The 57671-nt window shown below is 64.9% G+C and carries 45 protein-coding genes and 3 pseudogenes (2 of these 48 only partly in view); 23 read left to right on the top strand and 25 right to left on the bottom strand.

The window, feature by feature from the left end; all coding sequences use genetic code 11:
• The 5 genes from ACIBI6_RS04875 to pruA all read right to left on the bottom strand — a co-directional run.
• Nucleotides 1-783, bottom strand: the 5' portion of a protein-coding gene (locus tag ACIBI6_RS04875; protein WP_364354891.1) for a sugar porter family MFS transporter. 606 nt of this gene lie to the left of the window's left edge; 783 of the gene's 1389 nt are visible here — the first part of the coding sequence; its start codon is at nt 781-783; the stop codon falls past the left edge of the window.
• Between the two features lie 116 nt (nt 784-899).
• Nucleotides 900-1700, bottom strand: coding sequence for an NAD(P)-dependent oxidoreductase (locus ACIBI6_RS04880; RefSeq protein WP_364354895.1), 801 nt, complete (start codon nt 1698-1700; stop codon nt 900-902).
• Between the two features lie 199 nt (nt 1701-1899).
• Nucleotides 1900-3333 carry an amino acid permease gene (locus ACIBI6_RS04885; protein ID WP_364354898.1) on the bottom strand — a complete coding sequence of 478 codons (1434 nt, stop codon included), beginning with the start codon at nt 3331-3333 and terminating at the stop codon, nt 1900-1902.
• A gap of 164 nt (nt 3334-3497) precedes the next feature.
• On the bottom strand, nt 3498-4457 hold the full coding sequence (locus ACIBI6_RS04890) for a proline dehydrogenase family protein (protein ID WP_364354901.1): 960 nt from the start codon (nt 4455-4457) through the stop codon (nt 3498-3500).
• Nucleotides 4457-6103, bottom strand: coding sequence for an L-glutamate gamma-semialdehyde dehydrogenase (pruA, locus tag ACIBI6_RS04895; protein ID WP_396955339.1), 1647 nt, complete (start codon nt 6101-6103; stop codon nt 4457-4459). Before pruA ends, ACIBI6_RS04890 begins: the two co-directional genes overlap by 1 nt.
• A gap of 180 nt (nt 6104-6283) precedes the next feature.
• Between pruA and ACIBI6_RS04900 the strand changes: the two are divergent.
• Both ACIBI6_RS04900 and ACIBI6_RS04905 read left to right on the top strand, forming a co-directional pair.
• Nucleotides 6284-7480 (top strand): annotated as a pseudogene (locus ACIBI6_RS04900) (PucR family transcriptional regulator); the annotation flags it as partial.
• 83 nt (nt 7481-7563) lie between these two features.
• On the top strand, nt 7564-8178 hold the full coding sequence (locus tag ACIBI6_RS04905) for a dihydrofolate reductase family protein (RefSeq protein ID WP_396955340.1): 615 nt from the start codon (nt 7564-7566) through the stop codon (nt 8176-8178).
• A gap of 78 nt (nt 8179-8256) precedes the next feature.
• Here ACIBI6_RS04905 and ACIBI6_RS04910 read toward each other — a convergent pair whose 3' ends face one another.
• The 3 genes from ACIBI6_RS04910 to ACIBI6_RS04920 all read right to left on the bottom strand — a co-directional run bounded on the left by ACIBI6_RS04910 (nt 8257) and on the right by ACIBI6_RS04920 (nt 13469).
• Nucleotides 8257-9216, bottom strand: a complete 960-nt coding sequence (locus ACIBI6_RS04910) for a glycoside hydrolase family 19 protein (protein WP_396955341.1) — start codon at nt 9214-9216, stop codon at nt 8257-8259.
• Between the two features lie 265 nt (nt 9217-9481).
• Entirely contained in the window at nt 9482-11875 is a 2394-nt protein-coding gene (locus tag ACIBI6_RS04915) for an ATP-binding protein (protein ID WP_396955342.1), read from the bottom strand.
• Between the two features lie 43 nt (nt 11876-11918).
• Nucleotides 11919-13469, bottom strand: a complete 1551-nt coding sequence (locus ACIBI6_RS04920) for an amino acid permease (protein WP_364354916.1) — start codon at nt 13467-13469, stop codon at nt 11919-11921.
• A gap of 151 nt (nt 13470-13620) precedes the next feature.
• Here ACIBI6_RS04920 and ACIBI6_RS04925 point away from each other — a divergent pair, with 151 nt between their 5' ends.
• From ACIBI6_RS04925 to ACIBI6_RS04950, 6 genes and pseudogenes are all read left to right on the top strand, one after another.
• Nucleotides 13621-15150 carry a phytoene desaturase family protein gene (locus tag ACIBI6_RS04925; RefSeq protein WP_396955602.1) on the top strand — a complete coding sequence of 510 codons (1530 nt, stop codon included), beginning with the start codon at nt 13621-13623 and terminating at the stop codon, nt 15148-15150.
• A 349-nt stretch (nt 15151-15499) separates the two neighbouring features.
• Nucleotides 15500-16204, top strand: a complete 705-nt coding sequence (locus ACIBI6_RS04930) for a hypothetical protein (RefSeq protein ID WP_364354922.1) — start codon at nt 15500-15502, stop codon at nt 16202-16204.
• 283 nt (nt 16205-16487) lie between these two features.
• Nucleotides 16488-16613 (top strand): annotated as a pseudogene (locus ACIBI6_RS04935) (LysR family transcriptional regulator); the annotation flags it as partial.
• Nucleotides 16614-16752: 139 nt separating this feature from the next.
• Nucleotides 16753-17361: a LysR family substrate-binding domain-containing protein gene (locus ACIBI6_RS04940; RefSeq protein WP_396955343.1), complete on the top strand. Its 609-nt coding sequence runs from the start codon at nt 16753-16755 to the stop codon at nt 17359-17361.
• Nucleotides 17362-17511: 150 nt separating this feature from the next.
• Nucleotides 17512-17697 (top strand): 4-oxalocrotonate tautomerase DmpI, encoded by a 186-nt coding sequence (gene dmpI, locus ACIBI6_RS04945; protein WP_364354928.1) that lies wholly within the window; start codon nt 17512-17514, stop codon nt 17695-17697.
• 43 nt (nt 17698-17740) lie between these two features.
• Nucleotides 17741-17899: a hypothetical protein gene (locus ACIBI6_RS04950; RefSeq protein WP_364354931.1), complete on the top strand. Its 159-nt coding sequence runs from the start codon at nt 17741-17743 to the stop codon at nt 17897-17899.
• Here ACIBI6_RS04950 and ACIBI6_RS04955 read toward each other — a convergent pair.
• Together ACIBI6_RS04955 and ACIBI6_RS04960 are read right to left on the bottom strand one after the other, a co-directional pair.
• On the bottom strand, nt 17896-19218 hold the full coding sequence (locus tag ACIBI6_RS04955; protein WP_396955344.1) for a family 1 glycosylhydrolase: 1323 nt from the start codon (nt 19216-19218) through the stop codon (nt 17896-17898). The two genes, ACIBI6_RS04950 and ACIBI6_RS04955, sit on opposite strands and share 4 nt — an antisense overlap.
• Before the next feature lie 176 nt (nt 19219-19394).
• Complete coding sequence (locus tag ACIBI6_RS04960; RefSeq protein ID WP_364354937.1) at nt 19395-20177, bottom strand: IclR family transcriptional regulator; 783 nt, start codon at nt 20175-20177, stop codon at nt 19395-19397.
• A 101-nt stretch (nt 20178-20278) separates the two neighbouring features.
• Here ACIBI6_RS04960 and hutH point away from each other — a divergent pair, with 101 nt between their 5' ends.
• The 5 genes from hutH (at nt 20279) to hutI (ending at nt 27410) form a co-directional block, all read left to right on the top strand.
• On the top strand, nt 20279-21835 hold the full coding sequence (gene hutH / locus ACIBI6_RS04965; protein WP_364354940.1) for a histidine ammonia-lyase: 1557 nt from the start codon (nt 20279-20281) through the stop codon (nt 21833-21835).
• Between the two features lie 140 nt (nt 21836-21975).
• Entirely contained in the window at nt 21976-23628 is a 1653-nt protein-coding gene (gene hutU / locus ACIBI6_RS04970; protein ID WP_396955345.1) for a urocanate hydratase, read from the top strand.
• Complete coding sequence (locus tag ACIBI6_RS04975; protein ID WP_396955346.1) at nt 23625-24824, top strand: allantoate amidohydrolase; 1200 nt, start codon at nt 23625-23627, stop codon at nt 24822-24824. Before hutU ends, ACIBI6_RS04975 begins: the two co-directional genes overlap by 4 nt.
• A gap of 61 nt (nt 24825-24885) precedes the next feature.
• A complete protein-coding gene (locus tag ACIBI6_RS04980; protein ID WP_396955347.1) occupies nt 24886-26190 on the top strand; it encodes a formimidoylglutamate deiminase in 1305 nt (434 codons plus the stop codon).
• 50 nt (nt 26191-26240) lie between these two features.
• Nucleotides 26241-27410: an imidazolonepropionase gene (gene hutI / locus ACIBI6_RS04985; protein ID WP_396955348.1), complete on the top strand. Its 1170-nt coding sequence runs from the start codon at nt 26241-26243 to the stop codon at nt 27408-27410.
• 11 nt (nt 27411-27421) lie between these two features.
• On the opposite strand, the gene ACIBI6_RS04990 is transcribed toward hutI, so the two are convergent.
• Nucleotides 27422-28072 (bottom strand): TetR/AcrR family transcriptional regulator, encoded by a 651-nt coding sequence (locus tag ACIBI6_RS04990; protein ID WP_396955349.1) that lies wholly within the window; start codon nt 28070-28072, stop codon nt 27422-27424.
• A gap of 145 nt (nt 28073-28217) precedes the next feature.
• On the opposite strand from ACIBI6_RS04990, the gene ACIBI6_RS04995 reads away from it, so the two are divergent.
• Nucleotides 28218-28907: a hemerythrin domain-containing protein gene (locus tag ACIBI6_RS04995; RefSeq protein WP_396955350.1), complete on the top strand. Its 690-nt coding sequence runs from the start codon at nt 28218-28220 to the stop codon at nt 28905-28907.
• A gap of 6 nt (nt 28908-28913) precedes the next feature.
• On the opposite strand, the gene ACIBI6_RS05000 is transcribed toward ACIBI6_RS04995, so the two are convergent.
• From ACIBI6_RS05000 to ACIBI6_RS05015, 4 genes are all read right to left on the bottom strand, one after another.
• On the bottom strand, nt 28914-29996 hold the full coding sequence (locus ACIBI6_RS05000) for a PQQ-dependent sugar dehydrogenase (protein WP_396955351.1): 1083 nt from the start codon (nt 29994-29996) through the stop codon (nt 28914-28916).
• 178 nt (nt 29997-30174) lie between these two features.
• Nucleotides 30175-30543: a DUF1304 domain-containing protein gene (locus ACIBI6_RS05005; RefSeq protein WP_364354961.1), complete on the bottom strand. Its 369-nt coding sequence runs from the start codon at nt 30541-30543 to the stop codon at nt 30175-30177.
• A gap of 99 nt (nt 30544-30642) precedes the next feature.
• Nucleotides 30643-32364, bottom strand: coding sequence for a protein kinase (locus tag ACIBI6_RS05010; RefSeq protein WP_364354964.1), 1722 nt, complete (start codon nt 32362-32364; stop codon nt 30643-30645).
• Between the two features lie 67 nt (nt 32365-32431).
• Nucleotides 32432-33322, bottom strand: coding sequence for a bile acid:sodium symporter family protein (locus ACIBI6_RS05015; protein ID WP_364354967.1), 891 nt, complete (start codon nt 33320-33322; stop codon nt 32432-32434).
• A gap of 169 nt (nt 33323-33491) precedes the next feature.
• Between ACIBI6_RS05015 and ACIBI6_RS05020 the strand changes: the two genes are divergently transcribed.
• Nucleotides 33492-34031, top strand: coding sequence for an LppP/LprE family lipoprotein (locus tag ACIBI6_RS05020; RefSeq protein ID WP_364354970.1), 540 nt, complete (start codon nt 33492-33494; stop codon nt 34029-34031).
• Nucleotides 34032-34033: 2 nt separating this feature from the next.
• Here ACIBI6_RS05020 and ACIBI6_RS05025 read toward each other — a convergent pair whose 3' ends face one another.
• Nucleotides 34034-35551: an FAD-dependent monooxygenase gene (locus ACIBI6_RS05025; RefSeq protein ID WP_396955352.1), complete on the bottom strand. Its 1518-nt coding sequence runs from the start codon at nt 35549-35551 to the stop codon at nt 34034-34036.
• A 73-nt stretch (nt 35552-35624) separates the two neighbouring features.
• On the opposite strand from ACIBI6_RS05025, the gene ACIBI6_RS05030 reads away from it, so the two are divergent.
• Nucleotides 35625-36356 (top strand): TetR/AcrR family transcriptional regulator, encoded by a 732-nt coding sequence (locus ACIBI6_RS05030; RefSeq protein WP_396955353.1) that lies wholly within the window; start codon nt 35625-35627, stop codon nt 36354-36356.
• Between the two features lies 1 nt (nt 36357).
• Here the strand turns inward: ACIBI6_RS05030 and ACIBI6_RS05035 are convergent, their stop codons facing one another.
• Nucleotides 36358-36951 carry a dihydrofolate reductase family protein gene (locus ACIBI6_RS05035; RefSeq protein ID WP_396955354.1) on the bottom strand — a complete coding sequence of 198 codons (594 nt, stop codon included), beginning with the start codon at nt 36949-36951 and terminating at the stop codon, nt 36358-36360.
• A 278-nt stretch (nt 36952-37229) separates the two neighbouring features.
• Between ACIBI6_RS05035 and ACIBI6_RS05040 the strand changes: the two genes are divergently transcribed.
• Entirely contained in the window at nt 37230-39254 is a 2025-nt protein-coding gene (locus ACIBI6_RS05040) for a CocE/NonD family hydrolase (RefSeq protein ID WP_364354982.1), read from the top strand.
• Between the two features lie 317 nt (nt 39255-39571).
• The gene (locus ACIBI6_RS05045) at nt 39572-43018 is read left to right on the top strand and encodes a DNA-directed RNA polymerase subunit beta (RefSeq protein WP_396955355.1); all 3447 of its coding nucleotides are present in this window, start codon (nt 39572-39574) and stop codon (nt 43016-43018) included.
• Here the strand turns inward: ACIBI6_RS05045 and ACIBI6_RS05050 are convergent.
• The gene (locus ACIBI6_RS05050; protein WP_364343834.1) at nt 43007-43927 is read right to left on the bottom strand and encodes an LLM class F420-dependent oxidoreductase; all 921 of its coding nucleotides are present in this window, start codon (nt 43925-43927) and stop codon (nt 43007-43009) included. The genes ACIBI6_RS05045 and ACIBI6_RS05050 overlap by 12 nt on opposite strands.
• A 67-nt stretch (nt 43928-43994) precedes the next feature.
• On the opposite strand from ACIBI6_RS05050, the gene ACIBI6_RS05055 reads away from it, so the two are divergent.
• Nucleotides 43995-47939: a hypothetical protein gene (locus tag ACIBI6_RS05055; protein WP_396955356.1), complete on the top strand. Its 3945-nt coding sequence runs from the start codon at nt 43995-43997 to the stop codon at nt 47937-47939.
• On the opposite strand, the gene ACIBI6_RS05060 is transcribed toward ACIBI6_RS05055, so the two are convergent.
• Nucleotides 47921-49081 carry a serine hydrolase domain-containing protein gene (locus ACIBI6_RS05060; RefSeq protein WP_396955357.1) on the bottom strand — a complete coding sequence of 387 codons (1161 nt, stop codon included), beginning with the start codon at nt 49079-49081 and terminating at the stop codon, nt 47921-47923. The two genes, ACIBI6_RS05055 and ACIBI6_RS05060, sit on opposite strands and share 19 nt — an antisense overlap.
• Before the next feature lie 275 nt (nt 49082-49356).
• Here ACIBI6_RS05060 and ACIBI6_RS05065 point away from each other — a divergent pair, with 275 nt between their 5' ends.
• Together ACIBI6_RS05065 and ACIBI6_RS05070 are read left to right on the top strand one after the other, a co-directional pair.
• On the top strand, nt 49357-49884 hold the full coding sequence (locus tag ACIBI6_RS05065; protein WP_396955358.1) for an RDD family protein: 528 nt from the start codon (nt 49357-49359) through the stop codon (nt 49882-49884).
• 108 nt (nt 49885-49992) lie between these two features.
• Entirely contained in the window at nt 49993-50469 is a 477-nt protein-coding gene (locus tag ACIBI6_RS05070; RefSeq protein ID WP_364343861.1) for a gluconokinase, read from the top strand.
• Between the two features lies 1 nt (nt 50470).
• Here the strand turns inward: ACIBI6_RS05070 and ACIBI6_RS05075 are convergent, their stop codons facing one another.
• Nucleotides 50471-50692 carry a hypothetical protein gene (locus tag ACIBI6_RS05075; RefSeq protein ID WP_364343822.1) on the bottom strand — a complete coding sequence of 74 codons (222 nt, stop codon included), beginning with the start codon at nt 50690-50692 and terminating at the stop codon, nt 50471-50473.
• A 289-nt stretch (nt 50693-50981) separates the two neighbouring features.
• On the opposite strand from ACIBI6_RS05075, the pseudogene ACIBI6_RS05080 reads away from it, so the two are divergent.
• Nucleotides 50982-51383 (top strand): annotated as a pseudogene (locus tag ACIBI6_RS05080) (phosphatase PAP2 family protein); the annotation flags it as partial.
• A 14-nt stretch (nt 51384-51397) separates the two neighbouring features.
• On the opposite strand, the gene ACIBI6_RS05085 reads toward ACIBI6_RS05080, so the two are convergent.
• Both ACIBI6_RS05085 and ACIBI6_RS05090 read right to left on the bottom strand, forming a co-directional pair.
• On the bottom strand, nt 51398-52198 hold the full coding sequence (locus ACIBI6_RS05085; RefSeq protein WP_396955359.1) for a M50 family metallopeptidase: 801 nt from the start codon (nt 52196-52198) through the stop codon (nt 51398-51400).
• A 51-nt stretch (nt 52199-52249) separates the two neighbouring features.
• Nucleotides 52250-53296, bottom strand: a complete 1047-nt coding sequence (locus tag ACIBI6_RS05090) for a Gfo/Idh/MocA family oxidoreductase (protein ID WP_396955360.1) — start codon at nt 53294-53296, stop codon at nt 52250-52252.
• A 136-nt stretch (nt 53297-53432) separates the two neighbouring features.
• Here ACIBI6_RS05090 and ACIBI6_RS05095 point away from each other — a divergent pair, with 136 nt between their 5' ends.
• Nucleotides 53433-54572 (top strand): tellurite resistance/C4-dicarboxylate transporter family protein, encoded by a 1140-nt coding sequence (locus ACIBI6_RS05095; RefSeq protein WP_396955361.1) that lies wholly within the window; start codon nt 53433-53435, stop codon nt 54570-54572.
• A 445-nt stretch (nt 54573-55017) separates the two neighbouring features.
• Here the strand turns inward: ACIBI6_RS05095 and ACIBI6_RS05100 are convergent, their stop codons facing one another.
• The 3 genes from ACIBI6_RS05100 to ACIBI6_RS05110 all read right to left on the bottom strand — a co-directional run.
• Entirely contained in the window at nt 55018-55557 is a 540-nt protein-coding gene (locus tag ACIBI6_RS05100; RefSeq protein ID WP_364343801.1) for a hypothetical protein, read from the bottom strand.
• A 125-nt stretch (nt 55558-55682) separates the two neighbouring features.
• On the bottom strand, nt 55683-56354 hold the full coding sequence (locus tag ACIBI6_RS05105; RefSeq protein WP_396955363.1) for a response regulator: 672 nt from the start codon (nt 56352-56354) through the stop codon (nt 55683-55685).
• Nucleotides 56336-57671, bottom strand: partial view of a sensor histidine kinase gene (locus ACIBI6_RS05110; RefSeq protein ID WP_364343795.1) — the 3' portion only. Its footprint extends 365 nt past the window's final position; 1336 of the gene's 1701 nt are visible here — the last part of the coding sequence; the start codon falls outside the window, past its right edge; its stop codon occupies nt 56336-56338. Before ACIBI6_RS05110 ends, ACIBI6_RS05105 begins: the two co-directional genes overlap by 19 nt.

Raw genomic sequence — 57671 nt, forward strand, 5'->3', positions numbered from 1 at the left:
CAGAATAAGCGCCACGACCAAGGCGGGCCGCGCCCACGGTGCCAACAGATCGCGCAGCCGCCCCTTCTGCTGCTCATCCAATCGAATGACCGAACGGATACTGTTTATCTCGGATTCGATCTCATCGGCCCGATGGGTTCCCGCCAGCACGGCCCGTGCTTCCTCCTCGCGCCCGGCATGGACCAGCCAGCGCGGCGTCTCCGGCAGCACCGACATACCCGCCAACAGCGCCGCAGCGGGAATCACCGCGACCGCGAACATCATGCGCCAGTTACCGCTGCCGGACAGCGCCCAGTCCACGATGTAGGCGATCAGGATGCCCGAGACGATCATCAGCTGATTCAACGTCGACAATGCGCCGCGGGCCCTGGTCGGGGCCAGTTCCGACAGGTAGGTGGGTACGGTCGCCGACGAACACCCCACCGCGATACCGGTAATGAAGCGGGCAATCACCAGGACCGTCACATTGGGTGCGAGCGCACAGCCGAGCGCCCCGACCGAGAAGACCGCTGCGGCCAGCATGATGGTTCGCCGCCTGCCCAGCCGATCGGTGATCCGTCCGGCGATGGCCGCGCCGATCACGGCACCGGCGGCCAAGCAGCCGCCGATCACGCCCTGTGTCACCGAGGACAGGTGCCATGACTTCTTGATGAACAACAGCACACCGGAGATGACCCCGAGGTCGTAACCGAAGAGAATGCCGCCGAGAGCGCCGAAGAAATAGAGAAATTTGACGTTGGACGCGAGCGCCGATTTCGGCGCGGCCGTTGTATTGAATTGCATTGTGCGGTACTTCTTTCGCGGTGGAGCAAAGTGTCATCAGCGTCACATGCTGATGGCGCGAAGTTCGGAGAAAGACGATTCCGTCTGTGTATCGGGTGATGCGTTTTCGGTGGAGGTCAGAGCGGATTCGGTTTGCCGAGTGGGGTTTCCACGAAGGGGCCGCCGATAAGCCACGGACCGGGATCGTTGACAGTGGGAATATCGGCGGCGAACTGTTCGGCGTCGTCCTGGCTGCGGTAGCCGAGTTCTTCGGCCTCGCGCAGTGATACGACGGCACGGGTATTGGCGGAGACGCCCCAGATCACCCGATAGCCTGGTCGCTCGGCAGCCAAGCAGGCCTCGAACAATTGTGCACAATCGTTGGGGGACAACCACATCGACAGTCCGCGCGCATCATGTGGACGTTCGAAACACGAGCCGATCCGGATGCAGATCACGTCCATGCCGAAGCGGGAGTGATAGAGACTGCCGAGCGCCTCGACGGCGACTTTGCTGACACCGTAATAGGTATCGGGTCGGGGCGAGGCATCGCCGGGAATCGGTTCGTCGCCCACGGCGCGGAATCCCACGGCATGGTTACTCGAAGCGAGCACGACCCGCGGCACACCGGCCTGCCGCGCCGCCTCCAGAACCTTATGCGTGCCGTCGATATTGACGGCGAGAACGTTGTCCCAGCTGTCTTCGCGACTGATTCCGCCGAGATGGATGATCGCATCCACGTCTCGGCAGGCCGCTGCGATGGTGGCCGGATCGGCAAGCGATCCGGTGACGAGCTCGACCCGCTCGCCTGCGGTCGGCGCGGGGAGTTCGGTCAGATCCAGTAGCCGCAGAACGCGATCGGGACGCCGTAGGCGGGGCCGCATGAGCGTGCCGATTCCGCCGCCGGCGCCGGTTATCAGAATTCGGTGATCAGTCATGGGGCATCGGTCTCGCTCATATAGCGGAAAATGCCGACAGAACTGCGGTCCGCGCACATTGGTTTCCTCCTGTGTGCCGGGTGGAAGTGTGGGGTAGGTCACTTCCACCCGAACGTGTCAGAAGGGTATGGCCCCGTACTGATGCCTGTCCAAGACCATTTCTGTATCGACCGATGCCGTTGCGGCATCGGTCGATCGTCTACTTCGCCAGCGAGACGTCCCCGTCGCGCTGCAACTTGGAATGCATCCGCGAGTACCCGAAGTACACGGCCAGCCCGATAACCAGCCACACCAGGAAGCGCACCCAGGTCTCCCACGGCAACGACCAGATCAGGTAGATCGAGAAGCCGATACCGACCAGTGGCACCACCGGCATGAGCGGCAATTTGAATGCGCGCGGCTCATCGGGCCGGGTCCGACGAAGCACCATTACCGCGACCGAGACCACGATGAAGGCCATCAGAATGCCGATATTCGTCAGCTCGGCTACCACGGTGATATCGAGCAGACCGGCCATGGTCGCGGATCCGATGCCGACGATCCAGGTCACCCGGGTCGGCACCTTGCGCACCGGATGCGTCTTGGCGAACCACTCCGGCAGCAGCCCGTCGCGGCTCATCGCGAACCACACCCGGGTCACGCCGAGCATGAAGGTGAGTACCACCGTGATGATGCCGACGATCGCGCCGATCGCGATGATATTCGCGACGCCCGGCATGCCGACCGATTCGAACGCGGTGGAGAAACCGCTGGTCGGGCTGATCTCGGTGTACTTCTGCATCCCGGTCAGCACCAGCGTGGCCAGCACATACAGCACCATCGCGATGGCCAGCGAGTAGATGATGGCCTTGGGCAGATGCTTCTTGCCGTCGATGGATTCCTCGGCGGCGGTGCTCATCGCGTCATAGCCGAAGACGGCGAAGAAGACCGTTGCCGCACCGGTCCATACCGCGCCGGCACCGAACGGGAAGTACGGGGTGTAGTTGGAGCTGTCGATGTGGAAGACGCCGAGCACGATGATCAGCACGACCAAGGCGACCTTGATGCCGACGGCGACCGTCTCGAAGCGACCGACGCTCTTGATGCCGCGCGAGAGCAACCACGCGGTGCCCAAACAGAACAGCACCGCGAAGACGTCGATCACGTGCCCCTCTCCGGTGCCGTGCGCGCCCATCATCCAATCGGGCAGCGTGATATCGACTTGTCCCAGTAGGAATTTGAAGTATCCGGAGACGCCGATCGCGACCACCGCCGCCACCGCGATGTATTCCAGCAGCAGATCCCAGCCGATGAACCAGCCCGCGATTTCGCCGAGGGAGACATAGCCGTAGGTGTAGGCGGATCCGGCCTTCGGCACCATCCCGGCGAATTCCGCGTAGCACAGCGCCGCGCAGGCGCTGGCGACACCGGCGATCAGGAACGAGATGAGCACCGCCGGGCCCGTGACGGAATGCGCGACCGAACCGGCCAGCGCGAAAATGCCCGCGCCGATGATGCCGCCGACGCCGATCGCCGTGAGCTGCCACAGTCCGAGTGACCGCTTCAGTTGCTCGTCCGTGGGCCCGGTCTCCTCCTCGATCTGCTCGAGGGGTTTACGGCGCAACATCTGGCTGCGCAACTCCGCGAGGGACATTGGTCTTCCTTTCATCCTCTGCGCTACCCGACATGCAGTAACGCAGATCACATTCTGAGCAGCACTCAGCTAATCGGACCATAAACGCGCTGTGATCGTTGAGTTGGATAAATAAACCTCGGCGGCCTTGTCCGACTGCACAGACAAGACCGCCGAGCACGGGATCAGCGCTGGCTGCCCGGTCGCAGTGAGCGCAGGAAGAACGCCACATTGGCCGGGCGTTCGGCGAGACGGCGCATGAAGTAGCCGTACCACTGATCGCCATAGGGCACATAGACCCGCACATGCCGGTCTTCGCCGACGAGTCGGCGCTGTTCGGCGTCGCGGATGCCGTAGAGCATCTGGAATTCGAAATCGTCGCAGCTGCGCCGGGTTGCGGTGGCGAACACTCCGGCCGCCTCGATGAGTGCCGGATCGTGGGTCGCGACCATCGGATAGCCGTCACCGTTCATCAGCACCCGCAGACAGTCCAGATAGGACTGGTCGACATCGGCCCGGCTCTGATATGCCACCGACGCCGGTTCGCGATATGCGCCCTTGCACAGGCGAATTCGCGAGCCCGGACCGGAGAAGTCCCGGCAGTCGGCCTCGGTGCGCCGCAGATAGGCCTGCAGAACCGTACCGAGCGACGGGAAGTCGGCACGCAACTCCCGCACGATCGACAGCGTCGAATCGGTGGTGGTGTGATCCTCGGCGTCGATGGTGACCAAAACACCCGCATCCGCTGCGGCGGTGCAGATCTGGTGCGCGTGCTCGCGGGCGATCGCGTGGCCGTCCGCCGGCAGGGATTGGCCGAGCGCCGAAAGCTTGAGCGAAACCTCCAGCGGCCCAGGGCTTCCAGCCTCACGCAGCAAACTGAGCAACGACAGCAGTGACAGATAGTGCGTCACCGTATTGCGCGCCTGTTCGATATCGGTAGTGTCCTCGCCGAGGTAATCGACGGTGATATACCGACCCGATCTCAGCAGATTCTCCACGGCCGCAACAGCATTCGGCTCGGATTCACCAGCGACGAAGCGGTCGACCAGCTTCTTGGTGGTCGACATGCGGGTGACGGTGCGCTCCATGCGCGGCGAGCGCGAGGCGGCCAGCATGGCTGGGCGAAGCAGACCGGAAATGGCCATCAGATCTCCTCGGGTGCCTGGTGCGGATAGGTATGCTCGGTCGGCGGGACGAAGGCTTCCTTGATGGTGCGGGCAGAGGTCCAGCGCAACAGGTTCTGGGGCGAGCCGGCCTTGTCATTGGTGCCCGACGCGCGGGATCCGCCGAAGGGCTGCTGACCGACGACCGCGCCGGTGGGCTTGTCGTTGATGTAGAAGTTGCCGGCGGTGAAGCGCAGGCTTTCGGTCGCCTTGGCCACGGCAGTGCGGTCGTCGGCGATGATCGCGCCGGTCAGGCCGTAGGCCGAACCGCCGTCGACCAGGTCGAGCGCCGCCTCGAAGGATCCGGCGACCGAATCGTCGTAGACGTGGACCGCGAGAATCGGGCCGAAGTATTCGGTGCTGAATGCCTCGTCGGTGGGGTCGTCGCCGAGCAGGATGGTCGGGTCGACGAAATATCCGACGCTGTCGTCGGCATGTCCGCCCACCGCGATGGTCAGACCCGAGGTGGCCTTGGCGCGGGCGATGGCATCGGCATTGCGGTCGAAGGCGCGCTGATCGATGACCGCGCCGCCGAAATGCGCGAAATCGGTGACATCGCCGTAGGTCAGCGCGTCGACCTTGTCGATGAGATCGCGACCCATCTTGGCCCACACCGACTTCGGGATGAAGGCACGCGAGGCGGCAGAGCACTTCTGGCCCTGATAGTCGAATGCGCCGCGGATCAGCGCGGTGGTCAGCACATCCGGATCCGCCGAGCTGTGTGCCAGCACGAAATCCTTGCCGCCGGTCTCACCGACCAGGCGCGGATAGGTGTTGTAGTCGGCGATATTCATCGCGACCGAACGCCATAGATGCTGGAAGGTCGCGGTCGAACCGGTGAAGTGGATGCCCGCCAGCCGCCGATCGGTCAACGCGACATCGGAGATCTTCGGGCCCGCGCCGTGCACCATATTGATGACACCGGGTGGCAGACCCGCGGCCTCGAGCAGTTTCATCGTCCAATACGCGGCCACCGCCTGGGTGGGCGATGGCTTCCACAGGACCGTATTGCCCATCAGGGCGGGTGCGGTCGGTAGATTGCCCGCGATCGCGGTGAAGTTGAACGGGGTGATTGCGTAGACGAAGCCCTCGAGCGGGCGGTATTCGATCTTGTTCCACACACCCGGGGTGGAGATCGGCTGGTCGGCCAGGATCTGCCGGGCGAAATGCACATTGAAGCGCCAGAAGTCGACCAGTTCGCACGGTGCGTCGATCTCGGCCTGGTAAGCGGTCTTGGACTGCCCCAACATGGTTGCGGCGGCGATGGTTTCGCGCCACGGGCCGGACAGCAGATCTGCGGCCCGCAGGAAGATCGCGGCGCGATCCTCGAAGGACAGCGCCCGCCAGCTGGGTGCGGCGGCGCAGGCGCCGGCGATCGCATCCTCGACGTCGCCGGCCTCGGCGGTGGTGAGGGTGCCGAGTACGGCGGCGTGATTGTGCGGCTGCACGACGTCGATGCTCTTACCCGAGCCGCGCCGGTGTTCGCCGCCGATGACGTGGTGGATCTCGGTCGGCGTCGCGGCCAGTTCGGTCAGTTTCGCCCGCAGTCGTGCGCGTTCGGCGCTGCCCGGTGCGAAGGTGCCGACCGGCTCATTGGCCGGGGGTGGCGTGGACACGATGGCGTCCATGAGTCCTCCTGTGTTGTTTCGAGCGACCTGCAAGCAATCGCTAGCGGCGCTGGAATATGACGGTGAGCCGAAGTCAACACGGCAAAACAGCCCGCAGAATCGGACAAGCGGACAAAGATGGGATGACCGGATTGGCGAGTCGTATGAAAGTGGGCAGTGGTCGTGGCTAGCGAGGGCGAGTTGGTGGCCGCGGACCTGGATCTGTTCGGATTGGCGCAGATGGTTGCCCAGAATGCGGGCGGGATGGTGTCCATCGAGGACCCGCAATCACATGTGCTCGCATATTCGGCCTCGGATCAGGCGGCCGACCAGCTGCGGGTGCTGTCGATCCTCGGCCGGGAGGGACCGCGCGACTATCTGCAGGTACTGCGCAAGTGGGGTGTGTTCGATCGGTTGCGCGGAACCGACGATGTCATCGATATACCGGCGCACGAAGAGCTGGATATCAAGCGCCGTCTGGTGGTGAGCATTCGCGAACATGCCGAGGGGAGTGCGCCGCGGGTGCTCGGCTCGATCTGGCTGCAGCAGGGCGACCGGCCGTTCAAACCTGATGCCGCGCAGATACTGCGCGGCGCCTCGGCCATTGCCGCCCGGCTGATTTCGCGCAGCCTGGACGCGCCCTCCGCCGAGGCGCTGCTGATTCAACGACTATTCGGGACCGGTGGTGGGACCGCCGACGTGCCCGCCGTGGCGAGTGCGTTGAATCTGCCGCTGACCGGTCCGGCCGCGGTGGTCGGCTTCGCGGCCGCTCCCGGTGTGAAGTCACCCGCCGCCTTCGGCAATATGCTTCGCTTGCGCGCCAGCTCATTTCGCGGTGATTCGGTGACCACCATCCTCGGCGATCGGGTGTATGTGCTATTGCCGCAATACCGATCCGCGCATGCCGTGACCGCGTGGACCCGTCAGCTGGTCGAACAGCTCGAAGCGAAACTCGAATTGCGCGCCGCCATCGCCTGTCCCATACCTGATCTGGCGCATGTCGCGGACGCGCGCTCCGAGGTGGACCGGGTCCTCGACAGCACCGCCGCGACCTATCCGCGCGGTCGGGTGACCACGCTGGCCGAATCGCGCACCGCGGTGCTGCTCGGCGAAATCCTCGATCTCGTCGGCGCACGGTCGGAACTGCACGATCCACGCCTGCGCAAGCTGCTGGACTACGACCGCAAGCACTCCGCGAATCTGTGCGAGAGCGTCGAGACCTACCTGCGCGAACACGGCGATGTGCGCAATGCCGCGACAGCACTACAGGTGCACCCGAACACCCTGCGCTACCGGATCCGCCGGGTCGAGGACATTGTCGGGATGGACCTCACCGATCCCGCCGATCGCCTGCTGCTCGAACTCCAACTCGCCCTGCATCGCCGATCGCCGGAATAGGCGAGCGCACCAGCGATGATTATTCCGGCTCCCGTCCGTCTGATCTGGTGACACGGCATCAATAACCGACCAAGGAGATACCGATGCGGAAAATCACCGCCGGACTGTTCATCGCACTCGACGGCGTTGTCGAGAACCCCCAGGATTGGCATTTCCCGTACTTCAACGACGAGATGGCCACGGCCGTCGACAGCCAGCTCGGCGCGGCCGATACGCTGCTGTTGGGCCGCAAGACCTACGAGGGTTTCGCCGGGGCGTGGCCGGAGCGGGAGGCTGCGGGCGATGTCGATGCCGAAATGGCCAAGAAGCTCGGCGACGCACGCAAGATCGTGGTCACGCATCAGGATCTTACCTTCACCTGGCGCAACTCCGAGGTGCTGAAGGGTGATCTGGTTGAGGCCGTCACGGCGCTGAAGAACGAGCCCGGCGAAGCACCCATCGGCATCAGCGGATCGGTATCCATTGTCCGCCAACTGCTCGAGGTCGGGCTTTTGGACGAACTGCACCTGCTGGTGCACCCGATCGCGGTGCGCAAGGGCCTGCGATTGTTCAAGGAGACCGACTCCGTGCTTGCGCTGCAACTGCTTTCGTCCGACACCTTCAAAACCGGTGTCATACATCTGGTTTACGCGAAGGCGCCGGCGGCCGGCACCGAGGGATACGAATACGCGAAACAGTTCCTGCCCCAAGAGGATTGAGGATTTTCGTGGCACATGGTTTCGCAACCATGTGCCACTCGTGCAGCTACGATCGCGGAGCCATCGGCTTCGATTCGATCATTGCGCGTCGAGGACCTTACGCGCGCGGCTGTAATTCTCGGTGCGCTCTGCGCTCCCGTTGCTTCCGCCATTGATCGAATGTGTGATCGCGTCGATGTCTGATTTATCTGCGTCGTCGTTCAAATCCTTGGAGTCCCAGTACCATCCCGCAGTAGCGAAGGCGTACCTCGGGTCTTCGGCTCGGTCGGGGTTTCCGACGAAATCGACCTCGAGGGCATCGCTTGCCTTGCGGTAGTTGGTGCGCCCGGTCAGTTGCAGAGCGCCTCGACCGTGAAAGTCTGCTCCGTCACTGGGCCGCTGGTTTCCGAGGTCCTTGCGTGCCCCGTAGTTCCGCTCGAAGTAGGCCTTGTCGCCGTACTCTTCGAGGGTTTTCAGATCGTCGGTCTCCACTCCAACCTGTGCAAGGAAAGCGGCCGCACGCTTGGGCGTATCGATCCCGTAGTCACGCATTGCCTGGTCGAGGTAAGGGAGATACTTCTCCAGTTTGCTCTTCGGGGTGTCGGGGAAGATTGCTGCGAGTTGTTCCAAGGTCACCGGACTCATCTGCCCGGCCCGCTCGGAGTTCGTTCCGAGGAGGTCGCGGAAGTCGTTCTCCACATGCAGGACCTTCGTGACGATGACGGTCAACAGCGCCTTTTCATCACTCGCTGTCAACTTGCCCATTACCGCGAAGACAGCCAACGAAGCCGCCTGCAGGATCAACCCCAGCGATTGCGCTTCGTCTCGGATCTCCTTGGCCATCTTCGCGTTATCGCCGGCGACATCCCCGACTTTGCCCGAGAGCTTGGTATCGCGCTCTTTCAAACCGGCGGTCAGCTCTGTCAGTTCGGCCGTTTTCGTATTGTAATGCGCGGTGACCACGGATTTATTGGCCACATCGTAGAGGTTCGCCGCATCGAGCAGGGCTGTCAGATCAGGGATATCGGAGGGGTTTCCGGTGCCGAGTTGGTCGACCATCAATCGAAATGCCGTCCGAGCGAGATCGACCGCATGTTGCATGGCCTGCGAAGAGCCGGGCGGTGCCGCCAGCTTGTCGATCTCCTCGCGCGCCTGTGTTACTACCGGCGATACGGTCTGCTTCGGCGGCGCGAGCGGTCCATATCTGGCGCTCCACCAGGGCTCGAGGTCGATCGGGTCGTACGGGGAGCCGCCCATTCTCGGCATTCTCTCACAACGAGTTCGGCGTTTTCGGGCCTCGACTCCCCAGCGGTGGGCCTAGGTGTTATTCCGTCAGCATCTGCTCGGTGCGAGGGATCGTCAGTGACCAAGCCGTTTCGGTGGGTGTGGGTGTGGTGACCGTCAGGGTCGCGCCGTAGCCGACAAGTGTTTGCGACAATGGTTCGGACTCGGGCTCCGAACCTGCGAGATCAGTTGGTGCCCACATGATTTCGTGTATGACGATGGCAAGTTGGCGGTCATCGAGGGTGACGTTGACCCGGATATCCTCGGCGACTGCCCGCTGACGCACTGTGCCGAGTACCCGTGCTACGGCACCGAGCGCTGCGGATTCGGGACCGGGATCGAGATCGTTGACCGGTCCTTCGAAGCAGACTTGGGACTGTGCGTCGAGTGCCTCGGCCGCCTCGCTGGTGAGTTCCATGATCTGCGTTCGGAACGGGGTCGCGTTCTCGACATCCGCGGCGAGTCCGGTGACGGTATGGCGGATCTGATGGATGACGGCGTCGAGTTCTCGGACCGCGCCGTCGATGCGGGCGGCGATGGCCGGCACGCGGGCCAGCGGACGTACCCCGCTCAGTCGCATCCCGATGCCGAACAGTTGATCGATCACCGTGCGATGCAGTTCGTGGGCGATGCGGTCGCGTTCGTTGATGACCCGCAAGGCGCGCAGTCGTGTCTCGGCCAGCCGGAGGTTCACCAGATGGTCCACCCGTGCTTGGAGTTCGTCGAGCTCGAACGGCTTCCGCAGGTAGTCGTTGGCACCGCCACGCAGCAGATCCAGTCGCGACTGCTCGTCCGCGCGTGCGCTGACGATGAGTACCGGAGTGTTCCGCAGCTCGTGGTCGTTGCGTAGCTCGCGCAGAAGTTCGTCGCCGCTCATGCCCGGCATCATGATGTCGCACAGGATCAGATCCGGCCGGTGTGCTCGGGCCAGCCGCAGTCCCTTGCCGCCGTTGTCGGCGGTGATGACCCGATAGGACTCCGATAGCGCTTCCCGAATCAAGGCGTTGAGGTCGGCGTTGTCCTCGACGACAATGACCGACGGCTTCGGTTCCGACTCATCCGATCCGGTATCCACCCGGGTGGTGCGGTCGCCGCTTTCGTGCGTCAGCTCCGCGATGATCGCGTCGGCGGCGTTACTCGTCCGAATCGGTGTCGGCTCGGTGGCCGACCGGCGGACCGGAGTGCCGGGCGGGGCGGCTCGCGGTAGTTCGATAATGATCATCGCGCCGCCCTCGGGTGCGTCGCTGATAGTGATGTCACCGCGGTGCAGGCGCACCAGATCATGGACGATGCTCAGACCCAAACCGGTGCCGCCCACCGACCGGGTCGCCCCACCATCGACCTGACGGAACCGCTCGAAGACGGCGGTGCGATGCGAGGCCGGTATGCCTGGGCCGCTGTCGGCGATCTCGATGACGACATCGTCCTCGGCAGGGCGCACGGTGCAGCGGATAACGCCTCCTTCGGTGACGAACTTGAAGGCGTTGGACAGCAGGTTCAGCAGGATGCGCTGCAGGTGTTCGGGATCGAGTGCGGCGGGAACGGGCTGCGGCGCGTCGACGGCCAGGCGGATGCCGCGGTCGACAGCCATGGACTCGAAGAAGGCCGAGCCGAGCCGCACTTGCTCGGTGACATCGATCCAGGCGTAATCGGGTCGTATCGCGTCCGTCTCCAGCTTCGAGGCGTCGAGCAGATCGTCGATCTGACGCCGCAGTATGCGCGCATTGCGCAGGATCAGCTCGAGGTCATCGCGGTCGGCGGGCGCGCACCGGTCGAGCGACTTTTGTGTCTGCGCCAAGATCAACATGAGTGGGGTTCGCAGCTCGTGGCTGATATTGGCGACGAACTGGCTCTTCAGTTCGTCCAGTTCCTTCGCGCGAGCGTACAACTGAGCGAGCTCGGCATTGGCCTCCTTGAGCTGTCGGCTGGTTTCGGCGACCTCACGGGCTCGGGCGAACACCTCCTGTTCCATTTCCTGCCTCGAAGCCCGCAGCGCGGCCGTTTCCTGTTGTTTGGCCGCGTCGGATGCTTCGAGCTGGATGAAATCGGTGACATCCTCGACGCGGTGTATGACATAGCGCAGCTCGCCGTTGGTACCGAGAACCGGGGAGTTGGTCGGGCTCCAGAATCGCTGTTCGAAGGCGCCGTCGGGCCTGCGGATGTCGTAGCGCTGTATCGGCATCGCATCGGTGACTTGGTCATGCAGCACCCGTTCCAGCGAAACCCGCAGGTTACGGACTCCTTCTGCCGTCGGATCGTCTGGATTGTCCGGAAATACCTCGAAAATGCTCTTGCCGAGGATGTGCCGGCGTTCGGTCATCGTCGCGGCGGCATATGCGTCGGTCACCGCGACGATACACAGGTCGGGATCGAGCACCAGGTACAGACCTGGTGCGGACTCGAACACGGCGCGGAAATCGATTTCCACGGACACATGTCGACTCTATCCCCACCGTGCGACCACCGATATGGGCAGGTCAGGCCTGTACGGGTGCCTCGGACTCGCCGGTCCCGACGACCGTTCGCCTGGGTCCGGTGAACCAGTGTTTGGCTGATGCGAGCCACCAGATGCCGATCGCGCCCACCACGCCGGCCAGGGTGATCGGTGCGTAATTGACGGTGTTCCAAGTGAATTCGCTGTTCCAGGGGTAGCCGCGGTCATCGGTCGGCAGAATGAACAACAGGCTGATCAGCACGATCCAGATCAACGCGATGACGCCGACAGGTCGATACCAGGGGCCGAGTTGCCAAGGGCCGGTGTGGAATCGGCTGCCGTGCAGTTGGCGCAACAGGATCGGGATGCCGTAGGCGATGTAGAGACCGATGGTAGCGACGGACGTGGCTGCCGCGTAGGCGGTCGGCGCGTTCTGCGCGGGAACCAGCATCGACGGGATCAGTAGGACGAACGAGAAGAACGAGATGAACAACACCGCGTGCACCGGCACCTTGCGGGCCGAAAGTCGCGACCAATAGGCCGATCCCGGCACCGCACCGTCACGGGAGAAGGCGAACAGCATGCGCGAGGCCGAGGTGACCGAGGCGTAGCCGCAGAACAGTTGCGCAATCGCGGCGATGATCAGCAAGAGACCGGACCAGAACGAATTCAGCGAGTTCTCCAGGATGTAGATCACCGGGTAGCCGCTGTTCTTCGTCGGATCCAGCGCATCGTCGAGATTCGGGATGGCGAAGGTCACTGCCATGATGAGCAGATATCCGGCAACAGCCGAGACGACAATGGTGTTGATGATGCCCTTGGCTGCCGTGCGCGCGGCATCGTGGGTTTCCTCCGACATATGCGCAGATGCGTCGTAGCCAGTGAATGTGTACTGCGCGTGCAGCAATCCGAGCAGGAAGCTGAACGCCACACCACCGAAGCCGACCGCGCTGTTGTCCACGGTTTCGGTGAAGACGAAGCCGACGCTCTGATGGTGGCTCGCGCCGAAACCGAGGACGACAACGAAGATCGCCACACCGCCGACATGCCACCAGGCCGAAATATTGTTGATCACCGCGGACAGATGCGGGCCGAGCGCATTGAGTACGGCGTGCAGGATCAGGATCGCGGTGAAGACCAAAAAGATTGCGGTGCGGTCGGTTCCGATATCGATGCCGATCACATTGAGCACCGCGGTGGTGAAGATGGCCGCGCCGTAGTCGATGGCGGCGGTCACCGCGATCTGGCCGATCAGGTTGAACCACCCGGTGAACCAGCCCCAGACCGGGCCGCCCAATTCGGACGCCCACCAGTAAAGACCGCCGGAAGTCGGGTAGGCCGAGGCCAATTCGGCCATTGCGAGGCCGACGAACAACACCATGACCGAGACCAGCGGCCAACCCCATGCCATGGTGATCGGGCCGCCGTTGGCCAGACCGATGCCATAACTGGCCAATCCGCCGGTCAGGATGGAGACGATGGTGAAGCTGATCGCGAAGTTGGAGAATCCGGACCAGGACCTGGCCAATTCCTGTTTGTAGCCGAGTTCGGCGAGGCGCCGTTCGTCATCGGATGGTGTGGTGGCTTCGGTCATGATCGCTCCCGGGTGAAAACGCCGCCCTCATACTGCGTTTGCCAGAAGCTAAGTGTGAAGTGAGTGCTGGTCAATCGCAGGGAAATATGGAAACCGGGCCGTAATCTCTCGGCAATCGCGCAATCCGTGGTAGGCAGAACGGATGCGACCGATGCGCTCCTCCTATGACGTGGTGGTGGTCGGTGGCGGTCACAATGGGCTGGTGGCCGCCGCATACCTGGCGCGAGCCGGGCGTTCGGTGCTGGTGCTGGAGCGCCGAGAGCACACCGGTGGGGCCGCGGTTTCGGACCGGGTGTTTGCGGGTGTCGACGCGCGGTTGTCACGGTATTCGTATCTGGTGAGTCTGCTGCCGCGCCAGATCGTCGAGGAGCTCGAGCTGCGGTTCGTGACGCGGCGTCGGCGGATCTCGTCGTATACGCCGGTCGGGGACGGCGGACTGCTGGTCGATACCGGCTCCGAGGCCAAGACCAGGGAGAGCTTCGTGCGGCTCACCGGATCGGATCGAGATTTCCGGGCGTGGCAGGAGTTCTACAGCGCAACCGGCCGGCTCGCGCAGCGGGTGTTTCCGACGCTGACGCGACCGTTGCCGACACGTTCGGAGCTCGAGCGGGTCGTCGATGATCCCGCTACCTGGGCGGCGCTGTTCGAGCGGCCGCTGGGGGAGACGGTCGAGTCGACCTTTGCCGACGACACCGTGCGCGGGGTTGTGCTCACCGATGCGCTCATCGGTACCTTCACCCATGCGCACGATCCTGAACTGCGGCAGAACCGGTGCTTCCTCTACCACGTGATCGGTGGCGGCACCGGCGACTGGGATGTGCCGATCGGCGGTATGGGCGCGCTCACCGACGCACTCGCCGATGCCGCCCGTGCCGCCGGTGCGGAGCTGATCACCGGTTGTGCGGTGACCGAGGTCGAATCCGACAATTTCACAGCCGAAGTGCGCTATGAGGGCGGTGTGGTCGGCGCGCGGCATGTGCTCGCGAATGCCGCACCGCATGAGCTCACCCGGCTGCTCGGTATACCGGGGGAGCTGAAACCCGAAGGCTCCCAACTGAAAGTGAATATGGTACTGCGGCGGCTACCTCGCCTACGCGATGCCTTCACAGATCCGCGCGAGGCATTCTCCGGGACATTCCATATCGCCGAATCGTATTCACAACTGGAGCAGGCATACCGCGAGGCGTCCGGTGGACGGTTCCCGTCGGCCGCGCCGTCGGAGATTTACTGTCACACCCTGACCGATCCCTCGATCCTGGCACCCGACTCCGATCTGCACACTCTCACGTTGTTCGGATTACACACTCCGGCAAGACTTTTCGAGACAGATCCAGAGGCAGCGAAGGCGATGGCCGTGAAAGCCGCACTCGCCCAATTGGATGCGGTGATCGCCGAACCGCTTGTCGACTGCCTCGCCCTCGACGAGGACGGTGCACCCTGTATCGAGGCCAAGTCACCGGTAGACCTGGAACGTGAGGTCGGCCTCCCCGGCGGGCACATATTCCACCGAGACCTGGCCTTCCCCTATCGCTGCGACGACACTGATACCCCGGCATCGCGCTGGGGTGTGGCCACGGACGTGCCCAACGTCTTCATTTGCGGTGCCGGCGCGATTCGCGGCGGCGGCGTCAGCGGTATCCCAGGCCACAATGCCGCCATGGCGGTTCTCGAAACGCGCTGACCACGAGTGGGTCGCCGATGTGTGGGGCATCACATTTTTGATTGCGTCATGCATATTCCGCATTACTTTGGGTGGTCGAAGCGGGATGTGTCGTGGCGGTTTTCGCTGGAGGATTTGTGTTTGCGCATGTTGGAATCCGATTGCGGCGTTCCGGTTTCCCGTATGAGGTGCCATCGGCTCACGTTAACGCTGATTCTGGCGTCAATGTGATGCAGATCACATCATGATCAACTCTCGCATGACCTTGCGGCAATTGACGGGCAAATAATAACAATTTGATCACACACCAATGCCTTGCTGCGGCTTTAATGGGCTTGCTTCCGAAGTCCACCCCGTTAGGAACCAAAGCATGTTGATGAGGAAATTCGCCGCGACCTCGGCGCTGGTGATCGCGGCGCTCGGTGTCACGGCCGGGACCGTGAATGCCGCTCCCGAAACCGACAACGGCGTCGTGAACTACACGGCTACCACGACCCCGTCCTCGACCATTATCAAGACCGATGTCGGTTCACTGGTCGACGAGAACGGTGTCTTCAAGATCAAGGCCGGCGACGGAACCACCCTTGCGGGCACCGACCTGTCGTTCCGGGTCGACGATTTCATCTTCCCGATCGCGGCGGATATCCAGGATCACAGTGCGACGCTGACTCCGCAGTTCGATATGGCTCACGCCGTGTACAAGCCGGTCGCGCTGCCGTTCGAGGACAAGGCCCCGTGGAAGTCCGACTACGACCGTGAGCAAGCCGCCTGGAACCGCCTGACCAGCACCATCAGCATGGGCGCCACCGTCGGCACCCTGGTCGGCGGTCTCGGTGGCGGCGCCGTCGGCTGTGTCCTTGGTGGTATCGCGGGCGCGACCGTCGCCGCGGCCACCATTGTCGGCCTCTTCGGCCCGTTCATCCCGGCCGCGGCCATCGGCTGCATCGGCGGCATCATCGCCGTCGGCGCACTAGGTACCCTCGCCGGACAGATTTTCGTCACGGCCCCGGTCGCCATCGCCGCCGCAATCCAGTACTTCACCACCATCAACCAGCCTTTCGCGGCGCCGAAGTAGACCCGGCACATCGATCGGCGGGCGCTCGCATTGAGCGCCCGCCGATTTGTTCTGTCGGTCCCGAAGTTGCCGGTTACCGATCTGGCGCGCAGTGTCGCCTGGTACCGGGACTAGCTCGACTTGCTGACAACTGATCCACCACGGCCGATTCCTGGCACGGACTCCGGTCGGGACGGGTTGAATCTCTACGAGGAGCCGACGCTGGACGGCGCCTAGCCCGCGCATGCTGGTCGTAGCTGGTTTCATGAATCGACAAGGACCGCTATCCCGAGGAGCCTGCGCCATGGAGCTGCGCCAATTGCGCTATTTCGTCACTGTGGCCGAGGAACTGCACTTCGGGCGAGCGGCCGAGCGCCTGCATATCGCGCAACCGGCGGTGAGTCAGCAGGTGCGGCGGCTCGAGCGGGAGTTGAAGGTTCAGCTGCTGGATCGGTCGCCGCGGCGGGTGCGGCTGACGGAGGCCGGGCAGCGGTTTCTGCCCGCGGCGCGCAGGGTATTGATCGCCGCCGATCAGGCGCGGGCAGCGGTGGCCGATCTGGCTGGTTCGCGTGCCCCGGCTCGGCACAGTTACCGGACTCGGTACCCGGCTGGACGCCATCCTCGATGCCTTTGCCGAGCGTCTTCCGCGGGTGCGGATCGAGTTGGTCACGCTGCCGGTACGCCAGCGGTTGGCACAGGTCGCCGACGGACAGCTGGACGCGGCGTTCGTCCGTGCACCCGCCGCCGAGGAAACTCCCGCCCTCGAATATCTGCGCGCATGGGATGACCCGCTCGTCGCGGCACTCCCCGCCCGGCATCCGCTGGCCGCACAGGCGACGGTGCGATTGTCCGACCTGGCCCCGGTGCCATTGCGGATGACCGAGCGGCGCAATCATCCGGCACTGGTGGACCTGGTGCTGATGTCTTGTCAGCGTGCGGGTTTCGAGCCCGTTCCGGCGCCGACCGCCACCACTCTGCAGGACAATTTGGCCGCGATCGGCACCGCCGCCGCAATGTGGACGGTGATCTACGCCGCCAATGCCGGCCAGGTGCACAATCCGCGCGTGGCCTTCCGTCCGTTCGCCGACGGCGGCCTGAGCCTGCCGATTGCCGTCGCCCTGCGGGCCGGTACCGATTCGCCCAGCTCGGCGTTGTTACGCGACCTCCTAGCGAAGTGAGCCGCAACAATAAGCACTCGTTATCGCTGTGCGAACGAACTGGCCCTTGGTCGACGACCTTGCTTCGGGTGAACTGACAACAGGCCGCCGAACAAGTCGGAATCACCCGGATGCGGTCTGTCCCAACCCTTTTCAGACAGGAGATCAGTAATGCCCATCGTCACCGTCCAGCAGGGTCCGCGCGCCGTCGAACTCGAGCGGGATCTGGTCCGCCGGATCACCGACGCCTTCGTCGACGCCTACAAAATTCCGGCCGAAACCGTCCAGGTGTGGATTCACGAGACGCCCGCCGACAGCTGGGGCGCGGCCGGACAGCTGACCGCCGATAAGAAATAGCCCACAGCAGGGGTGCCGAAGCCCGACCGATACCGTCGCGGTCATGCCGATCAAGCATGACCTGCCGCGCTGGTTACCGGTCGGGCCGGTCACCCGGGTGCTGCTATCCGTAGAGGGTCGCCCGGTGCTCCGAGGCGGCCGCGAAGGCGTGCTCGATGGCGGCGTGCAGCTCGTCTGCAGTCGGGTGTGGGTATTCGGCTAGGGAAAGGCGACGGTTTCGTCGCAGCTGTCCGGGGGGTCGACCAAGCCGCATTCGACCGGCGGGCGGGACGGACGGTAGGTGGTCGGGACGCCGCCGGATTGGATGACGCCGCGGTAGGCGTCGACGGCGTCGGTGGGGTTGCGGGCCAGCGTGGGGTCGGTGCGGACGTCGACGGTGTAGAGGCCGAAACGTGGTGTGTAGCTGCCCCATTCGTAGTTGTCGGTCAGGCTCCAGTAGTTGTACCCGACGACGTTCATGCCGTCGGCTTTGGCGCGCTGGAGCCAGTAGACGGTGTCGCGCAGGTGGTCGGTGCGGGTGTAGCCGTCGGCGCGTGGCTTGCCGTCCTCGGTGGGCATGCCGTTCTCCACGACATACAGTGGGCGATCGGGAAACAGCTGCGCGTAATGGCGCAACGCGTAGTAGATGCCCTCAGTGTGAATCGGGAGTTCCCAGATCGCTGGACCCTCGTTCGAACCACCCTGTACTGCTTTGTTCGTTTCCGGCAGGGGCGCGAAATAGTAGTCGACGCCGATGAAATCGAGCTTATCGGCGATCCGGTCCACGATCGGCTGATTCACCTCGGTCTCGGCGCTCGCTACATAGCCGAGGTTGCTGGTGACCTGCGCGTCGGGCCGGTTCTGATGGATGGTGTCGTAGATTGCGTTGTGCGCCTGGGCAATTCGATCCAGCACTGCGGGCGCCTCGTCCGGTGTGATCGCGCCGATGCGAAGTTCGGTGCCGATGTAGGCGGCGGGCTCGTTGAAGGTGACCCACAGCGGATCGCGAGAGCCATAACGGCTCACCACCTTTCGCATATTGGCCAGCCAATCCTCGACCATGCCGGGGTTGCGCCAGCCGCCGCGATCGACGGCCCAGCCGGGATAGACCCAGTGATCCAGGGTGAGCATCGGCCGCATACCGGTCGCGAGAATGCGCGCTATCACGTTGTCGTAGAAGCCGAATGCCGCCTCGTCCCAGGTATCGGGTTGCGGCTGGACCCGCGCCCATTCGATGCCGATCCGATACACCCGGACCCCGAGGTGTGCGGCCAGGTTGATATCGGAGATGTAGCGCTTGTAGAAGTCGACCGAATTCTCGTAGTCGTCCCCGGCGTTGCCGGATTCGATATAGCGGGTCCAATTGCTGTCCGGCGCATGGCCTTCGGATTGGAAGCCCGATGATGCGACGCCCCAGAGGAATTCCCGGCCGAACGGAGCGATGGTCGCCTGGGCGGTCGGCATGGTGATGCCGGGCAGCAGTAGCGCGGTCGCGATGAACGCGAGTCCGACCAGGGTGCGGCGGCGCATCGGTGTTCGCATCGAGCTCCTGTCCCCATCCGGCACTGTTGGTCGTGCGTCACCTGGTGGGGCATTGCCCCGGGTAGTGATCTCTCAGCGTAACTGTGAGATTGCTGAAATCTGGGCAGGCGATCGGTGTGTCGCGCTTGTGGTCAAAAGACCTGGGAGTTCGTCTCGATTGCTACCTACTCGCGTCGTTAGCTCACCCGTCCACCGATGCGGCGGGTGAGCTCGTCAGCGGTCGACCGCACCTGCGCGGCGAGACCGGACCAATCGGCCGCGCAGGGGATCTGCTCGCAATGGTGCCGCAGCGTCAGGCTGATCGCCGCGATCGGCCGGTGGTCGTGATCGAATGCCGGATAGGCGACCGAGGCGAATCCGGCGGTGACATGTCCGTCTTCGCTCGCCCAACCGCGCCGCCGCTCGGCGGCCAGGATGGTGCGCAGCGCCGCGAGGCTGGTCGGCCCGCGGTCCGTGCGACGTACGAAGGCCGCCGCCGATGGGAACAGTGCCCGCACATGGGCGGCCGGTAGATGCGCCAGGATCGCCCGGCCCGACGCGGTCAACTGCGCGGGCAGGCGGACGCCGACATCGGTCACCAGAGTTTCAGGGCGCGCCGGGCGTTCCTTGATCAGATACAGCAGTTCATTGCCGTGCAGAACTCCGAGGTGCGCGTTGTGCCCGACCCGTCCGGCCAACTCGCGCAGCAACGGTCCGGCCACCCGCTCCAGCGGATCGTGGCGCAGATAGGCCGAACCCAATTCGAAGGCGGCGATACCGAGGCCGTAGCGCCGTTCGGCGGGCAGTCGGGTGACGAAACGGGCCTGCTCCAACTCCGCGAGCAGGTGATAGGTGGTGGAGCGGGGGATGTCCAGCTCACGCGCGACCGTGGATGCGGAGACCGGTCCGGCCCGGGTCGCCATCAGCTGCAGCACGGCCAGGCCGCGCCGCAGCGCCGGGATGTCGCTGCTCGTTCCCATGCCACTTCCTCCCAAGCCGGTTCGGGTCAGTGTCTCGGATACCAGACGGAACCTGCCCCAGCCTCATTCTGCACCCGCCCCGGTGGCGGTGGAATGGGCCTATGCCGGATACCACGCAGTTACCGCCCGTGGAACTGGACGGACCGCTGACCATCGAACGCATCGTCGCCGTTGCCCGCGACGGCGCCAAGGTGGTATTCAGCGAGGCCGCCGAGAAGCGGCTGACCCATGCGCGCCAGCATGTCGACGCGCTGGCCGCGGGTACGGTCCCGACCTACGGCGTCTCCACCGGCTTCGGCGCACTGGCCACCCGGCACATTCCGCCGGAGCGTCGGGCCGCGCTGCAGCGGTCGCTGATCCGCTCACATGCCGCGGGCGCCGGCGCGCCGGTCGAAACCGAGGTAGTGCGCGCCATGATGCTGCTGCGGCTGCGCACCCTGGCCACGGGACATACCGGGGTGCGACCGGAGACGGCTCGCACCCTGGCCGCGTTGATCAATGCGGGCATTACGCCGGTGGTGCACGAGTTCGGCTCGCTCGGCTGCTCCGGCGATCTCGCGCCTTTGGCCGCGGTCGCTTTGGCGTTGATGGGGGAAGGTGAGGTCGCCGACTCCTCCGGCAAGGTGATTGCGGCCGCAGAAGCCTTGCGTGCCAAGGGGATCACCCCGGTAACTCTTGCCGAGAAGGAAGGGCTCGCGCTCACCAACGGCACCGACGGCATGCTCGGCATGCTGGCGCTCGCGATCAGTGATCTGCACCAACTGCTCGACGTCGCCGACATCACCGCCGCCATGAGCGTGGAGGCACTCCTCGGCACCGACCGGGTCTTCGCCGATGATTTGCAGGCGTTGCGTCCGCATCCGGGCCAAGCGGTGTCGGCGCGCCGTATGGCGGCCGCGCTTGCGGGATCGGAAATCGTTGCCAGCCACCGGGGGCCGGAGTGCAACCGAGTGCAGGACGCGTATTCGTTGCGCTGCGCACCGCAGGTACACGGTGCCGCCCGCGACACCGTCGCGCACGCCGAATTGGTGGCCGAACGCGAAATGGCCTCGGCGATCGACAACCCCGTCGTGCTCGCCGATGGCAGGTTGGAATCCAACGGCAACTTCCACGGCGCTCCGGTGGCGTATGTCCTGGACTTCCTGGCTATTCCGATCGCCGATGTCGCGAGCATGGCTGAGCGGCGCACCGACCGGATGCTGGATGTCGCACGCTCGCACGGCCTTCCGGCCTTCCTCGCGGCCGATCCTGGTGTCGATTCCGGTCACATGATCGCCCAGTACACCCAGGCCGGAATCGTAAGCGAGCTCAAGCGCCTCGCCATGCCCGCCTCGGTGGATTCGATTCCGAGCAGTGCGATGCAGGAAGACCATGTGTCGATGGGCTGGTCGGCCGCGCGCAAATTGCGCAGGGCCGTCGACGGTCTGGCCGCTGTGCTCGCCATCGAATATCTCACGGCCGCAAGAGCGTTGGATTTACGAGGCCCATTGCATCCGGGCCCGGCCACTGCGGCCGCTGTCGCCCTGTTGCGCACCGAGGTCGACGGTCCGGGACCGGACCGACATCTCGCCCCGGAAATCGCCGCCGCGACGGAACTCATCCGTTCCGGCGAACTGCTGGCCGCGGTCACCCCCCTCCTCGACACCTCAGGAAAGTGAGCTCCCTTGCCAACACCCGAAGCGATCCGGTTCCCACATGGCGAATCAGGCTTGCACACATGGTCATGCGAGGTCACCAGTAGCTATCCGACACCGACCTGCGGGACGGATCGGCAATTCGTTGATATGGAGGCAATCCGATGACACGGACAGTGCGCGCGGCGCGCGGCACGCAACTGACGGCCAAGAACTGGCAGACCGAGGGCGCCCTGCGGATGCTGCAGAACAATCTCGATCCCGACGTGGCGGAGCGGCCGCAGGACCTGGTGGTATACGGCGGCACCGGTAAGGCGGCGCGGAACTGGGCCAGCTTCGATGCAATCACCCGCACCCTCACCACGCTCGAGGCCGACGAGACCCTGCTGGTCCAGTCGGGTAAGCCCGTGGGCGTATTCCGGACGCACGAATGGGCGCCGCGGGTGCTGATCGCCAATTCGAATCTGGTCGGGGACTGGGCGACCTGGCCGGAGTTCCGCAGACTGGAATCGCTCGGCCTCACCATGTACGGGCAGATGACCGCGGGTTCGTGGATCTACATCGGCACCCAGGGCATTCTGCAGGGCACCTACGAGACCTTCGCCGCCGTGGCGGATAAGCGTTTCGGTGGCACCCTGGCCGGAACCGTCACGCTCACAGCAGGATTGGGCGGCATGGGCGGTGCGCAGCCGTTGGCGGTAACCATGAACGGCGGTGTCGCCCTGGTCGTCGAATGCGATCCGGCGCGCGCCGAGCGGCGCGTGCACGACCGCTATCTCGACGAGATCGCCACCGATTTCGATGATGCGGTGCGTCGGGTGTCGAAGGCGCGCAAGGAACGAAAGGCGCTGTCGGTCGGTCTGATCGGCAATGCGTCCGAGGTGCTGCCCAAGCTGCTCGCGGCGGGTGTCGAGATCGATATCGTCACCGACCAGACCTCGGCGCACGACCCCCTCGCGTACCTGCCGCGCGGTGTCGCAGTCGAGGACTGGGCCGATTACGCCGCGAAGAAGCCCGACGAATTCACCGATCGCGCCCGCGAATCCATGGCCGAGCACGTCGATGCGATGCTCGGGTTCCTCGATCGTGGTGCCGAGGTCTTCGACTATGGCAATTCGCTGCGAGGTGAGGCGAAACTCGGTGGCTGCGAACGGGCCTTCGACTTCCCGGGTTTCGTGCCCGCCTACATTCGACCCTTGTTCTGCGAGGGCAAGGGGCCGTTCCGCTGGGCCGCGCTGTCCGGTGATCCGGCGGATATCGCCGCGACCGACCGCGCCATGCTGGAACTGTTCCCGGAGCACGAATCCCTGCACCGCTGGATCACCATGGCCGGGGAACGCGTTGCCTACCAAGGACTTCCGGCCCGCATCTGCTGGCTCGGCTACGGTGAGCGACACCTGGCCGGACTCCGCTTCAACGAGATGGTCGCCAACGGTGATTTGCGGGCCCCGGTGGTGATCGGCCGTGACCACCTCGACTCCGGCAGTGTCGCCTCGCCGTATCGCGAAACCGAGGCCATGGCCGATGGATCCGATGCCATTGCCGACTGGCCGCTGCTCAATGCGCTGGTCAACACCGCTTCGGGCGCGAGCTGGGTTTCGATTCACCACGGCGGCGGGGTGGGCATGGGGCGGTCCATTCACGCCGGACAGGTCTGTGTCGCCGATGGAACCGCGTTGGCCGGGCAAAAGATCGAGCGCGTGCTCACCAATGACCCCGGTATGGGCGTCATTCGGCATGTGGATGCCGGGTACGAGCGGGCCAGCGCGGTCGCCGAGGAGCGTGGCGTGCGAATCCCCATGCAGGAGAACAAGTGACGGCGAATGGCTTGCTCGCCGAAATCGCGGATGTGGGCCGCGACGCACGGCGCGGCGGATACTCGCGGCACGCCTTCGATCGTGCCGAACTGGAATTGCGGGATTGGTTCATCGAGCAGGCGGCCCGGCGCGGTCTGGATGTAACGACGGATCGCAACGGAAATGTCTGGGCGTGGTGGGGGAGCCCGGGGGCCGGTGCGGTGGTCACGGGGAGTCATCTGGACTCGGTGCCTGGTGGGGGCGCGTTCGATGGCCCGCTCGGAGTGACGAGCGCGCTCGCGGCAGTGGATATCTTGCGCGCGGAGGGTTTCACTCCTGTGAAGCCGCTCGCACTATTGGTGTTCGCGGAGGAGGAGGGTGGACGTTTCGGGGTGCCATGCCTGGGGTCGAGGTTGCTCACCGGTGCCATCGACGCCGACCGGGCGCGCGGACTACGCGACGCCGCTGGGATCACCTTTGCGGAGGCCGCGGCCAAAGCGGGGCAGGATCCGGATCGATTCGGCGCGGATCCCGAAGCGCTCGCCAGTATCGGCTGCTTCGTCGAATTGCATGTCGAACAGGGACGCGGACTGATCGACTTGGACAGCCCGGTCGCGACCGGCAGCAGCATCATCGCGCACGGGCGCTACCGGTTCTCCTTCACCGGGCAGGGAAATCATGCGGGTGCGACCCGCATGTCCGACCGTCACGATCCGATGCTGCCCGCGGCCGCTGTGATCGCGGCCGCGCGCCGGGTTGCCGCGGCCACCGAGGATGCCAGGGCTACGGTCGGCAAGCTGATGCCCACACCGGGCGGCACGAATGTCATTGCCTCGACCGTGGATCTGTGGCTGGACGCGCGCGTCGCCGGAGACGGCCGCACCGCCGCGCTGGTCGAGGATATCGCCGGATTCGCACGCGAGGCGGCGGCCACCGAGGGCTGCGAGATCACCGTTACCGAGGAATCCTATTCGGACGATGTCGTTTTCGACAAGACACTGCGAGGCCGAATGGACGCAGTACTGGGAGGTGTACCCGCTCTACCGACCGGCGCGGGGCACGATGCGGGGATCCTGGCGGCCCATGTGCCCTCCGGCATGCTCTACGTGCGCAATCCGACCGGTATCAGCCATGCGCCGCAGGAGTATTCCGAACCCGCGGATGTGGACTTCGGCGCAGCGAGCCTGGCTCGCGTGCTCGAGGATTTGGCGAAATGAGCACGCGGGTTCAGGCGTCAGATCTGTGTCATCGGAATCCGATGCATGGGAGCGCGGCCGAATGAGCGTCTATTGGGCCGAATACGCCTGGCTGCCAGATGGTTTGGCCGAACGGGTGACGATCGATGTCACCGGATCGACGATCCGCTCAGTGGCCCGGGGAACCGAGCCGAATGGAAACGTATTGCGCGGCTTGACTGTTCCCGGTTTCGCGAATGCGCACTCACACGCCTTCCATCGCGCCTTGCGCGGACGCACCCACCATGCCCGAGGCTCGTTCTGGACCTGGCGGGAACGGATGTATGCCGTCGCCGATCGGCTGGATCCTGACTCCTACTACCGGCTCGCCCGCGCGGTATACGCGGAGATGGTGCTCGCCGGATACACCAGCGTCGGCGAATTCCACTATCTGCATCACGCACCCGGCGGCGTAACCTACGCCGATCCGAATGCGATGAGCGCGGCGCTGGCCGCAGCGGCACGGGATGCGGGAATTCGGCTCACCCTGCTCGATACCTGTTATCTCAGTGGCGGATTCGGTCAACCGCCGAACGAACACCAGCTTCGCTTCAGCGACGGTGATGCGGCGACCTGGGCCGAGCGCGCCGCCGCGTTCAAACCGGAGTCGGAGCTGGTGCGCACCGGTGTCGCCGCACATTCGGTGCGCGCGGTACCGCCGCAGGCGCTGGCGGTGGTCGCCCAACAGGCAGATGGTCGGCCGGTGCACGTCCACCTCTCGGAACAACCGGGCGAGAACCGTGATTGCCTTGCTGCACATGGGCTTACGCCGACCGCTCTATTGGCTCGAAGCGGGTTGCTCGGTCCGGACACGGTAGCCGTGCATGCCACACATATGAGACCCGCCGATATCCAGATGCTGGCGGACGCGCGGTCGAGGGCTTGCTTCTGCCCGACCACCGAACGCGATCTCGGCGACGGCATCGGCCCGGCCCGCGAACTTCTCGACACTGGAGTCCGGCTGTGCCTCGGCACTGATAGTCACGCGAGCGTCGACGGTTTCGAAGAGTGGCGTGCACTGGAGTTGAACGAACGCCTCGCATCCCGCACTCGTGGACGATTCCAGATCGCGGAGTTGTTCAGTGCGGCAACCGATCACGCATCGATCGGCTGGCCCGAAGTGGGCCGCATCGAAGCGGGTGCCGCTGCCGATCTGGTCACCGTAGATCTCGACTCGATCCGGACCGCCGGCACCGCACCCACGGCCGCATTGTTCGCCGCCTCGGCCGCGGATATCCGCGCGGTGCTGATCGCCGGGCGGCAGGTGGTCTCGGAGGGCCGCCATTTGCTGGTGGAGGCCCCCGAAATCATTCTGCGAGACGAGATTCGGGCCTTGTGCCCACCGTGACAGCTTGCGGCAACGACGAGACCAGAATCTCCACCGACAGAAAGGCCACCGTGTCGACCCTCATCACTGGAATCGGTGAGCTGACTACCAACGCACCGGACGGCCCGCTGCACGATGCCGCGGTGGTGCTCGATGGTGAACGCTTCGCTTGGATCGGCCCGGCGAGCTCCGCACCGGCCGCAGATTATCGTGTCGATATCGGCGGCCGCGCCGCGCTGCCCGGCTGGGTCGACAGTCACACCCACCTGGTCTTCGCCGGTGATCGCACCGCCGAATTCGAGGCCAGAATGGCTGGCCAGCCCTACCGTGCCGGTGGTATCGCGACGACCGTCGCCGCCACCAGAAGTGCCTCCGACGAACAGCTTTCAGCCAACCTGAGCCGCCATGTCGCGGAGGCCTACCGCCAGGGCACGACCTGCCTGGAGACCAAAACCGGATACGGCCTGAGCGTCCCCGACGAGGCACGTTCGGCCCGAATCGCCGCCGCCATCGCCGACGAGGTGACCTACCTCGGCGCACACCTGGTCCCGCCCGGTACCGACGCCGAAACCTACGTCGACCTCGTCTGCGGCGATATGCTCGACGCGGTCGCACCGCATGTGCGCTGGGCCGATGTCTTCTGCGAGACAGGCGCTTTCGACGAAGCTCAGTCCGATCGCGTCCTGCGCGCCGCCGCCGCACGCGGACTCGGGTTGCGCGTACACGGCAATCAATTGGGCGCCGGCCCCGGCGTGCAACTGGCGGTCCGTCACGGCGCAGCGAGCGTGGACCACTGCACCCACCTCACCGAAGCCGATGTCGATGCCCTCGCCGCCTCGGACACCGTCGCCACCGTCCTGCCTGCCTGCGATTTGTCCACCCGACAGCCTCTTGCTCCGGCCCGCGCACTGCTCGACGCGGGCGCGATCGTAGCCCTGGCTACCAATGCCAATCCGGGCAGCTCCTACACCACGTCGATGGCCTACTGCGTGGCAACGTCGGTACTCCAAATGGGCCTCTCGATCGCCGAAGCGGTGTACGCGGCAACGGCCGCGGGTGCGAAAGCGTTGCGCCGCAACGATGTGGGGGTCATCGAGGTCGGTACGCGCGCCGATCTCCAGGTACTCGACGCTCCCTCGGTAACCCATTTGGCGTACCGCCCAGGCGTCCCACTGACGCTTGCCGTTTGGCGCTTGGGGCAACGCATTCCGACGACCGAATGGCCGAGTGCCACCGGGTGACCGGCCGCGGCCTATGAGTTTTCGAGCGAGTGGAGGGCGGCATCCACGAGAGTCATTGCGGTGCGGGCACATACATCGACGGCCACGTCGGGTTCCAGTGCGCGTACATCGATCAGCACGATGAACGCCTCCCAGCCCACCACGAGCGCAATACTCGACACGAGATCGTCGAATTGCGGCTGGGGCATGCGGTCACGCAATGGTTCGAGCGCCCATTCGATCCAACGCACCCGACGATGCCCGGGCGGCGGTGCGTCCTGCGCGGGCGGGTCGACGGTGAGCTTCACCAGCCGCCGCCCCATCGGTAGCAGCTCGGTGATCTGCGCACCCATCGCCCGCGCCAATTCGCCGATGCGTACGCGCGGGTCGTCGGAACGGATATTCGTCAGCGCCTCATCGGTGTTCGCGCTGAGCAGGCTCATGGTGGCATCGAGCATCAACTGGTCGAGAGTTGGGAAATGCAGGTAGACAGTGCGTCTGGATACGTCCGCGGCGGCGGCGATGTCATTGACCGAGGGTTCTATGCCGCGGTTCAGCAATGTCATGGAGGCGTCGACGATGGCTTTGCGGGTGCGTCGGCGCTGGGCGACGCGGCCCGATGTGAGCTGGGCGGTTTCTTCGACCTGGCTGGTCTCGCTGACCTGGGCGCGGTGCTCGGTCATTCCTGCTTGTCCTCCGAGTGCCATCTTGACAGTGCTGCCTCGGCCAAAACTATACTAAGTTGCACTTATTGCACAGGAGTGCATTTAGTATCGGGAGGAACTAAATGACTATCGGGGATGTTCGATCTGCGCTGGAGCAGGAGTTATGAGCCGCCGGGTTGTCGAGGACCTGGGCTGTCGAACCCACGACATGGTGCTCGTGCACCGCGTGTTCCGTCGCGAATTCCGTTTGCTGGCAGACATTGTCGAGGCCACCTCGCCCACGGATGCCGAACAGGTGACGCGAGTGAGTGCACATGCACGTGAGATGCTTGCCGCGCTGCATCGTCAGCACCGCAATGAGGACGAACTGGTATGGCCGAAACTGCTTTCGGCGGAACTGGATTCGACGGTGCTCGATCTCATGCAAACCCAGCACGAACAGATCGATGCGATCATGCGGCGTCTCGATGCCGAACTGTCCGAATGGGAACATCAGGGCGGTGCGGAAACGACCGACCTGCTGGCCGAAGGGCTGCGCCGACTACACGAGGCCCTCACCGAACATCTTCGCCTGGAAGAAGATACGGCACTGCCGATAGTGGCGGCGACCTTGACCGCATCGGAGTGGGCCGAGCTCGGTAAGCGCGGTATGGCGTCGTTCTCGAAAGGGCGGGCCCTGGTATTCCTCGGTCATATCGCCGAGGAGGCCGATGAGCGCGAATGGTCGGAATTCCTGCGAGAAGTCCCGGTTCCCGTCCGGCTGCTGTATCGAGTGTTCGGCCGCCGTGGCCACGCACGGGAGACCGCACTGCTGCGTCGCGATCTGCGCTCGGTCGGAAAGGTTGTCAGATAGTCGAATTCAGCGCGCCGGGAAGCGGATGATCCGATCATCACCGGCACGGACGTCGCCGCGGCCGTCCGTGTTGGAGGTGGTCAGCCACAGTGCGCCGTCCGGGGCTATTGCCACCGTGCGCAGGCGGCCCAGGTCGGGCAGCCAGGACTGCGGTGTGCCCAGCGTGCCGTCGCGCAGTGGAACCGTCCACAATCGTTCGCCGCGCAGCGCCGCCACATAGAGGGTGTCGCCGGATATGGCGATGCCGGACGGCGATGCCTCCGAAGGTTTCCAAATGACTTGCGGGTCAGTGAATCCCCGCTCCGTGCCGCCCATACCTTCGACGATCGGCCAGCCGTAGTTGTGGCCCGGCTCGATCGGATTGATCTCGTCGAACGCGTCCTGACCGAACTCCGCGGCGAAGAGTCTGCCTGAACGATCCCAGGCCAGACCTTGCACATTGCGGTGCCCCAGGCTGTAAACCGGCGAACCGGGCGTTGGATTGCCCGGTGCCGCAGCGCCATCGGGCGTCAGCCGCAAGATCTTGCCATTGGGGCTCGCCGGATCCTGAGATCTATTGCCCTGCGCCGCATCTCCGGTACCGATATACAACATGCCGTCGGGCCCGAATGCGATCCGTCCGCCATTGTGGTTCCCGGCCTTGGCGATACCGGCGAAGATGACTTCCGGTTGCCCATCGAGCCGGAACCGCACGATCCGATTATCGTCGGCAGCGGTGAAATACGCATAGACATACCGTGTTTCGGCATAATCCGCCGCCACGGCCAGCCCCAACAGACCACCCTCGCCCCGCGCGACCACCCCGGGAACCTCGTACACCTTCTCGGCCGGGCGGCCGGGCACCACCCGCAGAATTCGGCCGGTATCCCGCTCTGCGACCAAGACACCACCATCGGGCAGGAAGGCAAGCCCCCACGGCACATCGATATCGCGCACGATCTCCTGCCCCGCCGCCAGATCCGGCACACCCGACGGCGTACTTGGTGCGGTGCTCGTGACGACGCTCGCTTCGGAACCGGAATCGCCGCCGCATCCGGTAACCGCGCCCACCATCAGCACGGCGATCACGATCCCGATGAATCTCCGCATGCGTATCCCTCCGATTGATCATTCGGGGTGCTATCTCGATCGTGCCCGCTCGCACGCCTACCCGCCACGGCATCAGGACTAGTGTCGACGGCGCTATCCACCATGTGAGTCGCGAAGCTGTCCTGGACCACGGCCATCGGGCGAGCTCGCGCGCATCGGTCGGTTCGGCAAGCGTTGGTTAGCTGCTGCCCGCCACTAGGACGGCGACCAGGGCGATCGCGCCGGGCAGCGCCTGAACGATCAGGATCCGACGGTTCGCGGTCGCAGCACCGTAGATTCCGGCGACGACAACACATGCGGTGAAGAAGATCATCGCGGCGAATCCGACCGGGTCCGAGGCGATGATGCCCCAGATCAGACCGGCCGCCAGGAAGCCGTTGTAGAGGCCCTGGTTGGCGGCCAAAACCTTGGTCTGCTCGGCGAATTCGACGGTGCTGCCGAAGGACGCGCGCACTCGCGGCGTGGTCCACAGGAACATCTCCATGACCAAGATATAGATGTGCAGCAACGCCACCAGGCCGACCAGCACTTCGGCTACTATGCGCATTCGATTGATCCCTTCACGCGGATTCGGCTCGTTGTCGGTCCACAGGATGGACGATGGGCGTCGAGTGCGTAGGAAGGCGCGCCCGATGAATCTCGCGCGCTAATTCTTGTGCAGAGTGCCGGTGACGTCGCCGAGCACACCACTGAAACCGCCGCTGAAGCTGTAGGTGACCGAACCGTCCGGCTGCAGGATTACCTTCGATGTCGACCCTTCATCCATGCACCCGCTCGCACCGCCGCTGAGCCGTGCCACGAAGGTGAGCTGGGTATCGGTCGCATTCGTCAGACGTTCGGCGCGTTCACAACGGTTGTGCGATGCCTGGCCGGTATTGGCCGAGGAGGCGAGCTCCTCGCCGACTTTCCCGTCGTGAATGGTCAATTCGACATCGAAGGTGGCGAGCGCATCCCTTGCGGTGCCGGTCCACTTGCCGACGAACGCTTCGGGTATCACGGAGTCCGTTGCCGCTGCCGAGGTGCTCGTCTCGGAGGTCTGCGTCATCGAGGTGGTCGTGCGCGGGACGGTGGTTGCCACCGCCGAAGTGCTCACCGTCGCCGCGGAATCGGAGGACTTGTCGGTCAGCTGCGTGCCGATGAGGAATGCGCCGCCCGCGACGATGAGACACACCACCAAAGCCGCGACGATCAATGCGCTCCGGCGTGACCGACTCTTCGGCGCAGGCTGCGCGTGGTAGTAGGCAGGTTGCGGCCCCGACCGATCCTGCGCAGGCGGATAGGGCGCATAACCATGACTCGAATTAGCTTGTGGCCCAGGAGGTCCGGATTGCCATGCGGTATTTCCGGGCTGCCAAGCCACCGCATCGGTCCCAGTCCGCGACAGCGCATGGGGCGCTGCGTGCGGCCCCGAATTCGATTGCGGCATCGGCCGCGAAATCGTCGGCGCCGACCGCGACGGATCCGGCCCGACCGCCTCGACCGGCCCGGATTCCAGATCGAGCAGCGCAACCGCCCGCCGACTCACCTCTTCGAGCACCGGCGCGGGCAGCCAGCCGACACGTTCCGGAACCTCGAGTTCGGCCAGCTGATCGAGTAACTGCTGCGGAGTCGGCCGCGCTGTCACATCCTTGTTCAGACAGGCAGCGATGAGCGGCCGCAGCCGGTCCGGCACCGCCGCGAGGCGCGGCTCCTCGTACACCACCCGATACAGCATCTGCACCGTCTCGCCGGAGCCGAACGGTCCCTGCCCGGTTGCCGCGTAAACGAGCACGCCGCCGAGTGCGAAGACATCACCCTCGGGCCCCATGGTCGGTCCGACCACCTGCTCCGGACACATGAAGCCCGGTGAGCCGATGACACTTCCGGTGGTCGTCAGTGCGCTGTCCTCGGCGGCGCGTGCGATGCCGAAGTCGATCACCTTCGGACCGTCCACGGCGAGCAGCACATTGGACGGTTTCAGATCGCGATGCACAATCCCGGCGTCGTGCACGGCGATCAAGGCCTCCGCCAGACCGTGCGCGAGCACCAGCAGCGTGTTCTCGTTGAATGTGCCGAACTGCTCGACCGCATCGGTCAACGAGAATCCGGCCACATAGCCGGTCGCCAGCCACGGCGGCGTCGAATCCACATCCGCGTCGAGCACCGGCGCGGTGTACTTCCCGCCGACCCGCCGCGCTGCGGTGACCTCGCGGCGGAACCGCTCCCGGAACTCGTTGCCGATCAGATCCGGCCGTATCACTTTCACCGCGACCGTGCGGCCACCCGCGCTGCGCCCGAGGTACACCCGGCCCATACCGCCCGCACCGAGCAGGCCGAGTAGCCGGTAGTCCCCGATCCGCGTGGGATCGTCTGTGCCGAGCGGTCGCATCGCGAACTGAGGTCCTCTCACCTGACGTCGAACACGCAAAGGCTACCCATCGACGCGCTCGGCCGCCCTAGCCGGTGGCGGCCGGAACCGGTGTGGGAGCCGCGCGGCGCAGCTGCCGCGCCAACAAGTATGCGGCGATGGCGGCCGGAACATTCATCAGCACCCCGTAGACCGCGGGCGGCACCGCCATCTGCGAATTGTGCAGCACGCTCGAGGCGACCGCGATGGCCAACGCGCCGTTGTGGATGCCGATCTCCATCGCCGAGGCGATCGCCTGATCGGTCTCCACCCGGAACAAGCGCGGCACGGTGTACCCGATGACGAAGCTCAACGTCGACAGCAACAGACTGAGCGTGGCGAGCTTGCCGATATTCTCGGTCAGCGTGTCGAACTCGCGCCCCACCGCCGCCACGACGACCAACAGCAGCACCACTGCCGAGACGATCTTGACGTTCTTGCGCATCCGCTCGGCCCAGTCGGTGAACCGGCGATGCACCCACATCCCCACCGCGACCGGGACCAGCACGATCGCGAACACTTGGGCGAACTTATCCGGCCGCAGCCCGATCGCGGCGTCATCGTCCATGAACAGCGTGAACGACAGCGTGACCACAAGCGGCAGGGTGAAGACGGCGAGAATCGAATTGATCGCGGTCAGCGTGATATTCAGGGCCACATTGCCACCGGCGATATGGCTGAACAGATTCGCCGACGGCCCGCCCGGTGAGGCGACCAGTAACATCACCCCGACGGCCAGCGCACCCTCGAGTCGGAACAGATAGACCAGACCCAGGCAGATCGTGGGCAGCAGGATCATCTGGCATACCAGCGCGACCACCGCCGCCTTGGGATACCGCAGCACCCTGGCGAAATCGTCGACGGTCAAGGTCAACCCGAGTCCGAACATAACCAGCGCCAGGGCCAGCGGTAGGAACACGGCGAAAATCGTTGAACCCATTCAGATCTCCTCATCAGGACTCGGACGGTTATCGACGTTATCGACTCACCGTCCCCGTGGCGACCCCACCTGTGGGAGACCGGCCGCGGCGATCGCCGGATTCGACGATGCGATGATGGTGTGCGCAGCGCGATCGAGATATTCGTCCGACCTGAAGGGCTTCCCCTCGATGCAGACTTATCGGCTCGTTTTGCTCGGCCTCGGTATCGCACTGACCTGTGTGACCGGATGCGGCTCGGGTGATAACGATGACCGGATAACCGATTTCGCCCCGACCACTACGGTGGCGACCACGTCACCTGCGGCGAAATGTGGGGTCGATCTGACCGCGCCGGTGATCAGTTCGGCCATCGCGACGTTGCCCGTCGATCCGCTCACCAAGGTGCCGTGGTCCACCGATCCGGCCGGATTCGAGGGCACCTTCGATCCGTGCGTCACGCTATCGGCCGTCATCATCACCGTCGAGGGCGCGACCGGTAGTTCACCGAATCAGGTGCTGCTGTTCCACAAGGGCGAATTCGTCGGTACCGGCACGCGGGACAGTCTCGGGTTCACTTCGCTGGATCCGGGGCGCACGACCGATGACACCGTCGGTGTGATCTACAAGACGCCGGGTAGTTGCAATGCCTGCCCGGACGGCACGTTGACGCCGGTCCAATTCCATTGGGATGGAAAGCAAGTCCAGACGATCGGGACGCCACCGAAATAACATCATCGCAGTATGCGATCCAGGGCGGTGTGCAGCTCGGCGGGCGGATCAGGCGGCAGGCTCGGCATGCGCCAGGCAATGATCTGATCGGGGCGCACGAGCAGCGCGCCGGCAGGGGATATGCCGACGGTTTCGGGCCAATCCTGGTCGAGCTCATGGATTTCCAACGCTGGATCGGCTTTCCATGCGGTGCCTGCTGGACCGACCAGCAGGGCAAAGGACGTCTTGATGAGGTCGAGTGTGGAGCGACCGTCGGGAAGCCGGCGATGAGGCAGTCGAGTGCCGGGTTGGCCGGTGAGATCCAGATGCGTCATGGTGTGCGTGCTGCCGTCGTCGATGAACGCACCCGCACGGTAGCGATTCCCGAGGATCAGCGCGATCGGATCGGCGAGTGGTGTGGCGTCGGTGGATTCGCGATTCATGCTGCGCAGGTCGGCGGTTCGGATGCTCGACTGGTCGGCGATATACCAGCCGACCGGGCGACGTTCGGCGTGGTAGGTGTCCAGTAATGTCGGATCGGCCTCGTCGCGGAGTACAGCCGCCAACTTCCAGGCGAGATTATGCACATCCTCGATGCCGGTATTCGCGCCCGCGGCGGCGAAGGGCGGCATGACGTGTGCGGCGTCACCGGCCAGGAAAACGCGGCCCACACGGTATCGCTCGGCGACGAACATTCCTGGCTCCCAGGGCAATACGCTGACCAGCTCGATCGGAATATCGGGAACGCCGATGGCCGTTCGCAAGACGCTCGGCCATTCATCCGTGGGACGGTCAACTCCCTCGGTGGTGGTGAATATCCAGCGCTGTGACCCGTCGACCGAGGCGAAAGCTCCTGGTGCGTCGGCATTCTCGATCTGACAGAGGTTGAATTCGCGGCCGCGCACCAGCCCGGCGAGATCGGCGCGGAAGTACACATTGACGGCTCGGCCGAGCGTGCCACGCCCATCGCGCGGAATACCCAGCCGCTCGCGGATCGGACTCGACGCGCCGTCGGCGGCGATCAGGTAGTCCGCTCGCAGTCGCTCGACCGTGCCATCGGCGGCGCGGATCGTGGCGGTGATGCCATCGGTCTCGTCGACGAAGTCGACGAAGTCGGCGAACTCGACGCCGAATCGCACATCGCAGCCGCGGGCCACGGCAATGCGCCGCAGCACCGGCTCCAGCAGGTCCTGGGCACACAGGCAGGCGGTGGCCGGGGTGATGGTCGACCAGTCCGGCACCCCGCCGGGCAGCGTGAAGGGGATTCGTTCGGCCTGCGCGAGCGTCGGACCGGCCGCGAATTGCTGGTACTCGGCGAGGTCGCGGGCCGCGTCCAGCACCTCCTCGGCAATGCCGAGCTGGCCGAACAGTTCCATGGTCCGGATATTGACGCGCCGGGCCTTGGGTTGCGGTGAGGTGCTCGGTCTGCGTTCGACCAGCACCGTTGCTACGCCATGCCGACGCAGGAACAGCGCGGCCGACAGTCCGACCAATCCGCCACCGGCAATTAGAACACGAGGTGCGTGTACGTTGTACATCATGTGTACGTTGTACACGAATGGTTGAATGCCTGGCAAGGAGGTGGCAGTGGGCGAGCGCCAGCGAGGTGGAGGCATGAGTGAGGATTCGTCGCCGCCCGGACCGTTGATCTGGTCGCTCCCGGAACCGCCGGGCCGACCGACCACGACGCTGAGCCGGGCGAGCATCCTGCGTGCGGCATTGACCGTGGCTGATGCCGAGGGTGCGCGGGCGCTGACCATGCGGCGGATCGCCACGGCGGTCGGTGCGTCCACGCCGATGTCGCTGTATCGCTATGTCGGCAGCAAGGACGGTCTGGTCGACCTGATGATCGACGCCGTCTACGGCGAGATTCCGCTGCCCGCAACGCCTTCGGGGCATTGGCGCACCGCACTCGAAGAGCTTTCGCTGGCCACCTGGTCGGTGATCCAGCGCCACCTCTGGTTCGGTGAACTCGTGCATACCAGACCGCCGCTCGGGCCGAATGCGCTGCGCTACTTCGACTTCCGTTTCGCCCTCTTGGAGCCCCTCGATATCGCCGCCGACGATATGACGCTGATCACCGCGGCCGTCGACGGCCACCTCATCGGCGCCGCCCTGCAACTCGCCGAAGAGAACCGCATGCGGGCCCGCGCCGGACTGCACACCGACGACGAACTGGCCGCCGCCGCGCGACCGATGCTGGCGCCGATCCTCGCCGACGGTCGCTACCCGGCCTTCGCACGCTGGATCGCCGCGCGCACCACCACCACCGGCGTCGACCCCGTCGAGTGGACGCTGACCAGCCTGCTCGACGGCATCACGGATCGTCTCCGACTGCCGAGATAACTCAGTTCGCGGCATCGATCGGGACGTAGCGCGTGAGGATGTTGTCGGAGTCCTCGAAGGTTCGGGTTTCCACCCGTCGCAGGGCCGGATGGTCGCCGATGAAGATCGGGGTGCCCGCGCCGAGCGTGGTCGCCCCGATCACCAGATGCAATTCATCCACCAGGCCGTGGATCAGCAGGTCGTTCCACAGGATTCGGCTGGCGAAGACGACGATATCGCCGCCCGGCTGTCGCTTCAGCTGAGCGATCGCCTCGTAGACATCGGAGCGGGCGACGATGCGGGTGTTGTTCGCCCAGGCGTGGTCCGCTGGTGGAAGTTCCGCGTGGTCGGAGACCACGACCTTGTCGATGGCGTTGTAGCGCTTGGAGAATTCGCGATTGGTGGTCGAGGACGTCGGATCGTGCTCGACATTCGGCCAGAAGCCGCTGAACATCCCGTAGGACGTGCCGCCGAGCAGGACGGTATCGGCATTCCGGATGTGCTCGAGGTTGGTGCGGTCGAAAGATTCGTCCATCGGCAGGGCCATGACATTGCCGCCCGGGCCTTCGAAGTAGCCGTCCAGCGACATGATGTTGACGACGATGAGCTTGCGCATTTCGATCCTTCCGGTTCATCACGCCTCGGTGGCGCATACCCGTGGGTCGGAGCGCGGCTCGGTGCTTCGACATAGATCGGTCACGGTTCGATAACGCCTCAGAATGGGTCCAGCGAGTCTGCGGGATATCCGACGAACCGAACGGACCGAACCTAGCGGGATATTCGCCAATGGGTTGCTATGGTCGTCGCGCGTCGATCGGACGACCTTGTCTGCATGCTGCGTACCAATCGAGAGGGGATCACGAGTTGTCGGGGCATGGAGTGGCACCTGCGCTTATGCGTTGGGTTCGACTGGCGACCGTTGTCGCCGCCGTTGTGGCACTTGCTTCGAGTGCTGGTGGCTCCGCGACCGCCGAGCAAAGCGTCGACAGCACCCTCGGTGAGCGATGGACCGCTATGCACGACGGCCCGCAGGAGTACCCCGATGTCCATATCGACTGGGATGTCCCGATTCGCATGAGTGACGGCGTCATACTCAAGGCGAATGTGTATCGGCCCGTCGATGCGGCGAACACGGTGGTCGACAAGCCGTTGCCGACGATCGTGAATCTCACGCCCTACACCAAACTCATTAGCAATCTGGTGGATTCGGCCTTCGCCGCGCCCGGGCTGCGGCCTTTCACCATGGATATGGTCCGGCGCCTCAATCTGTCCGGCACGCCGATCAGCGGATTCGGCGAGCTGATGCACGCACTCGACGGCGGCATGATCCAAACCGTGCTCGGCATCGACCGCAATCTCATCCGCAGCGGCTACACGTTGGTGGTCGCGGACGTCCGTGGTACCGGCTTCTCCCAGGGCGCCTGGAACACCCTCGGCAAGCGTGAACAATTGGACACCCTCGAGGTGATCGATTGGGCGGCCGAGCAGCCGTGGTCCAACGGCACGGTCGGTATGAGTGGCGGCTCCTATGCCGGTATCAATCAACTGCGGGCGGCCGAAAACGCCCCTGCCGCACTGAAAGCCATCTTCCCGGTGGAGGCGGGCAGCGATCTCATGCGTGATGTCGTCGCGCCCGGCGGCGGCATCGGCACGACCTTCCTGCCGCTGTGGTTGAACAATGTGAACCAGACGAAGCTGATTCCCGATGTGCAGGCGATGCTCAACGGCACCTTCGATTGGAAATGGCTCCAGTCCAGGGTGGCCGATCCGACAACCAATTCCGATCTGCTCGCCCAGGCGCTGCTCACCCCGTCGCTGGACCGGGTGCCGACGGCACTTGCCGCGGCACTCGACGACAACAGTGAATTCCGGCAGGGGATCCTGGGGCATCCGGAGCGAATTACGGTGCCCACCTTCATGTATGGCGGCTGGCATGACATCTTCGCCAATAGCGCGTCCAAACTTTACAACGTCATCCCACTGCCACAGGCGAAGAAGCAGTTACTGATCGGCGATACCTACCATGCGAATCCGGGTGCCGGTACCGGTGCGCCCGGCGCGCCGCCGCGGTTGGATGTGCTGCAGCGGGTGTGGTTCGACAAGTGGCTCAAGGGCATCGACAACGGCATCGGCGACTTCGGGCCGATCACGCTGTGGGAGCAGGGTTCGGGCTGGAAGACCTTGGGGCAGTTCCCGGAACGCGACGTCACACATCACCGTGTCTACCTGTCCTCGGCGTCGAGCGATACCGCCGAGCACGCGGTGCACGACGGGTCACTGGCCTCGACGAAGCCGAACGAGCGCGTCGCCCTGCAGGTCGCGCCCGGGATGACCACGGCATGCTCACGCGATACCGCGCAGGGCTCCGCCGGTTTAGCCGCGCCATTCGATATCTGCGCCAAGGATTCCCGTATTGCCGAGGGCAACGGGCTGACCTTCACCAGTGCGGAGATGAGTGAGCCGACCGTGATCTCCGGGCCGATCAATGTGCACCTCAATGCGGTTCACGATGCGAGGGACGGCTATTGGGACGTCACCGTCAACGATGTCGCGCCCGACGGCACATCGACCGTATTGACCACCGGCCAGCTCACCGCGTCACTGCGCGCGGTGGACGAGTCGCGGAGCGTGCGTTCGGCGAGCGGCGATTACACCGCCCCGTACAACCCGATCACCCTGGAGAGCATGCTGCCCGTCGTGCCGGGAAACCCCGTGACGCTGGATATCGCGGTCATCCCGACACAGGCCCTCTTGCTGCCCGGCCACCGGCTGCGGGTGGATGTGTTCGCCGGAAACGCGCCGAAGGCATTGGCATTTCGGCCGATGCTCAACGCCACCGAACTCAAGCCGCAATATCTGCAGCTCGATCCGGATGCGCCGAGCTTCGTCAATCTGCCCACGAACCGGCCCATCCCCTGAAATGTGGCGAAAAGCTTGACTCAGCCGGGAGCGGCGAGTTATTCTATAAATGGGAAGCAATTCAGCGTGGGTTCGACGTAGCCCAAAAACAGTGGTTCCTATTCTGATTCCGCACTCGACATTCCATGAGTGTGAGTGTAATTTTGGACGTTGCGCTGGTTGCCTCCTGTCCACCTCACGAACCAATCGTTGTAAACATCATCCGCTGTGGTGATGTTTCCTTCGTGGTGCGCGAGTTTCGTTCGGGTGCGTGGCCGGGGCGAAATTCGTCAGTAGACAAGCGATGTTCGCGCATTGCGTGAGGGGAAGGACGCACCTTGTCAGAATCGAGTCGGACGGTCGGTGCACCGAAGCGGATTTCCTTCGCCAGGATCCGGGAGCCGCTGGAGGTCCCCGGCCTGCTCGACGTGCAGACCGATTCGTTTGCCTGGTTGATCGGCGGCCCGGAATGGGAGACCCGCGCCGCCGAGCTCGGCGTGGGTGATTCGACGGGCGGACTGCAGGAGGTGCTCGAGGAGCTTTCGCCGATCGAGGACTTCTCCGGGTCGATGTCGCTTTCTTTCTCTGATCCTCGTTTCGAGGAGGTCAAGGCCTCCATCGACGAGTGCAAAGACAAGGACATGACCTACGCGGCGCCGTTGTTCGTGACCGCAGAGTTCATCAACAACAACACCGGTGAGATCAAGAGCCAGACGGTCTTCATGGGTGATTTCCCGATGATGACCGATAAGGGCACGTTCATCATCAACGGCACCGAGCGCGTCGTCGTTTCGCAGCTGGTGCGTTCGCCGGGTGTGTACTTCGATCACAGCGTCGACAAGGGCACCGAGAAGGATCTGCACAGTGTGCGGGTGATTCCGTCGCGTGGCGCTTGGCTGGAGTTCGATGTCGACAAGCGCGACACCGTCGGTGTGCGTATCGACCGCAAGCGTCGTCAGCCCGTGACGGTTTTCCTCAAGGCGCTCGGCTGGAGTTCCGAGCAGATCACGCAGCGCTTCGGTTTCTCCGAGGTCATGATGTCGACCCTGGAGAAGGACCATACGGTCGGTACTGACGACGCCTTGCTCGATATCTACCGCAAGCTGCGTCCGGGTGAGCCGCCGACCAAGGAGTCCGCACAAGCGCTCCTGGAGAACCTGTTCTTCAAAGAGAAGCGCTACGACCTGGCGCGCGTCGGTCGCTACAAGATGAACAAGAAACTCGGCATCAGCGCCACCACGGATCAGGTGCTGACCGAGGAGGATCTCATCGCGATCATCGAGTATCTGGTCCGGTTGCACGCGGGCGAAAGGACCATGACGGCGCCCGGCGGTGTCGAAGTTCCGGTTGAGGTCGATGACATCGACCATTTCGGTAACCGTCGCCTGCGCAGGGTCGGCGAGTTGATCCAGAACCAGCTCCGGGTCGGCATGTCGCGGATCGAGCGTGTGGTCCGCGAGCGGATGACCACCCAGGACGTCGAGGCCATCACGCCGCAGACGCTGATCAATATCCGTCCGGTCACCGCGGCGATCAGGGAGTTCTTTGGAACTTCGCAGCTGTCGGTGTTCATGGACCAGAACAACCCGCTGTCGGGCCTGACCAATAAGCGTCGGCTCTCGGCGCTGGGCCCGGGTGGTCTGTCGCGTGAACGCGCCAGCCTCGAACTGCGGGATGTGCACCACAGTCACTACGGCCGGATGTGCCCGATCGAGACCCCCGAAGGCCCGAATATCGGCCTGATCGGCTACCTGTCGGTGTACGCGCGGGTCAATCCGTTCGGCTTCATCGAGACGCCGTACCGCAAGGTGGTCGACGGCAGGGTCACCGATGAGGTCGTGTACCTCAGCGCGGACGAGGAGGAACGGTATGTGCGTGCGCAGGCCAATTCGCTGATCGATGCGGACGGATACCTGGTGGAGGACAAGATCCTGGCCCGCCGCCTCGGCGAGGAGGTCGAATCTGTTCCCGCCGACGAGGTCGACTATATGGATGTCTCGCCGCGCCAGATGGTTTCGGTCGCGACCGCGATGATTCCGTTCCTCGAGCACGACGACGCCAACCGAGCGCTCATGGGTGCGAACATGCAGCGCCAGGCCGTGCCGCTGATCCGTTCCGAATCCCCGATCGTGGGTACCGGTATGGAGTTTCGTGCCGCTCTCGATTCGGGCGATATGGTCGTCAACGCGAAAGCCGGTGTGGTCGAGGAGGTTTCGGGCGACTTCATCACCGTCATGGCCGACGACGGCACCCGCAAGAGCTACCGGTTACGCAAATTCGCCCGCTCCAACCAAGGCAATTGCGTCAATCAACGCCCGATCGTGGACGAGGGGCAGCGGGTCGAGTCCGGACAGGTGCTCGCCGACGGTCCCTGCACCGAGAACGGTGAGATGGCCCTGGGCAAGAATCTGCTCGTGGCGATCATGCCGTGGGAGGGGCACAACTACGAGGACGCGATCATCCTGTCGCAGCGCATCGTCGAACAGGATGTGCTCACCTCGATCCACATCGAGGAGCACGAAGTCGATGCCCGCGATACCAAACTCGGAGCCGAGGAGATCACCCGCGATATCCCGAATGTCTCCGACGAGGTGCTCGCTGATCTGGACGACCGCGGGATCATCCGCGTCGGCGCGGAGGTGCGACATGGCGACGTCCTGGTCGGCAAGGTCACTCCCAAGGGTGAGACCGAGCTGACACCGGAGGAGCGATTGCTGCGGGCGATCTTCGGTGAGAAGGCGCGCGAAGTGCGCGACACTTCGCTGAAGGTTCCTCATGGTCAATCGGGCAAAGTTATTGGTATTCGGGTGTTTTCGCGCGAGGACGACGATGATCTGCCGCCCGGCGTCAATGAACTCGTGCGCGTATATGTGGCGCAGAAGCGCAAGATCCAGGACGGTGACAAGCTGGCCGGTCGCCACGGCAACAAGGGTGTCATCGGCAAGATCCTCGCGACCGAGGACATGCCGTTCATGCCGGACGGCACCCCGGTGGACATCATCCTGAACAGTCACGGTGTGCCGCGTCGTATGAACATCGGCCAGATCTTGGAGACCCACCTCGGCTGGATCGGCAAGGCGGGCTGGCAGATTCAGGGCACACCCGATTGGGCCAGCTCGTTGCCGGCGGATATGCGCGCCGCGCCCGCCGACAGCAATCTCGCCACCCCGGTGTTCGACGGGGCCCGAGAGGAAGAGCTCAGCGGGCTGCTCGGCGCTACCCTGCCCAACCGCGACGGCGAGGTGATGGTGGGCGCGGATGGCAAGGCGACGTTGTTCGACGGACGTTCCGGTGAGCCCTTCCCGTACCCGGTGGCCGTCGGCTACATGTACATCCTGAAGCTGCACCACCTGGTCGACGACAAGATCCACGCCCGTTCGACCGGTCCGTACTCGATGATCACCCAGCAGCCGCTCGGTGGTAAGGCGCAGTTCGGTGGTCAGCGCTTCGGTGAGATGGAGTGCTGGGCCATGCAGGCCTACGGCGCCGCCTACACGCTGCAGGAGCTGCTCACCATCAAATCCGACGATATCGCGGGCCGGGTCAAGGTGTACGAGGCGATCGTCAAGGGCGAGAACATTCCGGAGCCGGGCATTCCGGAGTCGTTCAAGGTGCTCCTCAAGGAGCTCCAGTCGCTGTGCCTCAACGTCGAGGTACTGTCCTCCGACGGCGCCGCCATCGAAATGGGCAGCGCCGACGAGGACGATATCGATCGGGCAGCGGCGAATCTGGGCATCAACCTGTCCCGCAACGAATCCGCCACCGTGGACGATCTACAGCTGTGACATCACCTGGGCCGCAATGAGTTCCAGGTGCGCGAGATCGTCGAGATCGAGGATCTGGAGATAGAGACGGGTAGCGCCGATTTCGGCATAGCGGGCGATCTTGTCGACGACTTCGGCAGGGGAGCCCGCGAGCCCGTTGGTCTTCAGTTCCTCGACCTCACGGCCGATGGCGGCGGCCCGGCGCGCCACCTCGGCATCGGAGGCGCCTACACAGGCCACCAGGGCATTGGAGTAGATCAGATCGTCGGGGCGGCGGCCGCGAGCCTGCGCGGCGGCGCGCACGCGGTCGAATTGACGGGCACTGTCCTCGAGCGAGGCGAAAGGCATATTGAATTCGGTCGCGTATGTGGCGGCTAGGCGCGGGGTGCGCTTCGCACCGTGCCCGCCGATCAGCACCGGCACCGGATTTTGCACCGGCTTCGGCAGGGCGGGGGAGTCCGTGATCGCGTAATGCGCACCGTCGAAGGTGAACTTATCGCCGAGCTTGGTTGCCCACAGGCCGGTGATGATCGCCAGCTGCTCCTCGAACCGGGTGAACTTGTCCTGCGGGAACGGGATTCCGTAGGCGGCATGTTCCTCGGCGAACCAGCCGCTGCCCAGTCCGAACTCGACCCGGCCGCCGGACATCTGGTCCACCTGGGCGACCTGGATGGCCAGCGGTCCGGGCAGTCGGAAGGTGGCGGCCGTCACCAGGGTGCCGAGCCGGATGCGCTTGGTCTCCCTGGCCAGCCCGGCCAGCGTGATCCAGGCATCGGTCGGACCGGGCACGCCATCGATGCCGCCCATGGCCAGATAGTGGTCGGAGCGGAAGAACGCGTCGAAACCCAGATCCTCGGTGGCTTTGGCGACGGTGAGCAGCATGTCGTAGCTCGCACCCTGCTGCGGTTCGGTGAAGATGCGTAGATCCATGCCGACCATGGTGCCCGAAATTGATCTTGGGGGTCGGGTCTGATTCACCGCCGCTTATCATTGGCCGGTGGTTGGCGCGGTCGAATCGGAATCCGATCTACGCAGGGGTGTTTCGCCGAGATCGGTATTCGCCCAACGTCTGATGAGTCTGTTCGAGGCTGCGGGCAATCCGAAACTGCGCCAGGTTGCCGCTGCGGCGGAGGCGCGGATGAAGGCTACCCGCGGACCGGCCAAGGGCGGTACCGCATCGCTGCAGCGGATCAGCGACTGGCGCTCCGGCCGTAATGTCCCGGCGCAATTCGAAACGCTGCTGCCGATTCTGCTGACCTTGACCGATCTGGCCAAGAAGTCGGCCGCGCCCGTGCAGTGCGAACTGGTGGATCTACAGGAATGGCGGCGGCTGTGGCAGGCGGCCGTCACATGGAAACCCGACAACGATCCGGCCACCGCCGTTTGCCCCTATCGGGGATTGACGTCGTATCAATCCGACGATGCCGCATGGTTTTTCGGACGCACCCGCGCCACCACCAACTTCACCGAACTGGTGCTGAGCACGCTCGACGCCGCCGGGGGCGGCATGGTCGCCCTGGTCGGCGCTTCGGGTGCGGGTAAATCCTCGCTGCTGCACGCGGGTTTGATCCCGGCGGTCCGGAAGATCGAAAAAGATTGGCAGATAACGACTGTCACTCCCGGCGCGCAACCACGGACTGCGCTGGCCGAAGCGGTTCCCGCCGACTGGGCGATCGGCAAATACGGATTGTTGATCGTGGACCAGTTCGAGGAATTGTTCACCGCCTGCCAGGACGAGCAAGAGCGCGAGGATTTCCTCACTGCGCTGGCGGATCTGGCTACACCTCACGAAAACCGTTGGGGTACCGTAGTATTGGCTGTCCGCGCCGACTTCTACGCACCCTGCCTCGACTATCCGATTCTCGAAGACGTACTGAACAACCGGGGTTATGTACTCGGCCCGATGCGGCTGAGCGAGCTATCCGAGGCCATCACCGGACCGGCCTCGGCGGCGGGACTCGAACTCGAAGCAGGCTTGGTCGAATTGGTGGTCACCGAACTCTGCGGCCTCGGCGATCACCAGAACCGGCGCAGCTACGATCCCGGCGCATTGCCACTGCTCTCCCATGTCATGGTGGCGACCTGGGAACATCGGGAACGACTACGCCTGACGGTTGCCGGCTATCGCAAGGCGGGCGGGGTCACGGGTTCGGTCGCGGCGACGGCCGAACAGGCCTGGGACGGACTCACCGTCACCCAGCGGATCGAGGCCGAACCGCTGCTGCTGAGCCTGGTCAGCGTCGGTCCGGACGGTCACGACACCAGGCGGCGCGCCGCCCGCGCCGAATTGATCACCCGTGCAGTGGATTCCGAGGCCGCCGATGCGGTGCTGGAAACTCTGCTTCGCGCCAGGCTGGTGACCTCCGATGCCGACAGCGCCTACTTCACCCACGAAATCGTGCTGCGCGCCTGGCCCCGACTGCGGGCCTGGATCGAGGAGGACCGCGTCGGCTATCTGGTGCGCCAACGGTTGGAAGCCGATGCGGCGGACTGGTCCTCCTCGGGCAATGATCCCGCCCTGCTCTACCGCGGCACCCGGCTTGCGACCGCGAAAGAAGCTGCCGACCGGCATCCGGCCACCGAAGCGGTGACCGGATTCCTCACCGCGGCACAGAGTTCTCGAACCAAATCACGACGCTGGGCCGCCGCGACCCGTGCGGTGCTCGCCCTGCTCGGCGTCGGTGTGCTGGTCCTCGGCATCGCCGCCTACGGCCAGGTCCGGTTGAAGGACGAACAGCGCGACAATGCCCTGCTGTCGGCGGTGCTCGCCGAATCCGAGAGCCTGCGCACCACCGATCCCACCCTGTCGGCCCAACTCGCCTTGGTCGCCCATCGCCTCGAACCCGATGACCCGGACGTGAATTCGCGATTGCTGAGCACTCAGAATCTACCGATGGCCACTGCGCTGTCCGGCCATGTCGGCGCGGTCGACCAGGTCGCATATCAACCGGGCGGTGCGCTGCTCGCCTCGGCGGGTGAGGACCACACGGTCCGGTTGTGGGATCTCGCCGATCGCGCGCGTGCGCAGCCCCTGGGCACGCCGCTGAACTGTGCAGCCGCGGCGACTTCGGTGACGTTCAGCCCCGACGGGAAACTTCTCGCGGCGGCCTGCGGCGGGGCATTACGGCTGTGGAATGTCGAGGATCCACGACATCCGGCCCCGGCAGCGGCCCCGATCGCCGGGGGTGTGTTCCGGGTGTCCTTCGGTCCGAGCGGTCGGGTGCTCGCGGCGGCCGACAACAATCGCACTGTGACGCTGTGGAATCTGCAGAACCCTGCCGCACCGACGAAAATCGGTGCCCCGCTGCCGATTCCGCAACCGATCCGATCAATGTCGTTCCACCCCAAGGGATCATGGCTCGCCATCGGATACGACGATGCGATCCAACTCTGGACCATCGGGGATGCTCCTGCGCCGTTGGGCGCGCCGATTCCGATTCCGGCGCGGCCGGTGCAGGCGGTGGCGATCGCCCCGGACGGTGTGACGCTGGCGGTCGGCAGTGGGGGTGATTCGCCGTGGGCGCAGAATACCGGCGATGCCACCGTCGGACTGTGGGATATCGCCGATCCGGTCCGGCCCGTCTTCCGCAGTTCGCTACTCGCGACTGCCGATTCGGCGGTGCGCTCGCTCGCGTTCGGCCCGGACAGTGACGTCCTCGCCGCAGGCAACCGCAACGGTGTCACGGTGTGGAATATCGCTGACCGCGCCGATCCGAGGCCGCTCGGCGAACCGCTGCTGGCATCGTCGTCACCGTGTCCCGAGGTCGGTACCATCCTGGTCTGTCAGGACGCGCAGAACTCGCTGGCCTTCGCTCCGGACGGGCATACCGTCGCGGCCGGGGGCGCCCTCGGGATGGTTCGGCTCTGGTCGCTGGCGCCCGCTGTGCTCCCCGGGCGACTCGGTTGGTTGCCGGTTTCGCCCGCATTCAGCACCGAGGGCACCATGGTGACCGGTGCGATCAACGGCCGAGCCGCACTGTGGGATGTGCACGATCGCGCCGACTTGCGCAAACTCGCCGACATCGGGCCCGGCCCCACCGTGCAGTACGCGGCGGGAGCAGCGCTGAGCCGAGACGGGCACATGGCCGCCTCGACGGTCGGATCGCCACCACGCGTGCTGCTGCACGATGTGAGCGATCCCGCGCACGCGCACACGGTCGCGGAACTGCCCGGCGTCTTCGCCGCCATGTTCAGTCCGGGCGGTCGTTATCTGTGGACCATTGCCGACGATGCGGCCTGGTCGTTCCAGGTATGGGATTTGGCCGACCGTGCCCATCCGGTGCCGCTCGGTCGCCGGATGCCGCTGGCCACCGGGAGCGGGGGCGCATTCGCCATGTTCAGCTCCGGCGACGAGCTGATGGCCACCATGTCCTCGGATCGGACGGACACCGGTCAGGATCGATACGTCATCCGACTCTGGGACATGTCGAATCCGGCCGAACCCCGTGTGGTGAGCGAGATTCCGAGCGAGCCGACCAAACCGTTCGGCTGGATCGGTATCACGCCGGACAATAAGACTCTGGTCAGTCTCGCGGCCGACACCCTGCAAACTTGGGATATCTCCGATCCCGCCGCGGTGCGCAAACTGGGCGAGCCGATCGCGACACACGGTTTGAATATCCTGTCCGTCGACTTCAGTCCCGACAGCGCGACGATGGCGACCTCGAGCGCGGATTCGACGGTTCGTATCTGGGATTTCACCGACCGTGCGCATCCGAAACCGCTCGGCCATTCGATCACTGTGCCGAGCACCACGAGCTGGCAGCTGGCCTTCGATCCGGCGGGGCGATATCTGGTCGGTACCGGCAATGGCGTGCTGAGCATGTGGGATCTGGATCCGCAACACGCCGTAGCGCGCATCTGCGATGTCGGTCGCGCGGTATTGACCCGCGAGGTATGGCGGGCCCATCTGCCGCGGATGGCCTATCGTCCGCCCTGCTGATCAGAGGGGGTGGCAGCCGACGGAGCTTGCGGAGGCGGCGGGGTGGGTGAATACAGCGCGCAAAAGGTTCGCGTCGCGGCATCGTCGAGAAACCCTGCGGCGGAGGCGTTGTCGGCGAGGTAGTGGAATTCGTTGCCGGTGAGCAGCACGATGCGGCTGCCGTCCGGGCTGGCGACGAGCCGATTGTCGTAGCCGAGCGTCCGGCCGAGGTAGGTCCAGACCGGACCGCATGGCGCCTGCGCATGCAGGACACCGAGTCCGTAGCCGCTGCCCGCATCGGGTGTCGGCACGGTGGTGGTGAGCTCGGTCTGTTGCGCGGGTGGCAGCAGGCGGCCGGAGAACAGGGCGTGGGTGAAGGTGGCGAAGTCGTCCAGGGTGGAGATCATCGCGCCCGCCGCGCCGTAGATCTGTGGATCGGCGACCGAGATATCCCGTTGCCAGGTGTAGCCGTGCAGCCAGTTGCCGTGCGGGTTCGGGTCGGTGACCGGGTAGGTGGTGTCGCGTAGTTGTAGCGGTTCGATGATGCGTTCGTGCACTTCGTCGGCCGAATGTCGACCGGTTACGGCCGTGATCACCATGCTCGCGAGGACATAGTTGGTATTGGCGTAGGAGAACCCCACGCCGGGCGCTCCGGTCCGACCCCGCTGCAGCGCGATATCGACTTCCACCTGGGGTGACCACGCAGGCCATCTCTCGACCCCAGCGATATAGGGCAGCGAGATCCTCGGATCGTCGGTGTATTCCGGCAGGCCGGAGGTGTGATTGAGTAACTGGCGGACGGTGATACCGGCACTGTCGGGCACCGCGCCGGGAATCCAGCGGTCGATGGGGTCGTCGAGGGACAGTCGATGTTCGGCTTCCAGTTGCAGCAGTACCACTGCCACGAACGCCTTCGTGAAGCTGCCGATGCGCAACCGCGCCTTCGGGTCGGCGGGGGTGCGGTTGGAAATCTCGCCGTAGCCCGCGTGCACGTAGCGCGTTTCGGATCCGTTCCGGACCAGACCGATGACGCCCGGATAACCGCTCGCGACACCGGCGTCGGCACCCGCCTGCAAGATATCGACCGGTTCTTCAGCCCGCGCGACGCTGGGCATCGCCAACACAACGAGCGCAGCGGCAACCGTCCCCCTGATGGCAGTCATTCCCCCTCCTGCGGCATGCGCGGCGTTGCGAGCATCAAGCTACCGCAACCGCGCCGACATAAAGGTATTCCGGTCCGGAATTCCGGTGAGTGCCCCGTGAACTGCGCAGATGTGCCACTCGGCATGCCGATCGGTTAGCTGTGTGCTCGCGCCGCCGCATAACGTCCGGTCGTCGAGCGGGAACAGGAATCACGCCGGCCGGGCCATGTGGAGGGGAGCTCGGCGGGTCGACTCCTGTTCCCGCGGCCGTCGGCAATCACACACGGAGGGGAATCTTGAGCACGCCCAGTACCGCCTACCTCACCATCCCCTCCGGTCGGTATCGGCTCGCGGGTATGCGGACCCGGCTGTGCGCGCGGCTCATCGATACCGTCATCGTCGGCATACCGATCGGTATTGTCGCCGCCGTCGTGGTCGTGAGCACCGACTCGTCGAGTGAATTCCCCGTCGATACTGATCCCGGATTCGGCGGGGGGACCACGCTGCTGGTTGTCGTACTCGGCTTGCTCGCCTGCATCGCCTACGAAGTCGGCTTGACCGCGACACAGGGCGCGACCTTCGGGAAGAAGGCGCTCGGCATTCGGGTCGTGCGGATCGAAACCGCCGACGCGCCGGGAGAAGGTATCGGCGCGGCGGCGGCCTTGATGCGCTGGGCGACTCTCGTGCTGCCGAGCGTTCTGTGCGGTATCTGGGGGTGGTCTGTGCGGTGTCGCCCTATTTCGATCATGTCGCTCGGCAGGGCTGGCATGACAAGGTTGCCGAGACTTTCGTCCTCGCGGCGTCGTAGCGCGGGCTACCGATAGGGTCGGCGTGGTGAGTGGAGGTCTCGTATGACACGAGCATCGCGCAGCGATTCGACGAGGGATGGCGGCCGCGTGACGGCCGGGCCAGATCGGCCGATCGTGGTCGTAATGGGCGTCTCCGGATCTGGAAAGTCCACGGTCGGTGCGCTGCTTGCCGACACGCTGCAGGTCGAATACGCCGAGGGCGACGATTTCCATCCGGCTTCGAATATCGAGAAGATGGCGGCCGGTGTGCCACTGACGGATGCGGATCGCGCGCCGTGGCTCGATATCGTGGCGGCGTGGCTTGGAGAGCGGCGCGAGCGCGGCGGGGTGGTCAGCTGCTCCGCGCTCCAGCGCGGCTACCGCGATCGGCTGCGTGCTGCCGCACCCGAGGCGTTCTTCGTCCATCTGTCCGCATCGCGCGCGGAACTGGCCCGCCGGATGCAGACTCGCCGTGGTCATTTCATGCCGGCGACGTTGCTCGATTCGCAGCTCGCCGCCTTGCAGCCGTTGGCTTCCGATGAATTCGGCATCACGGTGGATGCGACGCAGGATCCTGCCGAACTCGTTCGCGAGGCGGTAACCGCCTGGCAGTCGAGCTGACTCAGGTATTCGTGCGTCGACGCACGACTCGGGTCGCCAGCCAGGCCACGCCGAGAATGAGCAGTGGGGTGAGCAGCAGCAGCGGTACGGTCGCCGCACCCGCGAACGGATGCAGCCAGCCCGCGACGGTATCGCATATCGCGTCGATCAGGGCGCGAGCCAACTCCGCCACTGGCGAGTGCTCGTCCGGTCCGGTGCTGGCGTGGTCCGGCCATCGATTCACGGCCAACACCCTACGACATCGGATCGGTATGTCCGGTAGATACTCGGCCGGACACTCAGCAATCTCACAGCTGCGAATCTGGCATGGTGGAGGTATGACAAGTCGTCCGCTACCGGTTTGGAGCATCGTGGTGCTGACCACGATGGTCTTCGCCATTACCGGCAGCGTGCTCGGGCACGACGGGATCACCGCGATCGATCAGCCGGGGACCGATTGGGTGGTCCAGCGGCGTGACGGGCTGCTGACGCCGGTCGCGATCAGGGTCAGCGACTTGGGTGGCACGCTGGCGATGACCGGGTTGGCGGTGGTCCTATGTCTCGTGCTGGTCTGGCGTCGGCGGTGGCCGGAGGCCGTACTGGCCGGCGTCGCCACCGTGGGTGCGGGCGTGCTCGTCGTGGTCGGCAAACATCTCGTCGGACGCACTCGCCCGCCCGAGGCGGATCGTCTGGTCACCGAGACCAATCAGGCGTTTCCGTCCGGTCACAGTCTCGGATCGATCGTGGTGATCGGACTCCTTGCCGCGGTGGTGATTTCGCGATCGCACCGCCCGGCCGCCCGCCGCATCGTCGTGACCGTCGCGGCCGTATTCGTTGTGGCCGTTGGCCTTTCCCGCTGGTATCTGGGCGTGCACTGGCCGACCGATGTGCTCGGCGGCTGGAGTATCGGCGCGCTGTGGCTTGCGCTGTGTCTGGCGGCGTACCGGACTTATCTGGTGGGCAGGGCCGGTGTGGTGCACTCTGCGCCGGAGACATTGGGAATGCAGACACCCGCGGCCTCCGACAGCAGCAGCGCCCCGCCGACCAGCGCGGCCACCGCGATCGCACCGAAGACGAATACCCACAGCAGCGCGGGGATGTGAGTGAGCCGGGCGAGCTGATCGGCATCGGAATCCGCGCCCTGCGGCATATTCCAGCGACGAACCCGCCCACGCTGCAATTCGATCACCGGCCGGGTGCCCGCGAGCAGTAGGAACCACGCGCCGAGATATGCGAAACCGGCCTGCACCGTATCGGTCCCGAACCAGGACACCGCGAAGACGATGGCGCCCAAGCCGAATACCGTCAGCAGCCCGTATATGTTGCGCACCTTGATCAGGACGGCGGCGAGCAGGGCGATCGCGGTCCAGAGCATGAGGGTGATCCGGTTGGCGCCGAGGAGGGCGGCGAAACCGAGACCGAGCAGCGGTGGCGACGGATAGCCCGCCATCGCGGTCAGAATCATGCCGAGGCCGTAGGGTTTTCCGCTCGATACTGTTAGGCCGGAGGTGTCGGAGTGCAGTGTGATGCTGTTGAGCCTGCGGCCGGTCAGCAGCGCGGTGAGCGCATGGCCGCCCTCGTGCGCGATGGTGACCACATTGCGGGTTATCCGCCACAGCGGGCTGTATCCGACCAGAATCAGGGCCGCGACGGCGGTTGCGAGGACCAACCACCATGGTGGCGCGGCCTGGGTTGTGGTGAGCCGGTCCGCGATGGAGGCGCCGCGCTCGACGAATTCCGCTGTTTGCACCGCCGCACCTTATCCGGCCGCGGCGAGCTTCGCTGAGTCGTTGCGAGCCGGTCAGGTGGTGACGAGCTCTCCGAGATCCGCCGATCTGCGGGCGGCGTCGAGCAATCGCAAGGTCGTGACGGCGTCGTGTGGGTCGACCGGAACGGGTGCGCCGTCGAGGAGTGCGGCGGCCATGGCGTCGTAGAACGCGGGGTAGTCGCCCGCGATCGTGGGGACCGGTTCGACGGTGGGTTCCGTGCCCACCGTTCCCCACCGCTCGGGTTCGACAGTGCCCCAAGGGCCGTCCCCGGGGCGGCGGCCCGACCGCAGCGCCTCCTCCTGTGGATCCAATCCGTAAGTGAGGTAACCGGCTTCGGAACCGAGCACCCTGAAGCGGGGCCCTAGCTGCGGAGTTACCGCACTCATCCAGAGGTGCGATCGCACACCCGAGCTGTGGGTGAGTGCGACGAAGGCGTCGTCGTCGGTCTGGATATTCGGCCGCCGCCGGTCCAGTTCGCCGTAGACCGAGCGCACGGGACCGAACAGCGTCACCGCCTGGTCGATCAGGTGACTGCCGAGGTCGAACAGCAGTCCGGCGCCGTCGTCGGCGGAACCGACTTCGCGCCAGCCGCCCTTCGGCACCGGACGCCAGCGCTCGAACCTGGACTCGAAACGGCGCACTTCGCCGAGCCGCCCATCCGCGATCAGCTGGCGCACGGTCAGGAAATCGCCGTCCCAGCGCCGGTTCTGGAATACCGACAGCGCCAGACCGGCGCGCTCGGCCCGCGCGATCAGATCCTCGCCCTCGACCACATTCACCGCGAACGGTTTGTCGACGACCACCGGCAGCCCGGCGTCCAAAGCCTGTCGAGCCAGTGGCGCATGCGTTCGATTCGGCGTTGCGATAACCACGAGATCGATACCCGCCATATCGGTGAACAACTCGTCGGCGCTCGCCAGCACCCGCACCCCCGGGTGCTCGCGCCGCGCCTGCTCCGCTCGCTCAGGCGACCCCGTGACCACTGCCGCCACCCGCATCCTCGGCTGCGCGGCGATCAGGGGTGCATGGAATACCGACCCGGCCAGTCCGTACCCGACTATGGCGACCTGCAGGCTCATCGTTGCGACGCTACCGGACCGCTTGACGGTCCGTTTCGGCTGATCTTCCGGCTGATCTGGGAGCGCGGCATTCGCACCGATATGCAGTCGACCTTCGCGGCGCTGGAACTCGAGGCGCGACGACTCGAGGGCGAACATGGTGAAAGAATTTGCTGGTCCGCAACAACAGCGCATCCGGTTCAGTCATAAATCCTGCCACCTGATCTTCGGACGGTGTGCGCGACTAACCGGCTCCATCGAAACCCAATTGCGCAGCATTCCGCGGCCGCCTCGCCGAAATCGCTTTGCTACCGAGTTGCTTGACCAAGATCGCGTTTCGAGATGTGATATCCGAGTGGCACAGCGATGGTGGCAGGAGCTACCCCCGGTGGCGGGATCATTCGTCATGGCGACCGCAATCATTTCGGTGGGGCTGCACCTCACCGGATTCGAGGTCGTCTCATGGCTGATATTCGCGCTCGCGGCCGCGGTATGGGTGTTGGTCCCGATCGATTTCGGCAAGCGGCTGCTGTGGCATCGTTCGCAGTGGGAGGCCGAGACCGATACTCTGCCCGCATTGACCGGGGTCGCGGCGACGACGGTAATCGGGACGCGGTTATCGCTATCGGGCTGGCAGATTGCGGCCTTCGCATTATTGGTGCTGGCCGCCGCGATCTGGCCGGGATTATTGCTCGCGGTGCTGCGGCATCGGAATCGGCGGATGCCGGGCGCGGCATTCCTGGTTTGTGTTTCTACCGAGGGCCTCGCGGTGCTGGCGGGGACACTGGCGCTGGCCGGTGTCGGTAATTGGCTCGCTTGGTTGGCGTTAGCGTTGTTCTGTGTCGGTGTGCTGCTCTATGTAGCGGCATTGGTCCACTTCGATATTCGGCACGTGTGGATCGGTGCGGGCGACCAATGGGTCGCCACCGGTGCGCTCGCGATTTCGACGCTGGCGGCCGCCGAACTCGCCGGCGCATATCGGTGGACCGGCACAGCGCATCGGCTGCTCGATGTGGTCGCGCTGACCGTCCTCGGCATCAACCTGTTCGGCTACGCGATCCTGATGGTCGCGGAGGTGATTCGTCCGCGACCCGAATACGACATCCGGCGCTGGGCCAGGGTTTTCCCGCTCGGCATGACCGCGGTCGCGACGCTGGCCACCGGTGCGGCCACCGACCTGCCCGCACTGCGCACGCTCGGCGAATTACTGCTCGTGCTTGCCATGGGTGCGTGGGCGCTCACCTTTGCCGTATTGCTCGCGGACCGAACGACTTTCGAATCCGGTCGGTCCGTGTAATCGGCATCGGATTCGCTCTGCCTCCAGCACGCGGATCGGCAGCAATAGCGCACCCGTCTCAATACCGGCTGCGGTCTACCGATATCCCACGGGACCGATGAGTTCCGCCTTGCGGCGTCGTCTGCGGCGCGGGCGCTCGGCCGTGTCGAAGCGGTAGGCGGGTGTGGTCGTCGGCGCGACGAATCCGAAGACCATCGTGTTCTTCGCGCCGTCCTACCGCAGTTCGCCGACCCGGCCACCGGCGCATAGCCATTGCAGTTGCTGACGCTCGGGGCGATCGCGCTCGGCATCCAAATATTTCCGGCGGCATGTGGGCCATGATCGCGGGTGCCGCGCGGGCGTGGTTCGTCCGGTCACGCGCCGCCTCGAATCCGTCGGCACCACCGGCGGATTAATGATCATCGGCGTCGGTGCGAGCGTGGCGCTCAGCGGTACGAACCGAGGATCACGCGCGGTTGGTGGTGTTCCAGAAGCCGATCCAGAGCGCACCCCACCAGCAGGCCTGGGAGATGAGCAGGGTTATCGCGCCGCGGGCGATCAGTGGTCGGTCGAGGATTCCGCCGCGAGCCGCGACCCGGTCGGTGAAGTGGGATGCTTGTAGGCCGTTCAGGGTCAGGGCGACGACGAGTGCCATTTTGGTCTGGGTGGCGTGGTTGGCGATATTCGGTTCCAGGAGTACACCGCTGGCGACCAGACCGATGACGCCAAGCCAGATGGGCAGTTGGAGGCGATCGGCGACGGTCAGCATTTCGCGCAGGGGTGTGCGGCGCAGCACCCAGGCTACGGCGAAATAGTCCACCGCCAACACCGCACCGAAGCCGAGGACCAGCGATGCCAGGTGGATGAGCAGCGCCGCATGGTGCAGCGCCGGCGTGCAGTGCAATTGGGTCGACAGCCAGATCGCCGTCACCAGCGCGGCGCAGGTGGCGACCGTCCGGATCGCGAAACCGTGCCGGGTATGTACCCCGCCTACCAGCGCCGTCATCGGCGCCGCTCCAAGTCGCGGCCATGCATTTGTCGATCCTCACTCACACAACTCGCCCAACCTGGTTAAGGTTAGGCACGCCTAATGCTAATGTCTCCGATTTCGGTCGAGACCGACAGGGGTATTCAGCGGCGCGGTACGGCGGTGTACTCCTGTTCGGGGCGGCCGGTGGTGCCGTAGCGCAGACGCATCTGGACAGTGCCCTTGGCGACCAGGGCGGCGAGGTAGCGCTGGGCGGTGGCGCGGGAGATGCCGATGGCGGTGGCCACCTCGGCGGCGGACAGGGGTGTGGTGGCCTCGAGGATGGTGTGCAGGACAAGATCTTTGGTAGGGGAGGCGATGACGGTGGCCGCGGCGGGCGTCGAGGTCGGGCGCAGCGCCTGTAGTGCGGCCTCGATGGCAGCGTTATCGATCTGGGGTGCGGCGAGGGTGCGGCGATAGCGGGCGTATCCGGCCAGGCGGGCCGCGAGCATGGTGTGTGGGAAGGGTTTCACCAAATATGCGAGTGCGCCGGCGGCGAATGCGGCTCGAACGGTGGCGCTTTCGGTGGCTGCGGTCAATACCATGGCGTCGCAGTGCAATTCGCGCACGAGATCGATGCCAGAACCATCGGGCAGATACACATCGACCAGCGCCAGATCGATCGCATTGGCGGCGTTGAGTTCCCGCGCGCCAGCCAGCGTATTCGGGGTGCCCGCTACGGTGAAACCCGCTATGGATTCGACGATTCCGGCGTGCAGATTGGCCACGCGGAAGTCGTCGTCCACCACCAGCACGGTCAGATCTGTTGCGGCCATGGCATTTCGCTGTCTACGAGTACTCCGGGGATTCGGGCAATGAATTCGGCACCGGTGAGCGGCGGCGCACCGCCACGCGCACTGGCGAGCCGGACATCGCCGCCGTGCGCGCGGGCGATCTGGCGGATCAGCGCGAGGCCGACGCCGCGCCCGCCCGGCACACCGCGATCCTCGCGGGTGGAGGTGCCCTCGGTGAACAGGGTGTCGATCATTTCGGGCGCGACACCGTCACCGCTGTCCGCGACCGCGATGTGCAGCGACGAATCCTCCTGCACCAGTTCGACTTCCACCTGCTTGGTGGGATTGTCGGCTATCCGCGCCGCCTCGATCGCATTGTCGAGCAGATTGCCGAGCACCGTGGTGACATCGACAGGTTCGGCGAGATTGCCGTCCACCCAGGTATTCGGGCCGAGTACCAGTTCGACACCGCTCTCGCGCGAATGCGCCGCCTTGGCCGCCAGGAAGGCCTGCAGATACGCGTCGTGAATCGCATCGATGCCGGGTGTTGCCGCGCCGAGTGGACCGGCACCGATCAGCTCATCGATGACATGCGAGGCTTCCCCCGTGCGGCCGCCGTGCAGCAGTCCGCTGAGCAGGTGCATCTTGTTGGAGAACTCGTGACGCTGGGCGCGCAGTACGGTGCTCATCGATTGCACGGCGTCGAGTTGGCGGGTCAACGCCTCGACATCGGTGCGATCGCGCACGGTGAGCACGGCACCGAGATCGCGTCCGTCACGGGTAACCGGCCGGGCCGCGACCACCACGATATGCGAGCCGATGGTGGCCGGTGTCGGTTGTTCGTCGAGCGCGCGGAAGACCTCCAGCACCCGTGGCGTCAAACCGATCTCGTCGACCGGCCTGCCGATCTCGGCGCTGATCCCGAGCAGCCGCCGCGCCTCGTCATTGACAAATGTTGTGCGCCAAGCGGAATCGACGGCAAGCACACCACGGCCGATGCCGTGTAGCACCGCCGCCTGACCTTGGACCAGTTCGGCCAGTTCGGCAGGCTCGAGTCCGAGCGTCAATCCGCGCCAGCGCCGCGCCAGCAATGCCGAACCCGCGATGCCGATCAGCAGCGCCGCGGCGATGAACAGCGCCGCGGCACGCAGATCGGAGAGTAACTGCTCGCGAATCGCGGTGGTCGGGATACCGACGCTCACCGCGCCGACAATGCGATCCGAGTCAGCCTCCATCACAGGGACTTTCGCACGTACCGATGGTCCGAGCGTGCCGCGCTCCTTGACGATCACCTCTCGGCCCGCCAGCGCCTCCGACGGATCCGTGCTCACATGTTCGGTGAGTCGTGTCTGGTCCGGA

It is taken from the genome of Nocardia sp. NPDC050412 (assembly GCF_044458825.1).
Lineage (GTDB): Bacteria > Actinomycetota > Actinomycetes > Mycobacteriales > Mycobacteriaceae > Nocardia.

Bases quoted from the DNA above. Each gene is read 5' to 3' on its own strand.
- ACIBI6_RS05020 (WP_364354970.1), top strand. From the start codon at position 33,492: ATGCAGACTTATCGGCTCGTTTTGCTCGGCCTCGGTATCGCACTGACC.
- ACIBI6_RS04955 (WP_396955344.1), bottom strand. From the start codon at position 19,218: ATGCGAACACCGATGCGCCGCCGCACCCTGGTCGGACTCGCGTTCATC.
- ACIBI6_RS05100 (WP_364343801.1), bottom strand. From the start codon at position 55,557: ATGACGGCGCTGGTAGGCGGGGTACATACCCGGCACGGTTTCGCGATC.
- ACIBI6_RS04990 (WP_396955349.1), bottom strand. From the start codon at position 28,072: ATGACCGAGCACCGCGCCCAGGTCAGCGAGACCAGCCAGGTCGAAGAA.
- ACIBI6_RS04950 (WP_364354931.1), top strand. From the start codon at position 17,741: ATGCCGATCAAGCATGACCTGCCGCGCTGGTTACCGGTCGGGCCGGTC.
- ACIBI6_RS04995 (WP_396955350.1), top strand. From the start codon at position 28,218: ATGAGCCGCCGGGTTGTCGAGGACCTGGGCTGTCGAACCCACGACATG.
- pruA (WP_396955339.1), bottom strand. From the start codon at position 6,103: ATGGACGCCATCGTGTCCACGCCACCCCCGGCCAATGAGCCGGTCGGC.
- ACIBI6_RS05005 (WP_364354961.1), bottom strand. From the start codon at position 30,543: ATGCGCATAGTAGCCGAAGTGCTGGTCGGCCTGGTGGCGTTGCTGCAC.
- hutH (WP_364354940.1), top strand. From the start codon at position 20,279: ATGCCGGATACCACGCAGTTACCGCCCGTGGAACTGGACGGACCGCTG.
- ACIBI6_RS04980 (WP_396955347.1), top strand. From the start codon at position 24,886: ATGAGCGTCTATTGGGCCGAATACGCCTGGCTGCCAGATGGTTTGGCC.
- ACIBI6_RS05040 (WP_364354982.1), top strand. From the start codon at position 37,230: ATGCGTTGGGTTCGACTGGCGACCGTTGTCGCCGCCGTTGTGGCACTT.
- ACIBI6_RS04905 (WP_396955340.1), top strand. From the start codon at position 7,564: ATGCGGAAAATCACCGCCGGACTGTTCATCGCACTCGACGGCGTTGTC.
- ACIBI6_RS04880 (WP_364354895.1), bottom strand. From the start codon at position 1,700: ATGACTGATCACCGAATTCTGATAACCGGCGCCGGCGGCGGAATCGGC.
- ACIBI6_RS05030 (WP_396955353.1), top strand. From the start codon at position 35,625: ATGAGTGAGGATTCGTCGCCGCCCGGACCGTTGATCTGGTCGCTCCCG.
- ACIBI6_RS04890 (WP_364354901.1), bottom strand. From the start codon at position 4,457: ATGGCCATTTCCGGTCTGCTTCGCCCAGCCATGCTGGCCGCCTCGCGC.
- dmpI (WP_364354928.1), top strand. From the start codon at position 17,512: ATGCCCATCGTCACCGTCCAGCAGGGTCCGCGCGCCGTCGAACTCGAG.
- ACIBI6_RS05050 (WP_364343834.1), bottom strand. From the start codon at position 43,927: ATGGATCTACGCATCTTCACCGAACCGCAGCAGGGTGCGAGCTACGAC.
- ACIBI6_RS05060 (WP_396955357.1), bottom strand. From the start codon at position 49,081: ATGACTGCCATCAGGGGGACGGTTGCCGCTGCGCTCGTTGTGTTGGCG.
- ACIBI6_RS05070 (WP_364343861.1), top strand. From the start codon at position 49,993: ATGGGCGTCTCCGGATCTGGAAAGTCCACGGTCGGTGCGCTGCTTGCC.
- ACIBI6_RS05090 (WP_396955360.1), bottom strand. From the start codon at position 53,296: ATGAGCCTGCAGGTCGCCATAGTCGGGTACGGACTGGCCGGGTCGGTA.
- ACIBI6_RS05025 (WP_396955352.1), bottom strand. From the start codon at position 35,551: ATGATGTACAACGTACACGCACCTCGTGTTCTAATTGCCGGTGGCGGA.
- ACIBI6_RS05095 (WP_396955361.1), top strand. From the start codon at position 53,433: ATGGTGAAAGAATTTGCTGGTCCGCAACAACAGCGCATCCGGTTCAGT.
- ACIBI6_RS04885 (WP_364354898.1), bottom strand. From the start codon at position 3,333: ATGTCCCTCGCGGAGTTGCGCAGCCAGATGTTGCGCCGTAAACCCCTC.
- hutU (WP_396955345.1), top strand. From the start codon at position 21,976: ATGACACGGACAGTGCGCGCGGCGCGCGGCACGCAACTGACGGCCAAG.
- ACIBI6_RS04930 (WP_364354922.1), top strand. From the start codon at position 15,500: ATGTTGATGAGGAAATTCGCCGCGACCTCGGCGCTGGTGATCGCGGCG.
- ACIBI6_RS05000 (WP_396955351.1), bottom strand. From the start codon at position 29,996: ATGCGGAGATTCATCGGGATCGTGATCGCCGTGCTGATGGTGGGCGCG.
- ACIBI6_RS04925 (WP_396955602.1), top strand. From the start codon at position 13,621: ATGCGCTCCTCCTATGACGTGGTGGTGGTCGGTGGCGGTCACAATGGG.
- ACIBI6_RS04920 (WP_364354916.1), bottom strand. From the start codon at position 13,469: ATGACCGAAGCCACCACACCATCCGATGACGAACGGCGCCTCGCCGAA.
- ACIBI6_RS05105 (WP_396955363.1), bottom strand. From the start codon at position 56,354: ATGGCCGCAACAGATCTGACCGTGCTGGTGGTGGACGACGACTTCCGC.
- ACIBI6_RS05035 (WP_396955354.1), bottom strand. From the start codon at position 36,951: ATGCGCAAGCTCATCGTCGTCAACATCATGTCGCTGGACGGCTACTTC.
- ACIBI6_RS05010 (WP_364354964.1), bottom strand. From the start codon at position 32,364: ATGCGACCGCTCGGCACAGACGATCCCACGCGGATCGGGGACTACCGG.
- ACIBI6_RS05015 (WP_364354967.1), bottom strand. From the start codon at position 33,322: ATGGGTTCAACGATTTTCGCCGTGTTCCTACCGCTGGCCCTGGCGCTG.
- ACIBI6_RS04960 (WP_364354937.1), bottom strand. From the start codon at position 20,177: ATGGGAACGAGCAGCGACATCCCGGCGCTGCGGCGCGGCCTGGCCGTG.
- ACIBI6_RS04910 (WP_396955341.1), bottom strand. From the start codon at position 9,216: ATGGTCGACCAACTCGGCACCGGAAACCCCTCCGATATCCCTGATCTG.